At 34.3% G+C, this 57,671-nt stretch carries 42 protein-coding genes and 1 tRNA gene (1 of these 43 cut by a window edge); 10 read left to right on the forward strand and 33 right to left on the reverse strand.

The features are described from left to right. Nucleotides 1-493 precede the first annotated feature (493 nt). Nucleotides 494-2,191, forward strand: a complete 1,698-nt coding sequence (locus tag AA0X95_RS16480; RefSeq protein WP_413299658.1) for a M3 family oligoendopeptidase — start codon at nucleotides 494-496, stop codon at nucleotides 2,189-2,191. Between the two features lie 574 nt (nucleotides 2,192-2,765). Here the strand turns inward: AA0X95_RS16480 and AA0X95_RS16485 are convergent. Beyond that, entirely contained in the window at nucleotides 2,766-6,527 is a 3,762-nt protein-coding gene (locus AA0X95_RS16485; RefSeq protein WP_413299660.1) for an AAA domain-containing protein, read from the reverse strand. Between the two features lie 168 nt (nucleotides 6,528-6,695). Beyond that, nucleotides 6,696-8,603 carry a 3'-5' exonuclease gene (locus tag AA0X95_RS16490; protein WP_413299661.1) on the reverse strand — a complete coding sequence of 636 codons (1,908 nt, stop codon included), beginning with the start codon at nucleotides 8,601-8,603 and terminating at the stop codon, nucleotides 6,696-6,698. 196 nt (nucleotides 8,604-8,799) lie between these two features. Between AA0X95_RS16490 and AA0X95_RS16495 the strand changes: the two genes are divergently transcribed. After that, the gene (locus AA0X95_RS16495) at nucleotides 8,800-9,195 is read left to right on the forward strand and encodes an ABC transporter ATP-binding protein (RefSeq protein WP_413299663.1); all 396 of its coding nucleotides are present in this window, start codon (nucleotides 8,800-8,802) and stop codon (nucleotides 9,193-9,195) included. Between the two features lie 156 nt (nucleotides 9,196-9,351). Here the strand turns inward: AA0X95_RS16495 and AA0X95_RS16500 are convergent, their stop codons facing one another. From AA0X95_RS16500 to AA0X95_RS16575, 16 genes are all read right to left on the reverse strand, one after another. After that, nucleotides 9,352-9,630, reverse strand: coding sequence for a DUF6339 family protein (locus AA0X95_RS16500; RefSeq protein WP_413299665.1), 279 nt, complete (start codon nucleotides 9,628-9,630; stop codon nucleotides 9,352-9,354). 120 nt (nucleotides 9,631-9,750) lie between these two features. After that, entirely contained in the window at nucleotides 9,751-10,164 is a 414-nt protein-coding gene (locus tag AA0X95_RS16505) for a DUF6884 domain-containing protein (protein ID WP_413299667.1), read from the reverse strand. A gap of 37 nt (nucleotides 10,165-10,201) precedes the next feature. Further along, complete coding sequence (locus tag AA0X95_RS16510) at nucleotides 10,202-12,679, reverse strand: DUF2357 domain-containing protein (RefSeq protein ID WP_413299669.1); 2,478 nt, start codon at nucleotides 12,677-12,679, stop codon at nucleotides 10,202-10,204. Further along, nucleotides 12,651-15,236, reverse strand: a complete 2,586-nt coding sequence (locus AA0X95_RS16515; protein ID WP_413299671.1) for an MrcB family domain-containing protein — start codon at nucleotides 15,234-15,236, stop codon at nucleotides 12,651-12,653. Before AA0X95_RS16515 ends, AA0X95_RS16510 begins: the two co-directional genes overlap by 29 nt. Nucleotides 15,237-15,304: 68 nt before the next feature. After that, complete coding sequence (locus tag AA0X95_RS16520; RefSeq protein ID WP_413299673.1) at nucleotides 15,305-15,631, reverse strand: phosphoribosyl-ATP pyrophosphohydrolase; 327 nt, start codon at nucleotides 15,629-15,631, stop codon at nucleotides 15,305-15,307. A 1,459-nt stretch (nucleotides 15,632-17,090) separates the two neighbouring features. Beyond that, nucleotides 17,091-17,960 (reverse strand): HNH endonuclease, encoded by an 870-nt coding sequence (locus AA0X95_RS16525; RefSeq protein ID WP_413299675.1) that lies wholly within the window; start codon nucleotides 17,958-17,960, stop codon nucleotides 17,091-17,093. A gap of 600 nt (nucleotides 17,961-18,560) precedes the next feature. Then, nucleotides 18,561-19,598, reverse strand: a complete 1,038-nt coding sequence (locus AA0X95_RS16530; protein ID WP_413299677.1) for a hypothetical protein — start codon at nucleotides 19,596-19,598, stop codon at nucleotides 18,561-18,563. After that, on the reverse strand, nucleotides 19,595-21,454 hold the full coding sequence (locus AA0X95_RS16535; RefSeq protein WP_413299678.1) for an AAA family ATPase: 1,860 nt from the start codon (nucleotides 21,452-21,454) through the stop codon (nucleotides 19,595-19,597). Before AA0X95_RS16535 ends, AA0X95_RS16530 begins: the two co-directional genes overlap by 4 nt. A gap of 713 nt (nucleotides 21,455-22,167) precedes the next feature. Continuing rightward, nucleotides 22,168-22,548, reverse strand: coding sequence for a hypothetical protein (locus tag AA0X95_RS16540; RefSeq protein ID WP_413299680.1), 381 nt, complete (start codon nucleotides 22,546-22,548; stop codon nucleotides 22,168-22,170). Between the two features lie 12 nt (nucleotides 22,549-22,560). Beyond that, nucleotides 22,561-23,223: a GIY-YIG nuclease family protein gene (locus AA0X95_RS16545; protein WP_413299682.1), complete on the reverse strand. Its 663-nt coding sequence runs from the start codon at nucleotides 23,221-23,223 to the stop codon at nucleotides 22,561-22,563. A 222-nt stretch (nucleotides 23,224-23,445) separates the two neighbouring features. Then, entirely contained in the window at nucleotides 23,446-25,362 is a 1,917-nt protein-coding gene (locus AA0X95_RS16550) for an ATP-binding protein (protein WP_413299684.1), read from the reverse strand. A 4-nt stretch (nucleotides 25,363-25,366) separates the two neighbouring features. Continuing rightward, nucleotides 25,367-26,425, reverse strand: coding sequence for an SIR2 family protein (locus tag AA0X95_RS16555; RefSeq protein ID WP_413299686.1), 1,059 nt, complete (start codon nucleotides 26,423-26,425; stop codon nucleotides 25,367-25,369). A 531-nt stretch (nucleotides 26,426-26,956) separates the two neighbouring features. Then, nucleotides 26,957-31,519 carry a hypothetical protein gene (locus AA0X95_RS16560; protein ID WP_413299688.1) on the reverse strand — a complete coding sequence of 1,521 codons (4,563 nt, stop codon included), beginning with the start codon at nucleotides 31,517-31,519 and terminating at the stop codon, nucleotides 26,957-26,959. Then, entirely contained in the window at nucleotides 31,519-32,283 is a 765-nt protein-coding gene (locus tag AA0X95_RS16565; RefSeq protein ID WP_413299690.1) for a DUF6063 family protein, read from the reverse strand. The genes AA0X95_RS16560 and AA0X95_RS16565 overlap by 1 nt, the downstream gene beginning before the upstream one ends. Next, nucleotides 32,249-33,790, reverse strand: coding sequence for a hypothetical protein (locus tag AA0X95_RS16570; protein ID WP_413299692.1), 1,542 nt, complete (start codon nucleotides 33,788-33,790; stop codon nucleotides 32,249-32,251). Before AA0X95_RS16570 ends, AA0X95_RS16565 begins: the two co-directional genes overlap by 35 nt. Further along, nucleotides 33,790-34,905, reverse strand: a complete 1,116-nt coding sequence (locus AA0X95_RS16575) for a hypothetical protein (RefSeq protein WP_413299694.1) — start codon at nucleotides 34,903-34,905, stop codon at nucleotides 33,790-33,792. Before AA0X95_RS16575 ends, AA0X95_RS16570 begins: the two co-directional genes overlap by 1 nt. Before the next feature lie 609 nt (nucleotides 34,906-35,514). Between AA0X95_RS16575 and AA0X95_RS16580 the strand changes: the two genes are divergently transcribed. After that, nucleotides 35,515-35,661, forward strand: a complete 147-nt coding sequence (locus AA0X95_RS16580; RefSeq protein ID WP_413299696.1) for a hypothetical protein — start codon at nucleotides 35,515-35,517, stop codon at nucleotides 35,659-35,661. 111 nt (nucleotides 35,662-35,772) lie between these two features. After that, complete coding sequence (locus AA0X95_RS16585; protein ID WP_413299698.1) at nucleotides 35,773-35,937, forward strand: hypothetical protein; 165 nt, start codon at nucleotides 35,773-35,775, stop codon at nucleotides 35,935-35,937. A gap of 299 nt (nucleotides 35,938-36,236) precedes the next feature. On the opposite strand, the gene AA0X95_RS16590 is transcribed toward AA0X95_RS16585, so the two are convergent. The 5 genes from AA0X95_RS16590 to AA0X95_RS16610 all read right to left on the reverse strand — a co-directional run bounded on the left by AA0X95_RS16590 (nucleotide 36,237) and on the right by AA0X95_RS16610 (nucleotide 38,712). Continuing rightward, nucleotides 36,237-36,974, reverse strand: coding sequence for a tyrosine-type recombinase/integrase (locus AA0X95_RS16590; protein ID WP_413299700.1), 738 nt, complete (start codon nucleotides 36,972-36,974; stop codon nucleotides 36,237-36,239). Between the two features lie 94 nt (nucleotides 36,975-37,068). Then, nucleotides 37,069-37,165, reverse strand: a tRNA-Sec gene (locus AA0X95_RS16595). Nucleotides 37,166-37,363: 198 nt separating this feature from the next. Then, complete coding sequence (locus AA0X95_RS16600; protein ID WP_413299702.1) at nucleotides 37,364-37,576, reverse strand: hypothetical protein; 213 nt, start codon at nucleotides 37,574-37,576, stop codon at nucleotides 37,364-37,366. 138 nt (nucleotides 37,577-37,714) lie between these two features. Continuing rightward, nucleotides 37,715-37,876 (reverse strand): hypothetical protein, encoded by a 162-nt coding sequence (locus AA0X95_RS16605; protein ID WP_413299704.1) that lies wholly within the window; start codon nucleotides 37,874-37,876, stop codon nucleotides 37,715-37,717. Nucleotides 37,877-38,082: 206 nt separating this feature from the next. Then, the gene (locus tag AA0X95_RS16610) at nucleotides 38,083-38,712 is read right to left on the reverse strand and encodes a recombinase family protein (RefSeq protein WP_413299706.1); all 630 of its coding nucleotides are present in this window, start codon (nucleotides 38,710-38,712) and stop codon (nucleotides 38,083-38,085) included. Nucleotides 38,713-39,098: 386 nt separating this feature from the next. Here AA0X95_RS16610 and AA0X95_RS16615 point away from each other — a divergent pair, with 386 nt between their 5' ends. Continuing rightward, nucleotides 39,099-39,398: a hypothetical protein gene (locus tag AA0X95_RS16615; RefSeq protein ID WP_413299708.1), complete on the forward strand. Its 300-nt coding sequence runs from the start codon at nucleotides 39,099-39,101 to the stop codon at nucleotides 39,396-39,398. A gap of 40 nt (nucleotides 39,399-39,438) precedes the next feature. Here the strand turns inward: AA0X95_RS16615 and AA0X95_RS16620 are convergent, their stop codons facing one another. Next, entirely contained in the window at nucleotides 39,439-40,359 is a 921-nt protein-coding gene (locus tag AA0X95_RS16620) for a hypothetical protein (RefSeq protein WP_413299710.1), read from the reverse strand. A 1,097-nt stretch (nucleotides 40,360-41,456) separates the two neighbouring features. Between AA0X95_RS16620 and AA0X95_RS16625 the strand changes: the two genes are divergently transcribed. Genes AA0X95_RS16625 through AA0X95_RS16640 form a run of 4 tightly spaced genes read left to right on the forward strand, consistent with a single transcriptional unit; the run spans nucleotide 41,457 to nucleotide 43,058 of the window. Beyond that, nucleotides 41,457-41,738 (forward strand): hypothetical protein, encoded by a 282-nt coding sequence (locus AA0X95_RS16625; RefSeq protein ID WP_413299712.1) that lies wholly within the window; start codon nucleotides 41,457-41,459, stop codon nucleotides 41,736-41,738. Further along, a complete protein-coding gene (locus AA0X95_RS16630) occupies nucleotides 41,731-42,153 on the forward strand; it encodes a hypothetical protein (RefSeq protein WP_413299714.1) in 423 nt (140 codons plus the stop codon). The genes AA0X95_RS16625 and AA0X95_RS16630 overlap by 8 nt, the downstream gene beginning before the upstream one ends. Continuing rightward, entirely contained in the window at nucleotides 42,146-42,397 is a 252-nt protein-coding gene (locus tag AA0X95_RS16635) for a hypothetical protein (RefSeq protein WP_413299716.1), read from the forward strand. Before AA0X95_RS16630 ends, AA0X95_RS16635 begins: the two co-directional genes overlap by 8 nt. Nucleotide 42,398: 1 nt before the next feature. After that, a complete protein-coding gene (locus AA0X95_RS16640; protein ID WP_413299718.1) occupies nucleotides 42,399-43,058 on the forward strand; it encodes a hypothetical protein in 660 nt (219 codons plus the stop codon). Between the two features lie 253 nt (nucleotides 43,059-43,311). Here the strand turns inward: AA0X95_RS16640 and AA0X95_RS16645 are convergent, their stop codons facing one another. From AA0X95_RS16645 to AA0X95_RS16680, 8 genes are all read right to left on the reverse strand, one after another. Further along, nucleotides 43,312-44,283: a tyrosine-type recombinase/integrase gene (locus AA0X95_RS16645; protein ID WP_413299720.1), complete on the reverse strand. Its 972-nt coding sequence runs from the start codon at nucleotides 44,281-44,283 to the stop codon at nucleotides 43,312-43,314. A gap of 710 nt (nucleotides 44,284-44,993) precedes the next feature. After that, a complete protein-coding gene (locus AA0X95_RS16650; RefSeq protein ID WP_413310080.1) occupies nucleotides 44,994-46,115 on the reverse strand; it encodes a restriction endonuclease subunit S in 1,122 nt (373 codons plus the stop codon). Nucleotides 46,116-46,123: 8 nt separating this feature from the next. After that, nucleotides 46,124-47,677, reverse strand: a complete 1,554-nt coding sequence (locus AA0X95_RS16655; protein ID WP_413299722.1) for a type I restriction-modification system subunit M — start codon at nucleotides 47,675-47,677, stop codon at nucleotides 46,124-46,126. A 31-nt stretch (nucleotides 47,678-47,708) separates the two neighbouring features. Next, nucleotides 47,709-48,293: a restriction endonuclease subunit S gene (locus AA0X95_RS16660; protein WP_413299724.1), complete on the reverse strand. Its 585-nt coding sequence runs from the start codon at nucleotides 48,291-48,293 to the stop codon at nucleotides 47,709-47,711. A gap of 168 nt (nucleotides 48,294-48,461) precedes the next feature. Next, nucleotides 48,462-51,215 carry a type I restriction endonuclease subunit R gene (locus tag AA0X95_RS16665; RefSeq protein ID WP_413299726.1) on the reverse strand — a complete coding sequence of 918 codons (2,754 nt, stop codon included), beginning with the start codon at nucleotides 51,213-51,215 and terminating at the stop codon, nucleotides 48,462-48,464. Between the two features lie 136 nt (nucleotides 51,216-51,351). Beyond that, nucleotides 51,352-53,301, reverse strand: coding sequence for an AAA family ATPase (locus AA0X95_RS16670; RefSeq protein ID WP_413299728.1), 1,950 nt, complete (start codon nucleotides 53,299-53,301; stop codon nucleotides 51,352-51,354). A 199-nt stretch (nucleotides 53,302-53,500) separates the two neighbouring features. After that, nucleotides 53,501-55,321 carry a DUF262 domain-containing protein gene (locus tag AA0X95_RS16675; RefSeq protein WP_413299730.1) on the reverse strand — a complete coding sequence of 607 codons (1,821 nt, stop codon included), beginning with the start codon at nucleotides 55,319-55,321 and terminating at the stop codon, nucleotides 53,501-53,503. Nucleotides 55,322-55,599: 278 nt separating this feature from the next. Continuing rightward, the gene (locus tag AA0X95_RS16680; protein WP_413299733.1) at nucleotides 55,600-56,487 is read right to left on the reverse strand and encodes an EVE domain-containing protein; all 888 of its coding nucleotides are present in this window, start codon (nucleotides 56,485-56,487) and stop codon (nucleotides 55,600-55,602) included. 209 nt (nucleotides 56,488-56,696) lie between these two features. Here AA0X95_RS16680 and AA0X95_RS16685 point away from each other — a divergent pair, with 209 nt between their 5' ends. Continuing rightward, on the forward strand, nucleotides 56,697-56,939 hold the full coding sequence (locus AA0X95_RS16685; RefSeq protein WP_413299735.1) for a glutaredoxin family protein: 243 nt from the start codon (nucleotides 56,697-56,699) through the stop codon (nucleotides 56,937-56,939). Between the two features lie 339 nt (nucleotides 56,940-57,278). Here the strand turns inward: AA0X95_RS16685 and AA0X95_RS16690 are convergent, their stop codons facing one another. Continuing rightward, a protein-coding gene (locus AA0X95_RS16690; RefSeq protein WP_413299737.1) for a hypothetical protein crosses the window boundary here: on the reverse strand, nucleotides 57,279-57,671 show its 3' portion. Its footprint extends 372 nt past the window's final position; 393 of the gene's 765 nt are visible here — the last part of the coding sequence; its start codon lies beyond the right edge, outside the window; it ends in the stop codon at nucleotides 57,279-57,281.

The raw sequence follows: 57,671 nt of genomic DNA on the forward strand, positions 1-57,671 counted from the left end.
ACATCAAACGACATAAACTTCTAATTTGATCAATTAATTGATTACAGCCACAAGAATGTACTACCTCTGCCATGTTTTGTACCATCAGTTGCCATGGAATTTACCACTTGCTGTCAACGTATTTACCAATAGAAAAACTATAAAGATAATGAATTGAAAAAGCCTAATCCTCCTATTTTTTAGCGAGGACTTAGGCTTTTGTAAAGTTTTCCGTAATTGCGCCAGAAAGTGGACTACCAGCTTTTTTTTACACAGTATATTTGTACTGTGTAGTAAAATTACTTCATGTTAGATTTTCTCTATTGAATTATTTACCAATACTCCTAATGCTATCAAACCTTTCTCTAGTTTGGACCTTATTATCCTCTCTTTTTGGTCTTCATAAATTTTATTGTTCGAAATAATCGGAATCTTTTAAATTAAAATAGACCTAAGCAATAGGATTCGATAATATAAATATTAAGTAACGAAAAAGCGGAAAGGAAGTGATTTAATGTCAAAAGAATCAAGTCATAAGTATTATATAGAATTAATTGATTTAAATGATGTAGAAGGGGTAGAAGCTCAACTTCGAAGCTTACTGGATGTTCGAATCGAATCCGTTTCTGATCTGGAAAAGTGGTTAAAAGATGAAAAGGAATTAACCATTAAAATTGCAGAGGCGTTGACAGGTCACCAAGTCGACTTCTACCGAAACACAGAGGATGGGGACATTAAGTCGACTTTTCTTCACGATCAACAAGTCATCCAGCCACTCTTAATGAAATATGAAGCAAAACTAAATGAGAAACTTTGTAAGTCTCCTTACTTGAATCAATTAGATGAAAAGCGTTATGGCTTAATGCGACGCGTTCGCGAATCCAAAGTTAAACTGTTCAGAGAAGAAAATATCCCATTAATGGTAAAAGAACAAGAGCTTTGTACGAAGTATAGTGAAATAATGGGAGGATTAACCATTGAATGGGAGGGTGAGGAAAAACCTCTTCCGTTTATCAAATCTAAGCTCGATCATCTAGACAGAGAGGTGCGAGAAAAAGCATATCTAGCGATAATGGCAACCCATCGTATAATTAAACCTGATATTGATGCCATCATGGGCGAACTCGTTCAACTACGCCATCAAATCGCATTAAATGCAGGCTTTGAAAATTATCGTGATTATATGTTTGAGGCCAAAAATCGTGAATATAATGTTCAAGATTGTTATGACTTTCATGAAAATGTAGAAAAACATATTATCCCAGTATGGAACAGGCTTGCAGAAGTCTTTAAGTCCAAGCTTGGTATTGATACCTATCGCCCTTGGGACCATACTGCTAAATTGTTGAAAAACCCACCATACTCAGAAGTATCAACTCTTATGGATGGCATGTCTGAAATGTTAGGAAAGACCGATCCCTATTTTGGAGAACGTTTCGAATACATGAGAGAGCATGGGTTACTAGATCTTGAAGATCGGAAAGGAAAAGGCCAAGGTGCTTTCTGTACATACTTCCCTGCTTCAATGGATAGTTTCGTTTTTTCTAATTTTAGTCCATCCTTTGATTCTCTAAGCGCATTAATTCATGAAATGGGACATGCGATGAATGGGTACCTTCAGTTTTCTGAACACGGTCCTATGGAAGAATACCAACTACGATCGGAAGTTGCTGAACTGTATTCTTTTGGGATGGAATTGCTCTTATTGGATAAGTTAGATCAATTTTATCCAGATAAAGAAGATTGTAACAGCTTCCAACGTGAAGAGCTAAGATGGGCATTTTCAATGTTATTAAAACCGTTGACTGGGGATATCTTCCAGCATTGGATGTATACGAATCCTAATCATACTGCCAAAGAGCGTGATAAAAAGTTCTTTGAAATCTCAAAACGTTTTGGCTTAAACCCTGTAGATACTTCTGGGTTTGAAGATGAAATTGGGATGGACTGGGTAGACACCATTCATTATATTCTATATCCTTTTTATACTATAGAATATGCCATTGCAATGCTGGGGGCTCTTCAATTATTTGAGAATTACCAGAAACATCCAGAGCAAGCTGTCGAATTCTTTAAAAAAGGGGCAAGTGCGGACTACAATCAATCCATCGCAGCCATTTATGAAGAAACTGGGGTCAGTTTTGATTTTTCAGAGCCAGCTGTAAAGCGCAGTGGTGAATTTCTAGAAAAAGTTATTCAAGACATTCATTAACGACGTGGATGCAGCTGGACCGTTCTTATAGGGTTTTACGCGCAAAAAGCACAACTAATGAAGTTGTGCCTTTTGCTTTAATCGTCAAAGGTTCTGTCCGCAACATTTTTGATTTCCTGGTATTCCTTCACAAATTTACCCAAAAATCAAAATACTTATTGCGCAGTATAAGTCTACTAAGTAATACAAGAGTTACCCTAAAATCAGTCCCGCTTGCGCAAGGCTGGTCTTGTTTAATCAAATTTTCACATTCTTGATACTCCAAACTATAGATTTATTCCTCCTATTACCAGTAAGTTGCGGTGGTAAACGTCTTGTTATTCTTTGGTATACTTCATGTCATTCAGTGGTAAATACAATGTCAGAAGTGGTACATTTCAATGGCTGTAATCAATTACTCTTCATCTTCCTGGTAAATCTATATTAAACTGGTCCCCAGCAAGAAGATTGGCATACATCTTTATTAACCCTAGAAGCAATCGCATATACTAATTAATGGATGATAGGTTTAATATTGCCCCAAAAAAAATGCTCTCTGACACCTATGACGTCAAAGAGCAAACAATCACATTATTTATTTCACAACCTTCTCCCTTACCCCTTCACTTCTCAACAATTCCTTAACTTTCTGGTCAATCCTCTCAATTTCAGCTGATGAATTCTTCCACCAGTTTCGACTCCAAATACGTTCAATTGTCCAACCTCTGCTTTCTAGGAACCGTTGCCGGTAGACATCTCTTTCCTTTGCATTAGCAGAACTATGATACATGGCTCCATCACATTCAATCCCCAATATATATCGGGATGAATCATGAGGATGAACAATGGCCATGTCAATTCTGTATCCTGACATCCCCACTTGAGTCGTAACATCATATCCGAGATTTCTCAATTGATGGTAAACCTGTTCTTCCAATGGAGAGTCAAAATCTAATTCTTTATCCTGCACTTGTGTATTTACATTTTCATTCACTTCTTGCACTACTGCATTTATCTGATCAAGCTGAGCATTAGATACAGCTCTTACATATTTAAGATATGCCTTTAGTAACTTCGGTCCCATCTGAGAAGTAGTAGCAACATTTAGTTCTTCCGGTTCAATACTAGAAACAACAGTGATTCCTTCTTTTGCCCGTGTGACGGCAACATTTAGTCGGTTCTCTCCGCCTTTTTGATTCAACATCCCGAACCGATTATAAACCTTGCCTTCCTCGTTCTTTGCATAAGCGATCGAGAAGAGAATAATATCCCTTTCATCTCCTTGGACATTTTCAATATTTTTTACAAAAACACGTTCATCCAAATCTCTTGTTAGCATTTGATTATAAACAGAACTGAATTCCTCATCTTCACTCACAAGTTTATCAATCTGATCCTGGATTTTCGACTGTTGCTTAGAGTTAAAGGTAATGATCCCCACCGTTTTACCTGGTTGATTTATTAAAATATCTTTCAAGATAGTAACAACCTCAATTGCTTCTACTTCATTTGACTGATTAATCCATCTTCCTTCAACCTTTTTCCACTTAATCGCAGGTGGTTTCTTAAATGGAACCACATTGGGTGCGATTTGTACATGGCCGTTATAGAATGCATGATTAGAATAATTGATCAATTCTTCATATTTAGAACGGTAGTGCCATTGAAGAAGCTTCTCAGAAAACCTTCTTTTGGCTAAATTTAACAAGCTTACGGAGTCGTCGGTATCGTATGCCTCTTCGTCGTCTTCGTCATTTACGAAAGAAGATTGGAACAGATTATATGGTGGCAGCTGTTTCTCATCACCCGCAATGATTACTTGTTTAGCTCGGTAAACGGCTGGTATGCCACTCTCTACTGTACACTGGGACGCTTCATCAAAAATAACCAAATCGAACAATCCTTCTTCTAATGGAAAAATGGATGAAACGATCTCAGGTGAAGCGAGCCATACTGGCATAATATCAACGAGACCATTCCCAGCAAATTCGTTTACAAGTCTTCTAAGTGGCCAAACCTGTCGCTTTTTTCCTACCTGATGTTTTAACTCTCTCATATTCCTTGCATGATTGGTTTGAGTGGAGTCCACTATTTTTGTTAGGTTATGAATGAGAAACTGCGTTCCGACTTTCCTTTTTTCCTCAATAAGAACGGCAAAAGAATCCCTAATTCTTGAAAATTCATTGGTTGATATTTTCTGCACCTGAGGATTTCTCTTTTCCGTTTGATCAATCCAATGAACATAGGCAGAGTTCTTTAACAAATCAACCCAGTAATCAGAGAGAGTTAGCTCGTTCTTCACTTTTTTCTTTTGAAGGAGGAGAAGGACCTTCTTCTCAATCTCAGAACAGGTATTCCAAAATACATCCATTTGCTGAAGCTCTTCAAAATCACGATGCATGTATTCAACCATCTTATCTAATTCATGTAATGGAATATCCCCTTCTGATATTCTATTTTTCAGGCTGTTTAAAAACGAATCATTAAGGAACTTCTTTAATTTTTCAACTTCCTCCGCCATTTCTTTTGTCACTTTACCCAACTGATGCATGGTCACTAAAGACTTCTTAATAGTAAGCCATTCGGATGAGCTTGTTCCTTTGAATTTTCCACCCTCAAGCAATTCTTCAATAATCGTCTTCCCAGAGACAGAGGTCCACCACCAAAGTCTTAAACCTTGTAAAGTTCTTTTTGTCCCATCTTCTAGGTCAGGGTAAATTTTATCCAACTTACTTTCAATCAGCCAAGTATACCCTGGCGTAATTTTTTCATGGTCAAGTGAGTCTATATATTCAACCGCTCGCTTAGCCTTATCAATGACATCATTGAGAAGTTCAATGGCTTCTAGCTTTTCCTTCATATTAAAATTTGCAAAGGTTTTACGTTCTTTTAACGGAAAATCATCATCACCAAAGCGGTCAAACCATTCTGCATAGGTGTATGCTTTTTCCGAAATATCATCTAAAACATCTTTATTTAGCGCAGGTAAAACCTCATGCAAGTCAATAATTTGTGTACTTTCTTCAACTGGTTTAGCCAATCCATATAAATCATATAATCGTAATCCAAAGTCTTGGTAACTATACAAAGCGCTAGCGATACTGTTCAATAATTCCTCCTGGGAGGATAACTTTTTAGATGTTGATGATAATTGATTGATCGCATTCTCAAAAGACACCTGATTTTGCTCAAGAACAGCGCCAACTTTTGCATAAAGCTTTTTTCGGTCATTCTTTTCATCATGGACCAGCGCCACGTGATTACTTAACCCTAACCCATCCAGACGTTGGTAAACGACATCAAGTGCCGCACGCTTTTGGCACACAACGAGTACTTTCTTTTGTTGTTGGAGCGCATCGGTAATAAGATTAACAATGACTTGAGATTTACCCGTTCCAGGGGGACCGTGAACAACGAGACCTTTTTTATAACGTGCTTCTTTAATAATTTCTTCTTGTGAACCATCCGCTTGTAATAGGTTTAAAATTTCCGGTTCATTAGCATCATTACTTTGTCCAGGTTCCAGAATCTCCCCCTCACTCTCAAACTCAAGGTCTTGGGGCTCAATTAGTTCACCAGCTAACGATAAATCACTTTCTTCTGAAAGAAGTATTAGTTCTTCATAATCCTTCACTAATGAAGAACCACCTTGTGGAAAGTTGCCGATCACTGCATTTTCTAACAAAGTTAACCCTGCAACACCTGGTATTTCTTCTTTACTATATTCCTTCAGTTTGGTAATCCCTTGAGGTGTAAATGAAACATTCATTTCATGATTCTTTATAAATGTGACCCATTCTTCGTAATTGTAATTTGTTGAGATTTCGGCTGCTTGTTCAAAGAAATCTTCTGTAAAAGTTAGATTATTTAATTTTTTGAATGCTAAAAACAACGTACGATTAATCTGAGAACCGCCCTCATCTATTTTTAAAACCCACTTTTGTGCATTAACATTGTTTTTTTCAAGCCTTAGGGGATATAGAAATAAAGGCGCTTGAAAAAATGTACCATCTGATAAGGTTCCAGATAAGAACGGGAATCCTAAATAGAAATCATGGATCCCTGTCTCGTCTTCAATTCCTTTAATATTTCTAAACAAATCTGTTAATTTCCGTGAAAGATTCATTGAGACTTCATTGTTAATCGTTGGCTTCAATAAGATCATTTCATTTTTGGATTGATTAATGACCTGTTCAACAATGGATGCACTTAGTTTTTCTTTTGACAACTTGTTCAAGTTATCCAGTTCAGTTAAATCAAAACTCCACTTATTATAAAGCTTCAATAATCGAATCGAGCGATTCCGCCGACTAATATCATTGAGCTTATCCCTCATATGTATTAATTTGTCTTTCACTGTAGGACCTCTTTTCGCTGTACAATCATTCACAATAACCATTATATAGCCCAATTTCATTAGTTATTCTTTTACTAATAGGAATAAAAAAACATTAAAAATTATAAAGGAAGTTGGTGCTTAAAAGTATAAGCACCAACTCTGTTCTGACATCCGTATTAAATTAAGTTAATTTATTTTCTCTACATTTTCTTTCGATTGTTGTCTCTCTTGAATCATGGCCTCAAAATAATTAGTGAACTCAGATACCCCAGAATAGGACAAACATAGATATTCCTTAGCCCTTGTCATACCAATATACAGAAGGGAAACTTCCCTCTCCTTATTTTCTTCCAAAGGAAATGGCATGGAATCCACATTTACAATGAACACTGCACGGAAATCCAATCCTTTGCTGCTGTCAATTGTACTTATCTTAATCTTCCCGTCTTCTTTTTCATAGGAGCGCTTTGAAGTATCATTTTCTGTAATCCAAAAGAAAGGCAATCCTGCATCCTTTAAAGAACGTTTGATGATATCAATGATAGGGGCTTGATGTGTCCGTTTCACTCGATAAAGGATTAACATATCATCATAAGGAACTTTTCTCTCTTCATGCAATTTCTTGATCTGCCGGGCAACAATCCTCATTTCCTCAAAAAAGTTTGCTGCTTTAATAATTCCAGGCTCAGGACCTTTCCGTTTGGTACTTTGAGGAGCGATAATTTCACCTTCTAGGTCCCGATTCACCACTTTATTTTTGAACACAGAATGCTTTCTATAGAAATCCCATGCAAACTTTACAATCTGCTGGGTATTACGGTAATTAATCGATAAAACCTTTGACCTGCCTTGAAAGCTAAGACCCGTATCCTGGAGATAAGACCGCTTCCGTTGATAAATGGTCTGAGCACGATCTTCTACTAATAAAAGAGACTGTGTATCCTCATTAATAAGCAAGCTAACCAAACGAAGCCACTCTGCTTCAAAATCTTGTCCCTCATCTATCAATACAGCATCATAAGTGGGAAGAATGGCTTCCTGTCTTTCAAGTTTTTCAATAATATCAGGTAGCTGCTGCTCTCTTATCTTTAAATCATTCTTTAACCATGAATGAAAATTACGCACAATAATATTTTGATTCTGAACTTTTTTGGCTTGTTGATCAAAATCGAACAAATCCTCTGGTTCATTTAACATATGTAAAATCATTTGTTGGATGGCATTTGCGAGTGAAATATTGTAACAAAGTATTAAGATCTTCCAATCAGGATTTTGTTTTAACAGCATTTTTGCTCTGCTTGCTAAAATGATTGTTTTCCCGCTTCCGGCAACTCCTCTAATTAATCTGTTCTTATCACCAATCTGCTTTGCTAGGTTCTCCTGATGAAGATCCATCGTTTTTATGTCATGCAAAGATAGCAAAAGTTGATCTTGGTAAGGAACTGGCGCTTTAAATTCGGCACTAATCCGAACTTCTGGGAACAAATGATAGCGAATGGCATTGATATCCTCAAGTGACAGTGGTTCCTTCAATCTAAATGGAACCACAAACATATTGAGAATTTTCTCCATCAATATTTCTTCAGAAAACTCCTCTTTATCCGGGTCTATTTCATCCCGCGTCAAACAAAGATGAGGTTCGATAACTGAATATAAGCCTTCCTTTATAAATTCCTTGGAGAACATTCTAGTAAACACAACACCGTGACCGTATGGGAACTTTAAATTGAATTTATATTTACCATCAAGCTGGACAAGGCTTTTATCCTTTTTTAATACATCCACCACATGGAACATATTGTCCCTTGCCTGTTTCATCGGACTTTTAATAACAGCCTGATCGCCAGAAGTCGTGACAATATGCCATTCATCATGATTAACCTGAAATAACGTATTTTTTGTATAATCTTTTACTTCTAAAACGACAATGCCGAGGTCAAGCCCAATAATAACAAAGTCAGGTCTTTTCCCTTGTATTTCCGGTTCAAAATAAACGATATAATCATCCGGTAAAAAGGTTTTCAATGTCCGAAAAAATAATCGCTCACCTGCTGTTGCCGAAGAACGAATAGTCTCAGGAATCGTAACTGCCATAACAACCGCTCCAAAATTTGCATTTTTCTCCATTATACTACAAATAGGAACATCAACCTAAAAAATTACAATAATTAGGCAATAATTCAACAAATTTCCACCAAAAGTATTGTCTTTTTATCTATTTGTTTGAATAATAGAATAGAAGGAAATTTTTTCATACATAGGGTAAGAATGAAAATGTGATGAAAGTGATGTGTCAACATTGTTAAAGGGAATTCTTGATAAATTATTCAATACCAATCAAATTCATAAACATGCGGAGTCTGAAATCAAATCGATCAGTCAAGAGGAAGTCGAAGCTTTAGTAGAAGCGAGATTACGCGAGCATGCTGCAACCATTGAACAAGCAGTAGAAGATAAGGTAAACTCTGCAGTCCAATCCAAGGATCAAGAAGATTATTCACTAACTCAAAAGCAAATTGATTTTGCTCTATCTTTAATTGAGAAAACTAAGGAGTTTCAACTTGCTGTGGATCCAGCAACATTAACCGTTAAGGATTTAAATAAATTAATAGCTTACAATAAATTTAGAAACAAAGGGATTCTAGTGAATCTTACAAAAAAAGGTGTATTAAGAAAAAATAGTTGAAACACAAATACATAAAAACCCCAGATGTTAAAGTATCTGGGGTTAAATCACTCTAATCCCTTTATGCTCCATTATAAAAATATTCCTCGGAGGAACATTTTTAAAACTATCTATAAAACTCCAACTGCCAACCCATAATATTTCACCAAATACTGATCAATTCATCTCTTCCACTTCATCCGTTTTTAGCATATCCAAAATCATAGCTCCACCGACAACATTTAAATATTTATTAGCCTGCACAAAATGATCTCGTTTAATAGAAACTCCTCTTCTCTCTAACTTAATGAGAGATTTTAATATTCCCTTTGTTATATTCCGGTTAGATGTAAAGTTACTTGAGAAAAACACTACACATCTTGCGGAGAAGTCCTTTTCCGTGAAGAAATCGGTTAACCAGTAAGGGTTGCTAATGTTTGACTCGGCGTAAGTCATTTAACCGACCCACCATAGACGAAAAATCCAGCTGATAGTATGAACCACCTAATTTCGATCCAAATGAAAAAATCGAGCCCGAGTTTTTTACTTGGCTCGATTTTTTTATAGAACTCTAACTTAGGATCTGTTATAGAATTTCAGTTGTTCACCTATCCCCAAGCCTTCAAGTGGGACTTTACACTTAATTCCATTCATTTCTAAAAGAGGAATTAGAAATTCTCTGTATTTTTTACCAGCATAAAGATCTAATTGATGTGGCTGCAGCTCTTTAATTTGTTTAAAAACATCAATAGACCACTTTTTCCTATCCACAGCTTTCATATTATTTAGAGTTAAGTCATAAGGTTCAATGACAGTTTCCTGATCCACCAATCCATATTTGGCTGATAAAATGAACCAATCATTATATTCTTGTTTTTCTATATAGGAGACTGCTTTTTTGAATAACTGAGATTCTAGGTACATTTCTTTTGCAGGACATGGGTAATCCTTTTTCAATTTTGTACAACTAATTAACGCAAACTTAGACATAAAAGTACTCCTTTTACTACATCTAATGGGATAATCTTCACTTAGCCACCATATCCATTAGAACTCTAAAAACTCTAGTAGGATTCTTGTGTAGTTCCTCTATTTCCACAACCTTCGGCACGTCATTTTTGACAAACTCAACTATACCCTCAGTCTTGTTCATCCTAACTTTAATCTCTTTTATACCATACTCACTTACTTGGGATGCATGATCAAGGTACGCATCATCAAGGTCAAGTTTAATTTGATCTGAGACCCGTCTCAACATTCGCCAAAGAATCATTTCTTCTTCTGACTTCATAAACAACTCAGGAAGCTCTGTTGCTTCTTGTAACGAATTAAGGGTGGTAAGAACATAGCTCGATATCCCATAATTAACCGGCTTTATTATCGTTTTAAGGTGCATCCAATACTCGATCTCAAAACTCATTACATCTATCTCACCAGCCTTTGCTGGTTGAACTGAATGAATTTTTCCATAAATCGAAATTCCATTTTCTTCGCCAATTCCACTTTTGACGTAAAGGGCTACATACTTGGCATCTTGCCAGCCTTTTTTCAGTTTCTCAATAGGGATAATATAATGGCTCTTTCGAATAAATTGCTCATAATCTTCCCGAATTGGTACTAAACCTACTAAAACCGTTTCATCTAAATTTGATTTCCATTCTGCTAATGTTCCCCGAGGTAAAATACCTTCCTTCTGGATTTCTTCTGGACTTTTGTCAATTAACCTTTCGACAAAACGTTCGACTAATGTTGTTGCATTGGGGAGAAACGGAAGTCCTCCAATATTCACCTTATCAATACTCTGGTAAAAATGATGATCCTGATAGGTTTGTTCATCAAACCAAGGGAACAGAACATAAGCGCCAAAGGCCGTTCTTTCATAAGGGCCATCGACCTCCTCTGCCACAATCGAATCTCTATACCGGTGCATCGTATTGATATCATCTTCCATTGGCCCCGGGGTTTTGTAGCGTTTTTGATAGTAGCTGTCAGATTGGGCGTAATCAATTCTGTACTTCGCATCAAATATATAATTATATTTGTAGTTCTTTCCCTTTTTTTCGATACTTAACATCGTATCTGGCTTTTGAGGAATGGTTGGTAAACCCCCTTCGTATTTCTGATAGGTCAGGGTTATTTCCTCATTTGTGATCGGATGTCTATATACTCGTTTGGCCATTTTGTTTGCTTCTAAGTTCACAAACAATCCATCTCTATTCACCTGTACAATATCTTGACTTATGAGCTTATATTTTCGGCCAAGGATTTGTCCAAGTTTAAGGAAGGTCCAGTATTCGTATAAGGTGGCTACATCTTTGACTGACATCTGATAGATCTTGCCCTCAAGTACTAAACCCTTTGATACAGTTAAGTAGATTTGAAAGGCATCCCGATATCCCGGTGCCATTTGAAGCACCAAACTCATAACCGAACGATCTAACTTCCCTATTTTAGACCAATAAGGATTTTTTAACTTTTCTTCAATTAGGGTAATCATCTTTTTGATCCGATTAACCAGATCAGAATCAGGAGCTTCAAACGATCGATGATTATAACTCATGATGGACTTCAGCAAATCTTGGAGCTTATGTATTAAGCGATCCATCATCCACTTTACATATCTGTTCTCATTTGTATCGTAGGTTAAATGCTTCTTAATATTTAACCCTTTAACTGGCATAATGTTGGTATTTTCAAAGAGTATCCCCTTCTCTACTTCAACGAATAGATTGGATCTCTTTCGTAAATAATTCCTGCTTGTCGAGTCTAGCTTCCTTAATTGATCCCCTCTCGCATGTTCATACGTTTTTTCTAGCTTATGATGCGGCTGATGTTCAATACGAGAAATCGCTTGTAAAAACTGTCGGAAATGGTGACTAACCAGACGATAAAATTCTGCTCGAGAAGGTTTTCCGTCCAGTTTTAGCTTAGCTCCTAAATAAGTTTTGCGAATAAAATGATAGGCAAGATTATAGATCTCATCATTTACTTCGTCTAACAGTTTTTTATAATCATTCTTATAGTCTAGCTTGGTTGGAAATATTTCTATCGTGACTTCTAATACCTTTTTATTATCTATTCGAATTTCAAAAGTGGTGAGTCCAACTTCATTTTGAAACTGTAAGTTCCCCATGAGCATGGTTTGCTGACCAACTTTTACAGGTGATACTGATTGTCTTAATAGCGGATGCTCATGATTAAAACTCAATTCTTGATTTTTCTTCGGTAAAACAATCAGTTGATAAATACCATTTTCAAAAAATATCGGTCGAACCCCATTAGGTTCCACAAGATCTTGGAGATTAATATCGTACACTTTAATATCTTGTATGTTCTCACCTTGGACTAAAAATTTCATTCCATCATGAAAATCCATACTCCGATATTGTTTTAAACCTTCATACCGTTCATGGTAGGGTTTTCCTTTTAAAATAAGAGATAGCCCATCGGTTTCAACCAGAACTAATTCCACATCCTCACGATATCCAGAAGGAAGTGAAGCCATCTTCTAACCTCCTCAGCATTTCCATGACCTTCGCTGCACTTAAAGGATATTTTGCACCAGTAAGCTGAGTTCCCGAGAAATCAATATCCTCTTCATACTGTCTATTCGTAAAATGTTGAAACAGGTTTCTTAACAGTTGATCAACCCGGGAATCACTTCCGGCAATTCTAGGTAATATTTTCTGTAATATGCAATGGTCTAATGCTTGGTCAAAGTCTAATAATTGGCTTTCTGAATTATAGGCCATGTAAAAACATATTTCGTCGCGTACCCTGTAGCCAACTTGAGCACTCATTAACTGGAGAGCCTCATTTATTCTTACTAATTCTCCCGTCACCTTTTCAACTAAATCTTTATTCCCTAAATAAACGTCTTTTAAATGAAGGTAATTAGATTCAAAGGATTCTTGACCGATAACAATAGGCTCTACTTGATTTTGTTCCGATAAAAATAGAAGGTTCCCAAGTTCTACTCGATTAAACTCAATTGTATTAGCTCTATCCAACACCTTCTTACTAAATGGATGAGTCGTTTCATCCATATTAACAGTACCAATAATGTAGAGGTTATTAGGGAGTTTAAGGTCTGTTCCTGCAATTTCTTTTGATAACAAGTTAGAAGAGACGATTTGACCATCTTTCCATTTTCTACTTTCCATGACACTTAAAATATCACTGAAATAATATTCCACACGAGCTAAGTTCATTTCATCTAGTAAAACAAAGAATGGTAAGTTAGGCTGATCCACTGCTCTTTTAATTACCTTTGTAAGTGGACCTTCCTTAAATTCTCCTTTAATATCAACATAACCAAGTAAATCAGAACCATCATTCCAATCTGGTCTGATCGGTATCAAGGAAAATTTACCATTTTCTTCCGTTGCTCCAACACTTTCAGCAAACCATTGAACCATTTTTGTCTTACCGGTACCAGATATTCCTGAGAGGATTACAAAGGGTTTAGTCTTTAATGAAAGGAAAAGATTAATAACCTCTTCCTTTTTATAAAAGAAACCTTTACTTCTTATGTAAGAATAGATATGATGAATCAATTCTTGGTCATTCAAGCTAACTTCTTCAGTTTCACGAACCATTAATCCATCGGTATTCATGGTTTCTTGAGTTTGATAGCCTTCTTTCAAGGTTATGTAATGCTCATAAATATCGACCATTTCTTTGAGATCCTCAATCAAGGTCGTTTCATTTGGCATTTCGTCAAGTCGATAGTGTATATAGGCCGCAGTGGACTCCGCATATTGTCTGGCTTTTGTACTATTTCCTAAGTTTATATGATCTTCTTTCTTGACTTTACTTGAAATGGAAATAGAATCACGGATTTCGTCCTTTATTCGCTGCATCTCTTCTTTTGAGGTTTCCGTTACTCCTTGGGCAAGTGTTAAGTACACACTTTTCATATCCTCACTAAAGAGGTATACAATATAATAGCCTCGCTGGGTGGATACAGTAATTTTTCTGTTCATGACTGCTATCCATGGAACAGAAGCCCAATTTCCTTGACCAACTGAACCGGTTACCGTATATTTTGATGAATCAATAAAATCTAAATGGTAAAATTCTTTAGGTATATCATTACGGACAAATGCTCCAAGGGGATGTCCACCAAACCCATCTCGTTTTGCACTAAGATATTCATTCATTACTTTTAAAAGACTATTTCTTATATCACTCATGCTTACATTCTCCTTGTTGCTTAGAGTATCAAAGTAATTTTCGGTAGGTAACCAGTCGTGGTCAATCAAGTTAGTATGTTCTAACCATAAAAGCAGATTGTTGGTCCGTTCCTTTGCAACCGATTCCACCATTAAATTGTCTCCTCGTGAATTACGAACAATGAGCATTCCTAATTCTTCAAGGGCCAACTTTCTATCTTTCTTAGATAATCCTTTTAGTAAATCCAAACAAATCAAAGCGACTCTAAAATACCCTAGATTTAATAGGACCCTTTTTATGTATTCTTCCTTATTCTCAGCGGTGCTATATTCATTCATTTCGAACTGATTTGATTCATTAAATTCATTGATAAACCCTAATAATCGGGCATCCTGTCTACTTCTTGATTTAACTCGATATAAGTTACCGTCATATAGCTGGTTTAATTGAGAAGGTTCTAATGTCCCCGAAATGACTTCCTCTAAAAATCCTATTACACTTTCATAGGTAACATTTGGTAACTGATCTGTTTGGAATTCCAGTAACGATATAGTAGTAGACTTCCCACTTACAAAAGCCTCAACAAACGGTAGATTCGAGAAAAAGGCCATTAAGAATGAGGTTCTTCCTCTAGTCTTAACAAAGTCATTTGCTGTAACATTTTTAGACTTCTTTAAGAATTCTTGCCAACCTTCATTTATAAAATCATAGAAAATGTACTCATAAGGGACCTGTTTCTCACCATTTTGAAATTTATTTCTTGAGGATCCGGTTTCAACATATATTCCCTTTTCATCAAACTTAGTAATTTTATTTTCTTTTTTTGTACTTAAGGTTTTAACAAGTTTTATCCTTTTGGATAATTCAATCACAATATTCTCTAACATTATAAATCACTCCGAAGTACGATCTTCTGAATCAAATACATTTCTAGTGCCTATGTGTTTACTAGCACTTATTCATCCTCAACCTTTATTAAGAAAATTTTCTTTTTAAAGCCCCCTCGTTTTTCCGCCTTTATTTGACGTACTCTTTCAATTTCTTCAAAAGACGCTCCATGAATTTCAGCTAATTCACGAATAATTTCTAATAGGTCTACAAGTTCTGCTATAGCATTATGATCATTTTCAGTAATCACATATTCATTTAGTTCTTCAAAGCTCTTTTTCTTAAGTTCGCTTATGTATTCTTCATCATTTAGAATTCTTGTAGAATATTGTTTCCCGGTCTTCTTAATGATCTCTGGTATATAGTCGCGAACTAATTTATTATAATTAGGCAAAAAGAGTTACCTCCATAAAAAAATTCAGCTATATTTTACAAAGTAGTTTTAAGGTACAATACTCTAATCTCAAATTCCTATTAAAAAATTATCAAAATATATTTTCTGTCCATTACCTTTAATAACCTTATTTATGTTGATGAGTCTATAAAATTCTCTACTCTGACACCTTTTATTTCTTTTCCTTTAGGTCTATCTATTATCCCTGTTAGAAATAATTTATCTCATTCCTAACGAGAATTAGCCATTGCGATAATGTCAGCTATAAGGTCCCTATGTTGTTCTTTAGAATATTGTTTTACTTTAAATCTAAATATTAACTTTCATAACCATATTCTATTAAGTTGTTTATTTTTATCATTTATTAAATGTCCTTGCTAAAAATTCACTATCTTAATAATATTCGACACTAATCTTCATTTTCCTAGATTTACTATCAAAATAACTTTTTCTAAAAAATCATTTTCATTACACGTCCCTTTTAACTAGGATAATCTTTCTAGTCACTCAACCTTCAAAGCCTAAAGAGCATTCATAGCACTAGGAAAAAATAAAATCTGGCATTTAAATGTACAACAAGTTGTTATTTTTCCACTGTTTTACCATTGTTAGCTATAAAGCAATGGAATCCCCTAATGGGTCTCAGAACGATTAGGACATCCCGTAATTGGGCGGATACATATTCACACGTATTCCTCACATGTAAAGAAAAGCTGCCCAGCATTTTGAGCAGCTCGTAAGTAATATGTTTAAATTTGAACTTGTGTCCATTTACTGTCCACATATGTAATTCTTACACATTTTAGGAAAATAAACTCCTATTCTCAACCGTTAAAATAGCATCAATAGCCTTGATAGTATTGGTTTCGAGAGACTGCGTGGGGAATCGAAACCACCAGACCTGGTACGCAGATCTCTAGCAGTTTTGAAGACTGTGGAGGACACCAGTACCCCATTCAGCCCCCTAGTAATCAATCATATCATGTGCTTTTTCGATGTACCACACAGTCTAACCTCTATGATACACACGGTCTTGTTCAGAACCTTTCAGTTTAATGTTACTTTACCAATATAAAATAATCAATAAAAGGAGTGTTAAATAAGAGGTTCTCATAGGTTTTCACTTTGATTTTTCAACTCAAATTACGGTAGTTGCACAGCTACTATATAATTCAAAAAGTTTAAGTTTACAAACTATGGGTGGGTGGATAATAAACTTACCTTATGCTAGCCCCCCTGTGTTCTGGTTATGTTTTATAATATTTAATTTTCAGTAAAGATAGGATAAAAGTACAATTAATAGTTGAAGTTCAGAATAGCTTTCTTACTCCACCCCTAACCACCGTTAAAATAATATCAATTATTTTACATATCTACTTTTGCTATATATGTTTTTTCTATTTTTACAGTGACTATTGCATTTTTGCTGTCTTCCCAGTCACTGATTCTATCTTAAGTATTATTTTAAATGTTTGTCAAACTGAATTTTTAAGACAGTTTTACCAAAAGTAAATTGTTGTTCCTCTCTATGGTAGTTAAAATCTACACGATGGAGTAGTCTATGGTGATTTGGACAAAGAATTATAATATTCTGGGGTGAATTATCACATGTTTTAGAAAAGTGCTGGATGTGATGTGCTTCCGATATATCTATTCTATACTCTTTTAATGTTGAGTATCCACATATTTGACAGCATCCCTTATATATAAATTTTAAATCTTTTATTACTTTTTTTTGATAAAGTCTTATTTTCTTTATACCTTCTTTTAACCTTAATTCAGCAGTACTATTAATATCTTCTAACCATTTATCAAATTCTTCATTGCTCATGTTTGAATTTAAGATTTTTTCTATTTCTTCCTCATCAATCCCCTTAATTAAGTCCTTTGTATATTTATCGCTTTCTGGTTGCTGCCTATGTATTTTTAACACGTAATTATATCCTGGTCGCTCTACTCCTTCTATCTTATAAGGTTCCTTAAATAAATCAATATAGACTTTTTCACTCTTTGGCAACCGTTTTCTTTCCCTTTTTATATAATTAGAAAATAGAATTTCCTTTTCCTCTTTTAATAATTCAGCTATCTCATCTTGAAGGTAACTAGCTGAAAAATCCAAATTAAGGTTTGCAAGGGTGTCTGTAATTCTTGCAGGATAACTTTTGCCTAAAAAGTCAATATATAGCCCACCTCCGAGTTCATATTGTCTGAATTCATTATGTAATTGTTTTGGCAGTCCCCATACACCTATAAAAGTTGATTTTGTAATCTCTCTTCTGCCTAATAAATTATCAATCTCAGGAAAAGTCCAATCTCCAACCTTTTTCATTATAGCCTCCTAATTTATATGTTTTATAGAAAATTAGCTCATTAAAGTCTAGGTAAATTAGTATCTCTCCAACAAATTTCAAATGGACAATTTTGTGTTTTGTTACTTCATTATAACCATAGTATTAGGGTATTTTCTCTCTTTTTCTATATCACTTATAGGCTTGCGGGATAGATACACAAATAAATAATGGTCACTAAGTGGAAGTGTTGTACCACTACTCGACTAAAATACTCAGAAATCAATTTGTAAACCCTCCCCCCTAACCATAAAAAAGACACTCACCTTAAGAATGAGTGCCTACCACATAATTCACTTTTTGATTTTCCGCTTTCTATACGTTTTTTCTCCTTCTCCATTCATAAATTTAATAAAATGCTTATTTTATTTTTATCCCAAATCTTTTTCATGAGGGTACCTTGAGGGACTAATTCTTTAAGGATAGTGCAAAATTTTACTAATTGCTAGATAGGTCATCTGAGGTGTCAAATACATATTAATAAGTTTTCATTTACATAAACACTTATATCCCCATCTTTAGAGACTTTTATTAGAACTTGGTTCTGGGACAAAATTACTTTCTAACTTACTAAAACTTTTTTATAAAGTGAATCCCCTTGTTTCTTGATAGACAATATCTCTTGTTAATTTCCCCAAAATATTCTTTCTATCATCTTCAACTGTTGGCATTATTGCCATTTTAAGTTCCTCTTCACTCTGAAAAAATTTATTAAACGAATTTAATAGTTGTGTTCGATATGAGTGATTATATAAGTACGCTTTTCTTATTGATTCTTGTATGTAATTTTTGTGATAAGCATTATATATTTCTTCTATATGAAATAACTCGATGTTACCTTTAATTTTTCTTGCAATCTCTTTAGGGGCAGTTGAATAATCTACTTTGATATTAAAATCTTCATTCATCCCTAAAAACATTGAAACATAATCTATCTCATCTTTATATTCTTTTTTGATATCTATAACAGTACTAGGGGATATTTCTTCTTCTTGACGATGAATAACTTCTCTCTTAAAAGTGATATATTCAATAATATTTTCTTCAAATGGTGTGTAATTGTTTCTAATATTAGCTTCTCTACTTCCTTTAAAATCGGAATTACATACCTTACAACTAGGTATCAGATTATAAATAGATATTGAAAAAATAGGATATTTAGCTTTATCAATAAAATGGTCTAATGTGCCACGGGTATTTCCATTATCAGACTCATAAACAAATATAAATTGTGTGGCACAATAAGGACAAATGTTAATACCTAATAATTTTTGATAAAGATACGCATTCCATCCTACTGATTTATAGAAATATTTATATTCTTTATGGAAAATTTCAAGGTCTTCAACAAGTTTTTTTCTAATATTAGAACTAGGGATTGAGTTTACTAGATAGCTATATATCCTTTTTAAGTGAGTTAATGTTTTAATATCGCCTAAAACAATATCTTTAAATCTATTTAATATAAAGCTGTAAACATTTCTAGCATGTCTATTATTCTCATTTTGATAGGCTTTGATTACCTTTTGGTAAATTCTATCTTCTTTTTCCCTGTTTGTTCCAAATATAAATTCTTCATGCTTAGCTAATATTTCATCGCTTATTTTTAATTGAATCAACTCAAACCACTTCTTTGTTTTAAAATATTTAATTCCGTTTCCAAATATTTTATTCTTTTTTCGACTTCGTCATCAGAAGCTAACTGTAACTTTTCATTATATATTTGTAATAACTTATTTTTAATAAAAGGTTCACCAATCAAATCAATAAACGTTTTTAATTCGGATTTATTTATTAATACATCATCTGGAGTAGTGTTCATTAAATCTCTAATAAAATTGTTTATTTTATTTTTGGCAAACTTTCCCATTAAACCATCGTTAATAAAAAAAGAATTTGTAAATAATTCATTTATATTAGCACCAAAAGTTCTTGAACTTCCCTCAATTTCATTATTGACTGTTAGCGGTTTTGAAATATTGGATAAAAATGTAACATTTGTGTTCGGAAAATCAGATAATATAAATGGTGAATGAGTTGTTAAAATAACTTGAATATTACCCTTAAATAAAATTTCAATTAGTTTTAAAAAATAATACAACCAATCTTTTTGCCATTGTGGATGAAAGTATAAATCACATTCATCAATCAGCAATAAATAATTAAAATCTTTTAAAGATAAATTAGCTTCTTCACTTTCTTCTGAATAATTTTCTTCATCTATTAAATCTTGTTGAATTTCATTAAGTGAATCATAAAATCTACCAAATAAATTCAATAAGCTTAATTGTCCACTACTCATTTCAGACCAATAAAAACTTAATATACTTGTAGAATAAAACCTTTCTTTATAAAAATTTATGAATGCATTAGTAATTGTAGAATTTGACTTTAGATAGTTACCCATCTCATCAGAATGAAAATCTAATACATCATTTATGAATTTAAATAGATTTTGATAATCTCTATAAATATTATCGAGCCTTTTTTTGATGGATTTTAAAATATCATTACTAGATTCATGTATTTTTACTTCTTTAATTAAATTCTTAAAAATAATTTCCAAGAAGTTATTTCCTTTTTTAGCATTATAATATGTATCAATAATAATTTCGTCATCTATATCATAATTATTTAAAAGATATCCAATTTGAATACAAAAACTTTGAATAAGGATTGTAAGAATTTCTTCTTTAAAACTGTTTTCCATACTAACATTAAAATAAATATTCGAAACATTTTCATTCTTAAATGCTTTAATAAATGACTCCAATTCAAGAGTTAGATTTTCAAAGTGATTTTCTATAGAATTGGGTTTTAAATAAATTTTCTCAGGTATGTTAACTAGTTTTTCTACCTCTAAAATGGATTTATATTCATTTACAAAAAATATTTGCTTACTAAAATCTTGATTCAATAAATCCTCGGGACTATAACTTGCTAATAAAGAATTTGTTGAAATATTTTTAAATTGCGGTAAATATTTTAACCTTTTATTTTCATACTTTCTTCTTAACTCCTTGTTGTACTCGAAATATCTTACATCGAAAACATTAGAAAAAAATATAGTTACTTGATTTTCAAAAAAATTATCTAATGGCTTATCCTTTATAACTTCATATTCAACGTTCTTATCAATTATTTCAATATGATTTAATTCAAAGTTACTATCAATAAAAATCTTTCCATCACTTTCAAACACAAAAATATAATTACACGAAAACATTCCATGTCTAATATACTCTACAATCATATCTAAAATAGTAGATTTACCAGTCCCATTTTCTCCAACAACAGCAGATAAATTTATATCATTGCTACGTTCATTTATTTTATAAAAATTCTCTAAAAATAATTTGTTTTTTGATACAACTAATTTATTCCCATTATATTTAATTTTATATTTTCCACTAAATGAAGTTTGAAAATTCTTAAATTTTTTATATGTCTCTACCCAAACAAAGACAATTTTCATTTAAACACCTCTTAGGCTAAAGTTTACCACTTATATATATATTAACCGATAATTTTATTAATTCTTTGTCTTTTAATGTGTAATCATTTATCCCATGCTTATATTCAGCTGAAACAGAAATAATAGAGTCTTCCATTAAACCATATTTCTCGCTAGAAATTTTAAACTTTTCTGGTTTAAAGACAAACCGCTTATAATAATCTTTTTCTATATAATTTATCCCAGACTGAGAATTTCTTGTGGTCTCATTATCAATGTAATACTCATTTTCTTTTTTATTTCCTTTATTATCAATGTAACAATAATCTAACCTAATAATATGCGGTTCTTTATCGTATTCAATACTTCTGCTGTTTCCATCATTTGAAATATATATTTAGATATGACACGTATTTAATAAATCAGTATCCTCACTTAAATTAATTGAAAGATTATTAGTCCTATCCCCTAAAGAAAATGATTCAAATTGCCAAGATGGGAATATCATTTTATATCTATCATACAAATTTTTGTTCACTGTTTTGAAATATAAATCAAAAGCCTCTCTATAAAGGTCTTTTCTACTGTTTAATTCTAATAACATTTTATTAACATTTATTATCAAGGCATTAAACATTTCATAAAAATCTTTTTTACATTTTTTTCCTTTTAAATATTTATTAAAACGTTCTCTATATTTATATTTTTCATTAGAGAATATGCTAGAAATAAAATTATTTTTTTGGTATTTTATTTGAGTAGATATTTAGTTCTTTGGACTTTTCAGTTAATTCTGTTTTCAATTGATTTAACGCCAAGTTATATTCATTATCAGCAAGCTTCCAGAACACTTCTAATTTCTTCCTATTCTCTTCTAAAAGTTCAATTTTCCTTTTTAATTCATCTTTTTCAATGTCAAGTTTATAAAATTTGAATAAATCATCCAGCTTAAATTTCACTTCATCATATAACAAAAGATTTTTATTACTTGGTGATTCATACATTTTCAATAGAGATGAAATATCTTTAATCATCGAATGTTCAAAATTAAATCTAGTAAATCCATATTCATAATTTGAATAAATACCTTTAATATCTTCAAGTAATATCCCCAAATAATAATCTAATTAGGAGTTACTCATTTGTGTGTTTGAAAAACGGAACTTAAGTTCATATATAAAAGAATTCAATTGATTAAATCCAAAAAATAAAGGCAATAATCTTTGGAAATACTCCTGTTCTTTTTCATCTAAGTACTCTTTTTCTACCTCTTCTAATACAACCATTTGAAAGTCCTCTAAAGTGCAATGATTTTCAATCATATACTTAAAAATCTTACACGATTTAAACCCCCCTTCATAAAAAGAACCAGACTCTGAAAAGAAATATTTATAATACTCATCATAAGAAAGCCTATTTAAAGCAATAATTTCTGAAAAGTGCTCTTTAAATCTTCTTTGTATATTGGTTGATTGTCCTATATAAAATGGGACAATCTTTTTAGAAGTAAAATTGTCTATGTATATCATATAAATACCTGAGTAATTATATTTTGTTTCTGGTGTAACTTCCCTATGTAAATTCTCATGTACCAATTGTTTTACTTGGTGTTTTATATCTTGGAAATTATCTTCTCCATATTTTCGAATAGCATCGTGAAAATGGAAACCTTTTTTCTTCCTTGCATCCCTTAGATGCTCATATATTCTTTCGTTTAAGGATTTTGTAGTTTGTCCAATATAGACTTTACCATTTACTACGTTAGTTTCTTTGTAGATTATTCCTATCATAAAATTGACCCCTCTTCAATGATTAATTAGTTTCACATCCTTTATGGACAGATGAGAAGTCATTTAAACCTAAAATTATTATTATCTCCAAGTTTTTTTATAAATAATCCAATATGAATGGATTATTAAAAGAAATTTACTTTAAAAAAACAGCCTAATTAGAGGCTGTTCCACTTAACATCCGTATAAAATCTTTCTTTTAACTACCTCTGCTTACAAGAGCTAATTATTCCATAACTCAGTTAAGTCTACTGTCTGGCTTTTTGGTTGTAACCCATTATTTAATATCGGTATTTGAATAGCAATGGGAGAGTCAGTAGCAATACCCGTAAAAATACATCCACCTGGTGGTAGGATTGGAATTGATTCAAAAGAAACTTGGTCAAGAAAAGAAATTGTTTTACTCATAGTCAGCAAATCATTATTGTTAATTAACCTATGGATAAACACATTATGTAATTGTGAAATTATAGTATTAGTAATATCAGAAGGTCTTTGGCTCGAAATGGTCAAAAAAACACCAAATTTCCTACCTTCTTTTATAATCTCTTCAAAAACCTCTAAGCGGTAATCTTTCCAACTTTCTGATTCTCGGAAAGAATTACTTGATAAAATATTGTGTGCTTCATCAATAATTAGATGTAAGGTTTGCCCATTGTTATTATGAGTTGCTTTGTGTTCCTCATAAGCTGTTTTAGTAATAAGCATCGGGATAATTTTTCTCATATCCAAATTAACATCTCTTAAAGAAATACAAATTAAATTTCCTTCTAAAGAAGAGGCTGTAAAACCTACCTCACTAAATTCTAGCACCTTATTCAGTTCATTTTTTCTTTTATTAAATCGAGTAAATAGTGGGGAAATATGTTCAAATTGTACAAAGCTTTTCAGGACATCATCTACTAACTTTAAACCCAATGTTACCTCAAAAAATTTTAAGTATGAAAATGCATTAGTCGCTTCAGTAAGCATACTATCCAGTTTTTCCTTAAATCTTTGAGATTCAATATTAATATTATTTACATTATGTGGACCAAAATAAATATTCCCGTTACCGTTGACGATGTAGCCATGTGTATTGTCGTTTACTATGTTTCGCTCACGACACAGCGTATTGTTATGCAAATTATAACTTCTTAGAATTTCGATATGTTCATCGTTTTCATTTAAATTAAAAAAATCACAGATACAAGTTTTTAGAACGCTTAATGCATCTAACTCTTTATTTCCAATTCCATTTTTATTAAGAATGTTTTTAAATTTACTTACAAGTGTATTTATAATATGCCTTACAGTTTGAATATTCTCATCTTTTCTTAAATACTCTATATAATTTAATGTTCTCTTAAGAAAAGGTTTTTGTGTTTTTTCTGTAGCTTCAAGAATAATTGCCCAAAATTCATCATCTAACCATGAGTTTTTAATTTTAAGTTTATTGTGAGGTGTTCTGGTTGACAAGATAATATTTTCCTTTTGGTGAGTAATAACTTCGTCATGGCTATACTCCCCATTAAAATCAACAAGTACAAATTTACTCTTATTATTAAAATTTAATCCTAACTGAAATAAGTTATAATAAATTCGGGCGAGAGTATTTGATTTTCCACTACCAGTATTACCAAATATACCAATATGACTAGCAAAAAGTTTTGAAACGTCAGCCTCTACTTCCACATCATCAAAAAGAGCAGAACCAATACTAACCTTTTGTGTAATTGAAGAGTTACTATTTACATTATAAATTTCCCTTACCTCTTCTTCAGCCATTAAAAAAACTTCATTATACAAAAATGGTAATTCCCTAACCCCTCTTATAAACCTTTTGTTATTTATGAATCCAATAACGGAAGCCTCTACAAATCTATCATGAACAGTACTATTATTTGGCTTATATTGTTCACGAATTATTGTTTTCTCTTTTATAAATTCTTTGTCAATTTTAACTATAATGTAAACATAATCCTTTTTTATTTTTAAATAACTACCTATTCCTACATTCCTATAAATCTTCCCTTTAAAAAATAAGTTACTTAAATTTTTATCACTATCTATTATAATAGTTATTTTTCTTCCTGATACTTCAACTACATTCCCAATTTTTGAAAATGCTACTTCCTCCAAATATACTTTTCCAATCAACGCTTCATTCTCCCCCAGCTACTTGAATATAGATATGTTCAAAAATGTTAATAAAGTTCTTAAAATCACAGTTAATCCTTCCCTCTGCAGTAAGTGTTTTATTTGCATAAACAAAATTACCTTCATGGGAAATTGTAGAACTATTATGTATTCGAACAACCTTAAAGTTTTCATGACCATCAAAATATTGTAAAATACTTTGTTCATCTGCGTAGCTAAAAGGGAAACAATAAATAGTTAAGCTGGGATTACCTAAAGCCCTTAATGTCATGGAACGTATATGCTCATCAGCAAAGGAAAAACCAAAACATATAAGAATACTATTTTTCCTCTCGAGTTCATTAGCGAAAAAACGTGATAAATCGTAGTATATATGTTCCATTAAAGTTCTTACAAATTTTTGCTTAGTAGGCAAGATTATAGGTACATTGGTGTTTTCTTTTAAAAACCCATTTGAATTAATATCGCTATTGTTAATAATAGGAATTGATAAATTATTTGTAATAATAATATTCTCTCTATCTAAGAACCAATTAACTGAACCATGTATCTTAACAATATTGAAAATAGGGGATTCATACTCATAAGAATAAGAGTCGCTCATAAGAGTAATTCTCTTCTGAAAATTTTTACTTTCAAAATACCGCTTAAGATTCCCGTTTCCACCATCATTGTAATTAAGTCTTAATTCTTCTAGTGCAGTTTTAAAAAACAAATCATAATTTGTTGTAAATATATTTATCTTTTTTGGAAGTTTATCTGAGGCTCTTAAAAGAATTAGATTATATATTAATTTTAGAAATTGTTTATATTCTCCTAAAGTTTCTCTAGTTTTTTCAAATTTAGACAAATTTTTTTGAAACAGTATTTTATTTGGTGTAACAGACTTTCTAATAAACTCATTTAACTTTTCTGAAATTCTATTTAATTTCTCTCGACTTGGCTCAGCTTGATAATCTCTAATAATCTCCGTAATTTCGATTTCAAAATTCCCTAAACCATTTATTGCTTTAATCGATGCACCAGCACCAACAAGAAAGCTTACATACATTACCGCTTTCAAAATACTTTTTTATATCATTTAACACTTTATTCAAATACGGACACTCCTTACTTCCAAATATCGACAATATAATAATATATAAAAAATAAGTTGAGTGTTTTATTTTTTGGCTCTTTTCGTAAAGAATGTTGCACTTGGACGTTTATGGGCTTTTGAACGATTTTTTAAAAAAATCAGCAAATTCATACCAAGACACAACTATTTTTTGGGGGATTGAAATGCGGATAGAAACTAATTTTCATAATATAGGAAAGAAAAGCGAAGATACAAATGATAATAAGTTTGACAAAGAGAGGCTATCAAAATTAACAATAGCACAAATATATGGTTAATTATTATTATAAAGCATAATATAAAAGACAAAAAATATTTAAGGATAGACCCAAGATTATAATGATAGATATGTGTATGTCTACTCGTTCTTCATTTTATTCATTACAGTATTGTGTGTATCTGCGCGAAACCAGTGTACAAAAAAACGAGGGAAGAGAACCCCCCCCCTTTTGCTGTATAATATATGGTTTTAAATGTTTAAGATATATCTGTTTGGTCTTCTGGATTGTCCAAAATACTAATGTTTTCTAAATACTTCCGATAATTCTTAACCAGTTTCTTCGTTAAGACTTGTCCCCCACTTACCGCTTGCAGCTTCAAATTATGAATGGTTGGAAACTTGGATGTAATATGTGTATTCGCTATAGGAGGAGCTACAACAATCCACTGGATATTGAGCAATTCCAATAGACTGAAGGTCGCTTCAATTAATTCTCTGGCAGACATGGTTCCAAATGGATTATCTGATACGATAAACAAGGAACTGTTATCCTCAACACGTTGTCTCATTAGCATGGAAAGAATCATGAAGTGAGCCAATAAGGTCTGCCCTCCGCTTTTGGTTGAGGAGCGTGTACTTCCAATATTAATGGTTTCCCAGTCCTTGTAGGTAAGAAACTTTTCCTCGCCTCGTAGTAATCCACCATCAATGTCCGGAATATGAATCATGAGTTTTGGAAACTCACCAAGTGCTTTTAGGGTTAATTTAGAGATATTAACTGTCTTCGCTACATCATGAACGGTCAAATCATTTACCCGCTCTTTGTATCGTTTCACATAGTGTTCAATCTCGTTGAGACAGAAGTCCTTCACCGATTGTTTAATGTCTTCGTGGTTAAACGGGAAAGGATAATTCTTATTGAACTTGGCTAAGCGTACCCGCTCCCCTTTCCAGTTAATAAGGGTCATTTTTCGAACCAGGTCTTGTAGACCATTGATGATGTCCATGATTCGTCTCGCTTGTCTATCACAATATAAGTCAATGGCTTTATCGGCTTTTTCTTTTTGCTCCAGTTCATCCTGTAAGTTATGCGTTGCCCAATCCAGATAATTATCTAAGGAATTGACAGCTTCTTCAAAGCTCATATCACGTATTACAGATAAGAAATGGACCAATTCTCGTTGATAATTGAGCGGAATATTTGTAAACGATTCAATTGTATCCTTTATTTGATTGATACGAGTACGCAGATGGTCTTGGTGAACGCGAAACCGGTTCGTTGCGGTGTTGTTTTCATGGGTCCACTTGGTGTAATAATCCATTGGATTGAGAACAATCGTGACTCGTTCTTCCTGAGTAAGCGTTTCGGGAACCAGGCTCTTCGTAGCAAGACCCATAGATTCCAACAAACGAGTCGTCGTATGGATATCATCAATGGAACGAGATAATTTCGTAATCTCTGACTTCGCTGCATTTGATTTTTGTTTGATTATATCCCGTTCCTTGCGGTAGGTAGCCCGCGCTTCTTGGCAGTCGGTAAGCTCCACATACTGAGCTCCTTGAGGATAGTCCTCGTCTATTTGGTCCTTCTTCCGCTGCAACCTCTTTTCTACCGATACCATTAGTTCTTGGTTGGCATTCATTCTTTCCAAAATAGAGGTGACTTGTTTTTCTGCCTCTTTCACTGATTGTGCTAATTGGCTCACGATACTCACTAGATGAACCTCATCTTCTGTCGGTGACTCCATCGTTTTCCACTCAACACCCGCCAATTGTTGCAGTGTTTGTTCCATATGTGTTATCTTTTCGTTTAAAACATCCACGCGGGCATTGATTTCAGCAACTCGGACGTTTTTGTTACTTAAGCTGTTTTGCAACTCTCTGTAAGTAGTTAATTGATGGAAATCCTCTTTAGCCAACGAGCGAGGGTACGAGTGAATACGTAAATCACCTTCCCCAATGGTTTGGTGTTCGTCCGCAACCGGCAATTGTATCTCTTCGAGCATTCCTTTTAACGAGACAAAATTCAAATTGGTATTTTTCCACCATTCCTGAAAGCTTGATTGGTTATTGGCATCTTGCGTCACGTAGGATTCTGTTTCCTTCTCCAATTCCCCAATAGTAAACAGTAATTGAGCTTCCAATGAAACCAATTCGGTTCTCAGTTTTTTATTTCCTTTATAGGTATCTTGCTCCTGTTTTAGTTGAAGAAGTTCTTCTTCCTTTTTTATCAGGTCTTGGATTAACTGGTTAAAGGATTCAATGTTCCTATCCGTTTGCACAAGAAGTTGTTGAATGCGTTGGAGCGTCTCCTTTCTCGTTGTTTGCGCTTCCTCTAAAGATTTCTTTTGTGATTGGAGACGCACGACTTCTTGCTCCCATTCCAAACGGATTTTTCCCTTTAGAAGAATATCTATTTCTCGTAATGCTTTTTCGGTCCTACCGATGGTTTTATTGATAAGCTCCATTTGAACTTCGGCATTATCTAACTGCGATTCTATCGAAGCTTTCCACTGTTCAAATTCATATTCATCCTCTACAAACAGAGAACTGCGGTCCTTCAATAAGTAGTTCATCTCGTCTTGTTTGCTTAGAAACGGGTTCGTTGTAATATGTTTATCTTTTTTGCTGGACTGTGTTTTATCTACCAGAACAACATGATTCCGTATCAATTCATCTTGGATGAAAGAGAAGTTAATCGATTCAAATGCATTTTCCAAAATGACAATGCTGTACCGTAAGGCTGGGTTTTTCTCTAGTTCCCGGCGGGCTTCTTCTTTAGACAATTGATGTAAATACTCGGTTCCATACATACACTCAATTTTTTTAGCATCCAATGCCTTTTTCACCTTTGATAAATCAGCATTGGGAATATAGGCATGTATCTTTTCCCCTTCCTCAATTAAAAGGGTATCTTCTTGCACGGTCCACATTTTTCTCATTTCAGCCTGATGTTCGTTGCGTTTATTCACTAGTAATTGAGATAATTGCTTCTTAATGTCATAGAATCCATCTCTATCTTGCTCTTGAGGTAAAGAGGTGCGTAATAGGTTAGACGCTTCCGCTATCCATTCTTTCTCAACCGCAGCCACCGCTGTTACTTGTTCTTGAGCTCGTTGAATTTCTTCGCCCAGCGTTTCTAAAAGTTGTTCCTGTTTCGCTATCTCTATTCGGGTCGATAACAACTCATCTGTTAACCGTTTTTGTTCTACTATCGCATCATTTCGGATTGTTTCGGTTTCACTGCGTTCCTTTTGTGTCTCCTCTATGGTTTCTGGGATATGATACGTCAGGTCCACTCCATACTGAGAGGATGCAGAGGCTAGTTTCGATTCAAACTGTTCCATCTCTTTCGTTAGGTCATGTATCCTCAGAACCATCTGTTGCTGTTTATCCCGCTCGATTTTCGTTTCATTCTTAAGCTCTTCAATCTTCTGTTCGTGAGCTTTACGAGAGCGATGATTTCGGTTGATTTCCTTTTCCCAATTTGCGTAAATGCGGGTCCAATTTTCCCGGAAGTATGCCACTATTTCTTGAATTCCTTGATTAGCCGTTTTAACATCTTCCGACTCAAGAAGCGACTGGAGACTTTTTTTAAGAGTATCGACTTCCTCTACTACACTTCCCCTTCTTCTTAATTCTAAATTAATGAGTGCTTGTTTATGTTCCTTATTTAAACGCTTTTCCGCAAACTCCGCTTTCTTTTGTTCTTCCTCCATCAGAAAATATTGACCATCTAATTCGTCCCGCTCCTGGTGAATTTCAATATAGTCCACATTCTGTAGCTTCCATTCGGCTATTTGTAAGTCAAACTGACGGCTTTCCTCTTCTTCTCTGAGTTTGACTACTTGCTGTTCCTTTGTTTCCACCATCGTGCTGAGAAGTTGATTCAATTCCTTCCCTTTGTTTTGCCACAGTTCATGGTTTTGCTTGAGCTCTTCTCCTTCTTTAAACCGGTCTTTTAACGGGTAAATGTGGTCATTGATTTGTTCTATGCTGTCCACCATCGCCATTAAATCAGGAAGCTCTTTCGCTATTTTCAGCGTATCCAAAAAGGAATGAGAGACGATGGAATACACGCCCTCTTTCCGGGAATCGATTCCTTCGATTTTATCATTTAACGCAGGAACAAGAAGATGGTAATACAACCCTTGGTTATCTGTCGCTCCCGTAAAAAACCTTTCCAGGCTCCCTTCGCCTACGTTGATATTCTTTAAGATGGTAACGGTATTCGCATCATACCCAAACTCTTCAATCTTCGAGAGATATTCTTCCCTTTGATACTTGGTATACACGCTAAAGTGCCCATCTGCCTTCAACATATTCTTCCATTCATCAAAAGGAAGAGCCTCTTTTTCTTGTTCGTTCCATAATGGGAAATCAAAAATATCCAAAGCTTCGTTCTGCCCGGGTTCACTAACATATGTAAAAAAATCCAATTCAATCGGCGAAGAGGATTCATTTTTCATTTCTCTAGTAGACAGACGCGGTATAACAGTAATCCCTAAAATGACACGTTTATCAAGAGAAAGATACCAATCTTGAACAATATGAAAGGTATATTGAATCGGTTGTTCATCAGCATTAAAAAAGAAGTGAGCAACTTGATTCGAATCTCCTTTCCAAGAAGTGAGCGGGTCTAAAGTTTGAAACAAACATTGAAAGTAAACCCCTTTTCCCCCACCGTTTCGAAGGATATTCGCTCCGTGTCCAGGCAAAGAATCTGGAATGGTATAGTCAAACTGCATATCTTCCGTTTCAATACGTGCAGCATCGTAACGGAGTCCGACGATTCTCATTTTCGCAAGTCTTGCTTCCATTACGCCCCCACCTCTCCAGATTCTTTGGTATCTTGGAATAGCACTTGTATTAATTCGTAGCGGTCTTGGTATCGGTCCATATTGCCAAACCTTGCTTTCAACCGTTCAAAAAAAACAGGTGTTGGCGTGGCACGCGAAGTTGTTGCAGTGCGCTCGATGTACACCATTCTATCTTTTTCTAGTTCTTTTACCGCACAATCAATAACCCCCAATCGAGAGTCTTTAACGTACTGAATTCTTCCATTTTCAACCTTGCTATAACGGAGAATCTTCCATTTGTTATACATGTCTTTAACAGCAAGGGACCATTCTTTCGAGAATTGACCATCTGATGCTTTGTCTTTCTCATACCATTGTTCTAAGTTTTTACTTACTAGGTCCTCAATTTCTGCATACGATAACCCTTCATTCTCCCATTTGATTTTAGAAGTATCGATGTCGTTATCTGCCTCTGCACAAAGGACCATCCATACTACTCCTAATAAATACAGGTCGATACGATTTTGGTAGGTTTTCACTGTCTTCTTTAGTTCACTTATAGGGTTAGTCAAGATGGAATCGTGAGGTTGGACCAATAAGTGAAGGTTTGAGCCTTGTTTGGCAACTCGCAACCCAAATGAATCTGCGTATCTCCTGATACAATTTCTAACTTCCTGTTCTGATAAGTAAGGGCTTACCAATGGATGGTCAAGTGGAAGAAACTTCTTTGCCCATAAGGTTGCCATTAGGTCAGATGATGCTGTTTGGATTTGTGCATGATTCATAATCATTATGCTCCTTTAAGGTTAATAGAAAGGTGGATACGTCCACTTTATTTCGTAATATAATAGAGTGCTCTGATGGTAAACTATCAATCGCTTTTCCTCTTAATGATTCAAATTCCTCGGGATAGGCTTCGAGTAGGCGAGCCAGTAACATCGCCTTTTCATCACTGTCACTCTGTAAGTTTTCCTCGTTGATTACGAACGGCTCCTCTACTGAGTCAAAAGCAACCCAGTAATCAAATGCCTCTCGATTTTGAACCCATCGAGCGAGTGAGAATTCATCTATACTTTGTAGATGTTTTAACGATACTCGACCTTTATCACGAAGTTCTTCAAATATCGGTTTCCATAAAGATAGAATAGAATCCCAATCCGGTTCCACGGGTTTTAATGGACTCCCATTTTTCTTGTCGATGTTGCCAAATGATTGGTGATTCGATAGTTCCATTTGATCTTCTATTCCCCATTCCAATGGGAGAATACTTGGTTTAATCGGAGAAAATAGAGATTCCACCAATGTAATCATGTCCTCGGGATGGGCAAAGCCCACAGCTTGGGCTTTATCTTCCCAAATATTTTTGCGAAAGGATGTCATGTTGGTCAGCCACATACTGCGAAAGGTACTGGTACGTATCTGTAACTCTAATCGAATGTTCTCAATGACCAATTTGGCTAACTTATCATGGTTAATTCGAGTTTTTGAGATACGCTTCGTTAATTGCAAATAGGTATCTTGATGTTCTGGAGATACGGATATTTTCCGGATAATTCGCTCTAGTTTTTCATACTTCTTAGCTTCATCATCAAATTGCAATTCCACATCTTTTAGGTGCTTCCCCCACCGGTTCTTGTGTAGATAGATGGTATTTTTGGGATTCCGGATGAGTTCGTCCTTATGAATTTTTTCTTCCTTGTAAAGGGTGATGAGCCGGTGATTCAAGGAATCAAGCATTCGTAAGGCAACCTTTAGTTCTCCTTTTTCAATCAACAATTCCACTAAGAGCTGCTGAATCGATATAGGAAGTTGTTGCTGAATTTCGTTGGTATTCAAAAACAATGCTTGTGCCACTTCAGATAATTTATAAACGATTGTTCCTTCTTCAAAATCGGTGGCATCTCTGTCCATTTCTAAGTATTGGAACTGGAAGAGTTCCCACTGCATAGTCTTCTCATTAAAAAAATGCTCTTGGAAAGAGAAGATGTGTTTGGTACTCTCGGTGTTAACCAATAACGCGTCGACTACTTTTTCCGCTTCTTGATAATCACACTCCAGTCTCATGGCATCTGCCATTTGGACAACCGAATGAATTAAATCCTCTCTGGTGCGGTTTACATCGTCTAACAACTCTTGATAAAACAGTTTGGCTAAGAGTCCGAATGATAAAGGGCGAGCATACGGCTCAATACCAGGACTAAACTTGGCACCCGTTCCAAGCAGCCAAATAGGAATGAGTGTTTTGAGCCGTTGTCCCATATCTTCCATTGCTAACCTCAATGCCTTTTCCATCAATCAAACCCTCCTTTATTAAAGATGGTTTCGAGATTCAGACACTCTTGCGGAATTCGTTTTTGCTCCTGCCACAGCCTCTGAATCCCTTCAAACGTTTGGGGGTACTCTTTAAATTCCTGTTGAAGCATCATCAGGTGCCGGTCTACCACTCTTTGATTTTTGTGAATAGGCGCAGCAAACTCCTCAATAAACGAAATCATAAAGGAGTAAAATGCATGAGCCATTGATATATTCCATTCTTTGTACCTCTGTTTTAGTCCGAGATAAATATTATAGCCCTCATAGTCCAAGTCACCTGTATACCGTATGGTCAGTTCCTTGGGGTTAGGGTTAAGTTCATAAAGGTAATCAAGTGTATCGGAAATGCGATATCCCTCTCCCCACACGACATAATGAGGGATAGGACCAAAATTCCACGGAAGACCATTTATCAAAATCCATTTGAGGGTTTCGAACGTAGATAACCCTTCAATCACCAACACCTCTTGTTGGTGCTGTTCAGGACATTGTTTGTTTTCCCAGTAGTGGAATGGTTCCCTCACTACTCGATAGCTCAAATCTTCAGGGGTGAGATTCAACCTCGACAATAGGCGCTGACCATATGAGGATGCCAATAACTTTTCCGGTTCAATTTCATCTGGCAGCTGCATGTTTTTGAATAACATTAAAGACCGCTCCTCTCTTGTGATAATGCTACGAGTTTCATTGGAGGATAAAAATTGATAAAGAGCCGATATCTTCTCCCATTCATCCACCGTTTGATATTTTTTGTGCCGTAAATAAAAATTAATATCTAGAAACGTTAACACCTTTCCGATGTCTACCTTACTCCATTCGTTCTCTGTGTATCTTGGCAGCAGCCAATACGTTTGATGCAGGGAAGGTTTTTTCCAGTTCGCCGTCGGCTTCGATAATTCTTGAAGTATACGCTGTGCTCTCAGTTCCTGCACTTCGTCGTAAAACCGTTTGTACCCGCCCGCTCTCTCGTATTGTTCGATTGAACCTAGTATATTCACGACATCTCTTTCTAGCTTTTCGATTTTCAATAGTTTTCTTGACGAGCCTTGTTTTTCTTGATACCGGTCTACTACTTCTAGGATGATTTCTCTCATTAACAACCACTTCTGTTCCAATTATTTTAGGGTATTATTGCGTGTATACCACGCCTCTTGTCTTACTAATCAATATGGACTAAAGCTATTATTTTTAAACTCATTTGGGACTGATTTGTCTTGCAGGAAAATAGGACTAGAGAATGGCTCATCCGAGTGATGTGGCAAAGTTCTATATGGTGATATACTTATGGTTTCAACTACTCTGATGATGATTTAAAATGAATTGGAACCAAGAGATTAAATGATAGTAAATCAAACAGTACCTGGATTGAATCTATAGAATCACAAGCTAGGATACCTACTCGCGGTGTTTAAGTTGCGGTATTCCTTCGTGAGGTGAATGGCACGAACTATTTTTTTGCCTAGTACAAGTTACACATTAGAAGGAGATTAATATGACTACAGTAAAATTAATCAGATATGAAGTGGTTAATGATATCAATCCCAAGCTAAATTGTGGATTGTTTGTTTTTCTTTTGAAATGTTAGATACCAAACATTATCCGAAGATGAGATTAAACTCTATAACCATTTAATGAGTCAGCTGACGGAGCCGGATATCTAAATGGATATTCCTTGTGCATTCTACTTCACCGAAGAAGGTTATATGAAGTTTTCCTATCTGGTACAAGTGATTGAAAAAGCACTACTCCCCGTTTTCGAAATCAAAGAGAGTTACTTAGTATTGGATGAGAAGGACAATCGCATCGTGTATCAAGATGCTATGCAGGTAGCTGTAAGGTGCAACGGGTAAAGGAAATAAAAAATGAGGGAATTCAGTTAATAAAATAATAAGGCTCTTTTCGAAAAGATTATTGCTATTTGCTATAATAAATCTTAGTAGAATTATAGGGGGGGCAAATAGATGGATAAAAACAGAAATAAACATATTTGGATTGAAGCTGAAGAATGGGCAGAAGGTGAATGGAATGTCGAGGATACCAATCTCGATGTAATCGTAACCTTTTCTGACCGCTCTATATGGATTGCAAGTTTTTTTACCTATAAAAACATTCAAATGATTATTTAAATTATGCTTATAGTTTTCTCAAAGTCAATCCCAGCTACTAAAAGGGTTAAAAATCGGAAAATCGGTCTACAGAAAAAAAAACGTTAGTACAATCTAACGGTTTAGTTAAATATTCATGATTTAAAAATCTAGAAAAAGTAGCAAACTTCATTTAGTAACTTACTTAAACACGCTTTTTAATGGGCTAAATGTATTGTGTTGACGCTTTATGTCTATGTTGGTCATTTGAATATATTTACGAGTCATACTCATGTCTGAATACCCAAGTATTTTTTGTAAACTGAAGGGGTCACCTCCGTTCAAAATATAGAGTAAAGCCTTAAAACATGTGGTCGAACAGCTTTTTTTATCCCAGTAAGCTTAGCCACTTCATGAAGTCTAGTTCTCCAAGTATTAGAAACCATTTCCCTACCGTCGTAAATCAAGAAAAGGAGGTCTTCTCCAAAATCCTCTGATTCAATAAAATACTCCTTGAGAAGCTTCATGGTCTTACTCGAAAGAGGAACTTCACGTGCTTTCCTTGTTTTGGTATTCATAGCTTCTAACTTAATTACCCCAGCTTTGAAATCAACGTTACTCCGCTTCATTGCTAATAGTTCAGATATACGAACCATTGAATCAAGAAGAACCATGACCATAACTTTATCTCTAAACCCAACAAAAGTAGATTCATCAAAAGCGTTTAATAAAGTCTTTATTTCAGATACTGTTAAAGCTTCAATTGTGTCTTCTGCTGTTTTCATTGGTTTGAACCGTTCGTGAATTGGAGTATCAATAAGATTATCCAGATAACACCATCGAACGAATGCCCTCATTGTTCTTACACGAATGTTTACGGCAGTTGGTTGAAGACCCTTTTCATTCAACATGAAATCAGCCCAACCAAGAAACACATCAAGTGTCATTTGCTCCCCTAATAAGTCCTGTTCTAGATAATCCAGTAACCACTGAAAGTGAATCCTATACTCCTCAATTGTACGAGGTGCTAAACCCTCAGACTGTTTAAACCACATAAAACGCTCAAACATCTCACACATTGTAAAGCTTTCAGTGACCTCGCACACAGTGTCGTTCAAAATGAACAAAAGACTGTGTAGGTGAGAAATTATGTAAATGATTGAAAATCTTATTTGGCGGGACTGCGTGGGAATCGAACCCACCAGACCTGGCACGCAGGTCTCAAGCAGTTTTGAAGACTGTGGAGGACACCAGTACCCCATTCAGCCCCATAGATGTTAGCGTTAAATCAACGTTTCTAGCATGTTCCTCGCCAGTCTTAATGCGAAGTTCTCGCCAGTCTCACTCTTAACTACCACGGTCTTATTATGGATGAAGTATTCACTTTTTTCAAGTGAAATAATGTGTCAAAATTAAGAAAATCGCTATCAGAATTAACTTCTAGCGACTAAAACTGGATTTGTTTTATTCAATTATTTTCTTTAATTTTCACCACAGCATCTTCACCGTATTTAGTAGGTACGATTTCATTTAGATAGCATCTTAAAATTAATGCCCTGATAGCTTCATTGATTTCGCTGTCAGTAATTGCATCTTCATTTTTTACTTCAATGACTTGATTTGTGATTTCCTGTAGAATCTGAAATTCATTTTCATCTAATTCTAAAGTGAGTTTTTTCATGGTTGATTCCCTCCCTATCAATTCGCTTTCTATAGTATGTGTAGTAATTTCAACTAAGCCTTCAGCTTATTTTTGTTAGCTTGATTTCACTTCAATAACGGAAAGCCTTCTGATTTCAGACATAAAAAAAACAGCCTATTACAGCTGGTTCATTTTAAGCCAAAACAAATGTACTAAGATAAACAGTAATACACCAATCTTCATACCAGTAGATACACCTAAGCTATGAATCAATTCGCCCGTTATCCCCCCTACGCAGATAAAAGGCATGTACCGTCCTCTATAAATCTTCCTTAGCATCCCGATTCCCCCTTTTATCCTTTATTCTAAAGGTATAGTAATTATCAGACAATAGGCTTAATTTTTTTATAGCGAAAAATTTTTCACCAGTCTTTTTGATAAGCCAACCCCCACGGCACCCCCGCCTATACCATCCCCAAAACTTCTTTCATTCTTTTGTTTATTAATAATCAATCACTACATAAAAAAATAAACCAGCCTTTAAGCTAGTTTATTTCCGTTTCATATTCCTTGATAATTTTATAAAAGGTATTCTTTTTAAGTCCTAATAATCCCATAAATTCCACGGCTGTAATCTCTTTATTTATCCACCTTTTATAGTTCCGTATTAGTGTATCCTTTGTTTCCTTACTTAGTGTTTGTAAATTAAGTTGTGGACGTCCTAGATGCTTCCCTTTAGCTTTAGCTACAGCTATCCCTTCAGACTGTCGCTGTCTGATATTATCACGTTCCCTATCAGCTACAAAGGATAGTACCTGTAGCACTAAGTCCGATACGAATGTACCCAGCTTATCTTTATGATTCGTGGTATCCAGTAAAGGCATATCTAACACTTTAATATCAGCTTTAATATCTTGGGTGATACTTTCCCATTCTTTCTTTATATCCTGTGAGTTCCTACCGAATCTATCAATTGACTTAATATACAGTAAGTCCCCTTCACGCAAACACTGTTTTAGGGCTTGGTATTGGCTTCTGTTGAAGTCTTTACCGCTTTCCCTATCAATGAATATATCCCTCTCATTAATGCCTAATTTCAGCATTTCATGAAGCTGTCTGTCGATGTTCTGTTCCTTGCTGGATACACGTATGTAAGCGAATGTCTTATTACTCATATTATCAACCCCAAACAATAGATTAATTGATTTAATCATACACCCAATGTTCGTAAAGGTAAACTGAATTTTATAAACGTTTATAAATATATTTTAGGTTTTTTATAAACACTAACTGAAGCATCTTTACATTGTCCTTAAAAGTATACCTTAATAAACATATTTTTGAATCCAGTAAAGAAGTTGGTGGATTCGTATCTCATTCATGTATGCCCACCCCTTACAGCTTAAAACCTTCACTGATAACGATTATCAATTAGAAGATATTTGAAATCATGCCCTGTACGTGGCTACTTTGGGTATAGCTGTACTTACATTTATTTACTGCTGTATAGATAAATCCTCTAGTAATCTGATAGAATGGTATCGGGAGGGGGTGGATAATAATGGTCCTAATTACATTTCTTGATGGACAATCAATAGTGATTAACGAAGATACGATTTTAAATGGATATAAAGCTACTGCTGGGGATTCAAAGACAGAGTACTATCTCGAAAATCTCTATAGCAATTCTATTAACGGAAGATTAAGTTTTAATGGAGAACCATCCAGTTTATCTACTGCTATTCCTATGGTTGGGATAGCTGGATTTATCGGAACAGTTGATTATTTTTCTATTGGACGTGACACTGAAAATAATGTGTTATACAAAGCAACATCAGTAAAATCGATTCAAAATATGTAAAAAAAAAGACGTAGTGGCATATAGCTACTACGTTTTCTATCTATGCTTTTATTGATTCTTTCACTATTTTTGATGAAAGTCGTTCGAGAAGTGCAGCAGTTTCTTTTTTCTTTCTATCACTTTCTTCTCTTTCGATTTTTTCATCTAAGATAAATTCTATTCCAACCTTCACGATTGGAAAAATCTCCATACATGTTTCTTCAGGAAGTTCGTGAATACCTTTACTTAAAATACCATATATTTTCCTGTTTTCTACTAAGTAATCAGGTAAATAATCTTTAAGTTTTACGATTTTTTCATCCATTCGATTTGGAAAATTTTCTTCATTCCAATTTGCTTCAAGCTTAGCTTTAATGTGGGCTTCTTCTATTAGTTCTTCAAATATCCTACGTAAATACACCAATGAACCAGCCCCAACCCCGTGTGAGTGCAGACCGATACCTTTATTAAAATCAGTGTATTTTTTCCCGAGAATCTTACGATACTTTTTTGATTTATTTACGTTTAAATCAGCTAGTGAAGGGAACTGACCAAACTTAATTATATGATTGTCCTTTATTAAACAAGAAAAGATTAAGGTATGAGTTTCATTCATCGCACAAGTAAAGGTCTTTTCCACCTTCGGATACTTACTAATCAACTTATTATATTCAGATTGGTCAATCGCATCCATTATTTCATTTATTTCTTCATAACTGGGATAAGAATTTTGTCCTTCAGTTGTTACACTTCCTGGTGAAAACGAACGTTGTATTATTGGTGGATTGGTAGGGCTACCTACTTGTTTTTTTATTGGTTTTGTACTGAATATTCGATTAGCATTACAATCACAACAATAAGCTTCAATCTTATATTGTCCCTCTAAAAAAAGTTGCAATTCCTGTAAATCAGCTTTAGAAATACTTAACCCTACACCATAAAGTCCTTCATTTACTAGATAATCAGAAATCCGTTGTGACAATTAAACAGCCCCCTTTTCTATATAAAATCATATATTCGACAAGTATCGATTATATCCTCTATACATGAAAGAGTTTTATGTATATACCAGTTTTTTAAGTGACCCACCGAATCGCCAATGGCGATCGGTTTGGGGAACTGTTATCTATAGACACAAAAAAAATTCCCACCAGCTGAAATTAATCAACCAGTGGGGAATCGTGTATTAAGTATCTAAGTAAAGAAATTTAACCAAGCATGGTAAAGAATTTTAACCAGCCATACCAGTAAACTATAACCAATAAAACTATAATAATAATAATAATAATAATAATAATAGCTGATGAAACAGTTACATTTATCCTTTATTAGCTTTATCTCCTAGCCTTCGGCTAATCCTTCACTTCGTTCAGGATAAACTTTATTTAACTATATCTATACTATCTATCACTGTTACAGTGTTAGTAACAGATATTTATTAGTGTTATTTAATTTAGAATCATGAACGGAGTGAATGATTCACGAGAAGCTTTAGCTTCGAGTTAGTAACGCTTATTAACTGAATACTAAACGAAGTATCTAAGATACTACAGTAGTATTAGTAACAGTTATCTTATCTTTATCTTTCTGTATATATAGGCGGTTGAACCCCCCTAAGTTCTACAGAAGAAATGTTAAGTTTTTGAAAACGGTTATGAAAACAAGTCATATCAACGTTTGTAGATAATATCTACTAGCCTAGAGAAGGCATTTTTTGTAGAACCAAATTCGGCATTTTACCCCTATTTCAGCTAACCCCCTACTTGTCCTGTATACGGTACTGCCTTGTCCCTATTTTGATACAACCCTTGTCCTAAATTTAATATAAGCTATCCCTTCTATAATTGTGACACCTTTATGACAACTGATAAAACGTGTAGTATTTACACCCCTTTAACTACCTATAAGAGTGGAACTAGCTGTAGGATATTTGTTTTTACCCTTTCTGTTTTATCCTTCAGCTACTTCCAACATGTTAAAGACTTACTTTATATACCCTTCCAACAATTGAAAAGACGAAAGTCATGCCTTATAGGTATGGCTTCTTTTTTCGTATCTATTTTTAAGGACGTGACCCTATTGAAATATGAAAAGCATGAAGTACTGAAGATGCTGGACAGTGATACTATTTCTGCCCTTCTAAAGATATACGGCTTAACCTATCAGCACCTAGCCTTACCTTTACGATGCACTAGACAGAATGTCCTGTACCTACTTAAAAGTGGGAACATGAAGGATTATCAGAAGGCTATTATCTTAGATATTTTTACTAGCTATGGCATGGAAACAGCGGAACTGATGCTGATACATCAAATGACTTCTAAAGCAAAGAAACTGAAAGGACGTGGTATCAATGAATGAGATTAACTCTATCTGTCAGGAACTTATCGACTACAGCAAAGAATGGTATCAGGAAGAAATCACTAAAGAGGAATTGAATATAAAGCTGGAATTACTTATCAACCGTATTGAAAGGATAGAAATCAATTACCGTCAGCCGTTAGATTTGGCATCAGATAAGGCTAAGGATTCCTTAAACAGCCTATTATCTAAGACAAGATACAAGGCTATTATTGGCATCAATAATCTGATAGCTACGACAAACAAGAAAGCTTACACATCTAAGGTTAATTTCCTTCTGAAGAATAAGCTTTACTACGGTAGCCTACAGCGTACTATGAAAAATAACATTCAAGGTTACATCCACCGCAACCAGTTACATTACTGGAATCCTAACGTGGAAATTTTTAAGTTAAGGGGAAATGAAAATGAGTAACAGCGGAATCAATCAAGAAAGGCTTCAATACCTACAGAACTACTTCAGCAATCAATTAATTAAAGTAGAATTGCCTGTTTACAAGTCAGTAACCGCTAAAGGTACGGTACACTACTACTTCAATGAATCACGCTATGGATACAAGTTTAACAATGGAATAGCATGGGTTAAGCCTGAAGATGTCCACAAGTTTAGATATGAAAATAGTCCATTTATCATTCATGAAAATAAGGGGGAAAAGTAAGATGACAGTTAGACACCAAGTAGAATCATTCATAGAGGAATATAACAATAAGCTATCGGATCTTTACGGGAGATTACAGGATACTACAGAGAGAATTGAATACTTACAGCTAGAGGTTAAGATGCTTCAAGAGGTAGAAATACCTGAAGCTTCCGCTTCCGCTGTATTAAACGGTACTGATGAATCCCACGTTAATAAGCTGAAGAAACAGCATCAGAAGTACAACGATGAATTAGAAATGAAAAAAGAGGTCTTGCTAGTCATTAACCATGCTATTAAACAGCATCAGATTAAAGCTGGTGAAAAGCTGGTGGAACTGGATAGGCTGTACAGACAAGAAAAGTCTATTCAGGAAAAGAAGCACTACAGTAAGATGATGTACTATAAGAAACAGTTTATTGATTCGATGATAGAAGAAGGCGAAAAGCTGAAAGAATTAACTAGCCTTGATTATAAGATACAGGAAATCTTAGTACAGGCTGGTAGAAAGAATGGTGTTTTTGTGGATTCTAACGTAAAATCTACAGCTACTAATACTAATGATGGTCGTACTTATCTTCCGTTATCATTAACTGAATGTCAGCGTTTCGTCAGTGGGAACTATACAGAGTCGGATTACAAGTATTTAAAACCATTTAACAGCCTGAAGGACTTAGGATGATGCTGTATACTGTAGCCCTTCTTATAGCCTGTTACCTAGTCGTTAGGCATGAACTTAATGTACTTGTACGGAATCCAATTAAGAATCCTTTTGATAACTAAATACGTGTCTGCGAGAAGCCCTGTAGCGAAATTAGATTAGTAATGATGTACTATCATTCATCTGATTCACTATAGGGCTTTATTTTTTTCTATTTATAATCAACTGAAGAAAAAGGTAAAACCGCCCTGAAGCTGAAGGACGGTCTGAAATTTCATTTCCCAAATATGCTATTTATAGGTGAAAATGAGTTATGTTGTCTCCTTACGTCAGTGTTAGTCATCTGAATATATTTACGTGTCATACTTATATCACTATGCCCTAAAATCTTTTGAAGGCTGAAAGGGTCGCCACCATTCATAATATAGAATAATGCCCCTGTATGTCGAAATGTATGTGGTGAAACACGCTTGTTAGTAATTCCGGCTTCCCTACCAAAATCCCTCAAATTTATTCTAACTGTTGCATGATTCATTAGATGCCCATCATAAGTAAGGAACAAATAATCATCATAAAAATCTTCTGTTTCCTTCATATATTCTTTCAGTAACTTGGAGGTTTTAGTTGAAATTGGAACTTCCCTCGCTTTTCTTGTTTTCGTACCCATTGCTTCAAGCTTAATAATTCCGTTTTTTATATCTACATTACTACGCTTCATAGCTACCAATTCAGATATCCTAACCATAGTATCAAGTAGGACAAATACAATGACTTTATCACGGAATCCTGTATACATTTCGTCATCTATTACAGCCAATAATCTTTTGATTTCTTCAGGTGTAAATGATTCCAACGTATCTTCAGGTGCTTTCACTGGTTTGAAATTTTCATGTATAGGAGTATCAATATATCCTTCTGTATAACAGAATCGGATAAATGCACGCATAGTTCTAATTCTAATATTTACTGTCATCGGTGCCAGTTCTTTTTCATGAAGCATATAACCTATATACCCACGGAAATCTTCTAAGGTAACATTTTCACTCGTCATATCTTCACCAAGAAATTCTTTTAAATATTCAAAGTGGATATAATATTCATTAATTGTTCTAAGTGCAAGTGCTTCAGTTTTCTTAAAGGTCATGAACTTTCCAAACATTTCATCCAGTGTTAGTTCATCTAAAACCCTTTTTGTACTTTTTCCGTTACCTTGACCACGTTTATATTTACGAACTGTTTTCTGCATAAAAATAGCCCCCTACAAATATTTATAGGCGGTTAAAAGTGATTTTCCTCAACAGTCTCACTAAACAGTCTGCAACAGTTTAGGCAATAAATACAATTTAGACCGAGGAGGACATTTGATATATTAAACGCTAAAACCCTTGATATTACTGATTCCTACACGGTCTAAAACAGCGGAATCGAACAAGCAGTTTTGAAGACTGTGGAGGACACCAGTATCCCATTCAGCCCCGTGGAATGCAGTAATATCAAAGGGCCTTGGACAGTCTCTTGAACGTTTTTTGGACTGTTTTCCCTCAACCTCTACAGCCTCCATGTTAGATTAAATATTAACTTTTTTCAATTAAAAATATTGTCCATTTTGGAGTAAAGCGGAATCCAACCACAAAAAAAATTTAACAAGTTTTTTCCTTGGTCATACAATATAACCTTCCATTTCGAACTTGATTAATTTTGCTCGAATTGGCACGAACTGATTAACAACAAATCCGGTCAAACCTTTGATATAAAGCCATTTCTTCAAATGGTTTAAAATGGATTGTAATTTCAACTTGGCATGGACTTGGCACGGTGTTGGCACGAAATTTTATTTACATTCATAAATTGATGCGGTTTTCCTCCACAGTCTAGGTGAACCTTACCAAGGTAAGTGAGTTCTTACTAATAATGAAACAGCATCTTTCCAAACTGAATGGAGAGATGCTGTATTTGTTAGATAAACATTTGTTGCATGAAAGCATGTTTTTGGTTTTGTAGTTGTTCCAATTTCTTATTTTCATTTAATATTTTCAGATCCAGTAAATCTAAAAATTCTGCTATTTTCATTTGTTCCTCAATTGAAGGTATATTAAACCTTAAAGTAGAGAAATCCTTATAACTAATAGCTTTTCCATCTCTAATACCGTATGTTGTTGAGCTTAATCGTGAAATGAAATTTTCAGTTTTAAATAGCTTGGCAAAGTACAAATCATAAACCAATTCGCTTTTACTTTTGAATACAGTGTATGCAGGACTAACAAGACCTTGAAGGTTAGAAAATTCTATTCCACCTTGAAAAGAACGTAAGCTAATAATAAAATCGTTTTTTTCTACAAGCTTGTATGACTTTAAATTATCTTCATTAAATGCCATATGCCTTTCTAAACTATCTCTTAAAACCATTCCGTTATCTTGTGTAGCAGAAAGTACTGGATAATCCCCATTATGATTTTTATTCGACACAGATTCAAATAAACTTTCTGCCTTAACATTCTTTAGCCACTTTGGAAAGGCAGAACCATTGGGATCTTTAAAGCGTAATTCTTGATTAAAAATCCTCTGAATATACCCTTTTTTCTGTTCCTTCAGTACGCCAATCTTTTCTTGTTGAAGTTGGATTTTTGAATCCATTTTATTAAAAAATTCACCAATTTTTATCTGTTCTAATGTTGAGGGTATATACTTAATAATATTTTCTATGGTATTTTTTGATAGGCTAGGAACACCTGTGGATTCATCGTGTTTTTTCCAATTAATATTATCGAATAGAACATATATAAATTCTAAATCATTATTATCTTTGGGAGTACAATAAAAAAGAGTATCTACAGTCCAAAATGGTGCTTTTAATTTTTGAGGCTTATCAATAGAGCCTTTTCTTCCAATACCGACAGCATCCTCTTCTGAAAGGCTACTATCTACACTAGTCATATATCCACCTGTACCATATACAGGAATGTCACCTATTCCTAAATGTTTGTAATCTTTACCAGAGTTCACTTTTAAAACTTGTTTTAGATCTTTAGCTTTCCATTCGTCCTTAAATTCGTTAAACCTTAATTTAGGTGCATTCATCAAATTAATTACACCCCCAACTCTTTAAAGTACTTCACTAAATCACTATCCACTTTTGTGATTTCCTCATCTATTTCTTTCAGACGTTGTGCAACTGCTTTCAGGTCAATCGGTTCTTCTTCTTCAAATGTATCGACGTAGCGAGGGATGTTTAAGTTATAGTCGTTCTCTTTGATTTCATCTAGTGAAGCTGCGTATGAATACTTATCGATTGATTCTCGACTTAAGAATGTAGCAATGATTTTTTCAACATGTTCATCTGATAAATGATTTTGGTTCTTCCCTTTTTCATATTCATTGGATGCATCAATGAATAATACATCCTCATCATGCTTACGACATTTTTTGAATACTAGAATACACGTTGGAATGCTCGTACCGTAGAAAATATTTGCTGGTAACCCGATTACTGTATCTAAATAATTTTTCTCTTCAATTAAATACTTACGAATCGCTTCTTCTGCTGCGCCACGGAATAGTACACCGTGTGGTAGTACAACTGCCATTGTGCCATTATCATCTAATTGATGAATAAAGTGTTGTATAAAGGCAAAGTCTGCTTTTGACTTTGGAGCTAGCTTAGCATAAGCACTAAAGCGTTCATCTTCTTTGAATTTGTCATCTGCGCTCCATTTTGCCGAGTATGGAGGATTGGCAACGATCGCTTCGAAGCGTTGGTCAATATGTTGCGGTTCTTCTAATGTATCCGCATTTTGAATATCGAAACGTTGGTATGGGACATCATGTAATAGCATATTCATACGAGCTAGGTTGTAGGTTGTTGATACTTTTTCTTGTCCGTAATATTTGTATACTTTCGCTTCTTTACCTACACGAAGGAGCAAGGAACCTGAACCACAAGCCCCGTCATATACATCTCGAATTTCTGATTTACCAGCAGTCACAATCTTCGCTAAGATTTTAGATACCTGTTGTGGTGTATAAAACTCACCAGCTTTTTTCCCTGCATTTGCTGCAAATTGAGAAATCATGTATTCGTATGCATCACCTAAAACATCAATTTCTACATCATCTTGTAAAAATGGAATGCTCGCAATGTTGACAATGACTTTACTGATTAAACTTGTACGATCCTTCACTGTACGTCCTAAGCGAGAAGAAGTTAAATCCATATCGTCGAATAGATTTTGGAAATCGTCTTGGCTTTCAGTACCTAAAGTAGATGTTTCAATTGCTTTTACACCGTTTTGTAGCATCTCTACATCAAAGCTACCCTTTGCCCCTTTTTCGATTTCTTCAAGGAAACGTGAGAACAGGAATTGTGGCTCTACTACATAACCTAACTCATCAATAAGATACTCAGCTAAGTCCTCACGGTACTCTTCACTTTCCCACGCTTTTGCATAAGAAATGTTATCTTCCTTTAGCAATTCGTTTGAACGGGCTTCTACTTTTTCTGATAAGTAACGGTAGAAGATTAACCCTAAAATATAGTCCTTAAATTCGCTGGCATCCATTTGACCTCGTAAGTCATTTGCCATTGCCCATAATTTTTTATGCAAGTCAGCTTGTTGCTGCCGTTGCTTTTCACTCGTTGTCATTGTTAATTCCTCCTAAAGTAGATTATTCGTTTTAGGTAATACTTTGAATCAGCTGTTGCTGAATATATAGCTGTTGTAATTCAGTTTTTTCAGCCATCAATAATTCTTTTCTCCTTTTGAGCTGAGCGACTTTACCAATAATGATTTGCTTTTGAATAGGTGGTAAGTCAATTTCTAATTCCCTTAAATGGGACAGCTTCAATAATGAAATGACCGTTCCCTCGCTTAACACAGACAATTGCTTTTGAATCGATGGATGTTCATTAAAGTACCATTCAAAAAAGGCTGCATCTACATCACTTGTTAATTCGACTTTTATAAAATTATTTGTTAATAATAATCCGCTATATTTCTCAGGTAACAGAGCGATTTTTTGCGTATGCATGTGTAGAATAAGACTGACAGTATCAGTTAACAGTTGTGGTGCCAATTTTTCCTTCGGTACAGTAATTTCCACATTTTTTTCATTTGAAATTCGATAAGCTAAGCCCAGTGTTTCGTTAAATTCCTTTAACGATAGTGGTTTGACTTTTGATGTCTCAATGTCGTCAGAAAAAGCTTCCAACCGATTTGCAAAAGCACCTTGTGTAAATTGCGCAATTTGATATAGTTTCACAACACTCCTCCTTTGATATTTTTTAATATATCAACATCAATAAATTTAATATACATGATATTTTTTAAAATATCAATGTTTTTCTATTAAATTTTTGATATTTTTTAAAATAACAAGAAAGAGCGCTAATTTAGCGCCCTCTCATTTATTAAATGGGGTATGTTGTAACTACGCACCGTATTTTTCGGTAAAGTCACGAATGAAAGAAGTAATAGCTTTGATTGCTTTATTCTTTTTCAAGAATGAACCTGATAAAGAATCCATAATCGTATTTTTTTCAATTAAACTGGAATACTCATATGTTGATACTTGTTCACGTAATACACTATCTTCAATATTTACTTCTTTCGCAAAAGTTGAGAGTTCTTGTTCACTCATTTCTTCTTCGTAACGATTGTATGCATCCATCACAGATTCATTGGGTGCTAACGTTGGTGCGACCTTATCTAAGAAACCTTTTATCAATTCAGTTTTTAGACGTAACTTCGGATCAGATGCATGGTCTAATTCTTGTTTGATAAAACGAATCTCTTTGTCACGTTCTTTTTCGTTTTCTGTGTTAAGGCTCGCAATTAGATTCAAAATGTAGCTGACATTAATCTTGTCTGTATACATTAGCTCTAACTCAAAGTCGATGTCATGTAAAATCGATTCTTTTGGCACTTCGCTACGCTTAAAATCTTCGTAAACCTTGAAATATTTGCTCTTGTAATCTTCATATGATTGTTGGGAAATCGTTAGCTCTGATTCATCAAACTCAAAATCAGAAAATGACTGTAAACGTTGGAGGAATTTCGTCACATTTTTAAATGCAATGATAAATTGCCGCTTTTCTTCCTCTCTTTCTAGCCCGTCTACTTCTTCAGGAATGACTGCAACATTTCGTAAATTTTTCACAGCTTCCTTGAACGCTTTTAAATATTCATCGTAGCTACCCATTAGAACGGTATCTACGTTGTCTGTTCTAGAAAATAACTTAATTGCCTCATCTGTTTTTTCTTTTAAATTTCGATAGCAAACAATATTTCCATATGGCTTAGTCGATTTCTCTACACGATTTGTACGGCTATATGCTTGCAACAAATCATGATATACCATGTTCTTATCTACATAGAGTGTATTAAGTGGCTTGCTATCAAATCCGGTTAAGAACATCTTTACGACAAGTAATATATCTATTTGAGCATTTTTCACCTTTTTTGATACATCAGAAAAGTAACGATCCCATGTTTCTGTGGAGAAGTCTGTATCGTACATTTGGTTATAATCTGAAATCATGCGGTCTAAAGCTTCACGAGAATGTTCACCAGTCCCATCGCTTTCCTCGTTTTGCCCATATGAAAAAATTCCTGCAATCTTTAGATCATGATTCTTAGATTTGAAAATATCGTAATACTTAATTAATGTTGGAATTGAATCAACTGTAAACATAGCACAATAGCCTTTGCTTTTCGAACGTCGTTGATGATTATCAATTATATGGTCAGCTACTAAGTTTAAACGTCGTTCATCATGCCACACTTCATCTGTATCAATCGCTTGTACTTTTGTTTTATCCGTTTCATCAATATTGGCATTAAAAGTGCGAATATATTCAACTGAAAACCCAAGTACGTTCCCGTCACGGATCGCATCTTTAATAAGGTAATAATGCAAGCATTTTTCAAATAGGTCAGCAGTTGTACGACCATCTTGACTTTTATTCTCGACAAAACGAGGTGTTCCCGTAAATCCAAAGTATTGAGCATTCTGGAAGTGACGATCAATCTCTTTTCGCATATCACCAAATTGGCTGCGATGACATTCATCAATAATGAAAACGACTTTTTCTTGTTTGAATGGTTCCATGATCTTAACGTACTTTGAATTTTTGATAGCATTGTTCATTTTTTGAATAGTTGTCACTATGAATCGTTTCATTGGATTCTGTATTTGCTCAATAAGGATTTCTGTTTTGTCTGTGCGGTCAACCGCTCCCTTCTGGAACTTGTTGAACTCAGAAATGGTTTGACTGTCTAGGTCTTGGCGATCGACAAGGAAAAATACTTTTTTGATGTTTTCCTCATCAGCTAAAATTTGCCCAGCCTTGAAGGAAGTCAGTGTTTTACCAGACCCGGTTGTATGCCAGATGTAGCCGTTGTTATTCGTTTCGGTTGCACGCTTTACAAGTGCTTCAACTGCATAAATTTGATAAGGACGCATGACCATTAATGCTTTATCGGTATCATTAATGACCATATAACGACTAATCATCTTCGCAAGATGGCATGGATTTAAGAATGTACTACTGAAACTTTGTAAGTTTGTAATCAGTTCATTTTTTTCATCTGACCAAAAGAATGTAAATCCAAATTGAATGTCATAATCAGAATTCGAAAAATACTTTGTATCGACACCATTACTTATAATAAAAATTTGTAGAAAACGATATAAACCAGGAAATGTATGACGACGATAGCGCTGGATTTGGTTAAACGCTTCTTTAAAGTCTAGGCCTCGTCTTTTTAATTCTATTTGAACGAGTGGTAACCCATTTATTAAAATAGTGACGTCATAACGATTTGTGTACTTACCAGTCACAGTGGTTTGTGTTGTAACCTGAAAAAGATTCTTACACCAATCTTTTGTGTTTAGCAATTCTACATATAATTGAGTACCATCTTCACGTTCAATTAATAATTTATCACGTAGGATTTTGGCAGAATCATAAATGCTTTTTCCTTCGATTAAAGTAAGAATTCTCTTAAATTCTATATCAGATAATGGTTGTCCATTTAGTTTATGTTCATTGAATAAGTTAAGCTGCTGCTTAAAATTAGCTAATAAGGCATCATAGTCAGAAATCTTGACCCCTTTATAGCCTTGATTTACAAGTTGTTTAAGTAAATTTTTTTCAAGTTCTGCTTCAGGTTGGTATCCCATGGTGATAACCTCCTTAATACCATCATCCTTTATTATACAAAAATATATATGTTTTGGTTTCGTGCTAGTAGTAATTTCTCTAAGTTGTTTCCTTAAAAGAATGATGGCTTAATTATACATTGAGGATTTTCTTCTATTAATTATTGTGAATAGGTTCAGTCTCAACTTGTTGTTGATTCAATTGAGCAATTCCTCTAGTTGCAATTCCCCTTCTCGGTGCCCTTCTTCCACCTTCAATTAATTCAAAAGAAGTTGTAAAGATTCTTTCTACAAGTGTCTTCCATTCTCCTGAAGAACACTCAGGCCAGGTCTCACCCCAATTTGAATTAATATATCTGTATGCTCTAAATGGCTTTTCGGAGGTTGGTGCCGGATATCCAAGAATATCTTCAATACAATTTTCTAGCGGGAAAATACGGTCTTCACCTACTAATTCAAGAATTGGTTGGTTAAAGACTTCAGCTCCCGCTGTTCCTGTATCTTTGTCGTGTATAACAAAAGGACGTAAACCCATAGCATTAAGGTATTTTACTAAAGATATTATAGATGCTTTTCCTCTAGCCTTAACTATATGCCAGTTATGAAGTATATCTTTTCTTACTTCGTTTGGCATTCTTTGAATTGTCTCCCTTAATACAATATCTTCAGTATCACCTTCAACAATTAGGACATTGTTAACGAAGAATATTTTTGCCATTTGATCATCCATTCGAACAATCATCTTTACATATGGCTTATCTTCACGGGTTAAGTTGTGAAAGGATTCAGTTAAATTAAAGGGATTTGCTTGTATCTTCTGGACATCATATTGTTGTCCCCCATAATTATACGTCTCATTTAGGATGCTAAAATGATTTAGTACCTGTTCCGATTTTCTACTCAAATCAATCATAAAAGGAGAATGAGTTGTACAAACAATTTGATTGTTTTCTGTATTAGCTAAGTCATATATTGTATCACGTAATTGATGGGCAGCATTAGGATGTAGATATATCTCAGGTTCTTCAAAACCAATAATAAGCGGCGAAGTAGCTTGTAAATTTTCGCGCATATTTCTGTACCGAAGCATAGCAAATACAGCTGATCTGATAACTCCCGTGCCTTGGTTTTCAACTCTTGTATTGACATTACTACTCATCTTAACTTCAAAGACCGGTTTAATACTTCTATTTGCATCCGATAAACTTGCAGCAGCAAGTAACTTTGTATTAGGAAAAACGCCATCCAAAATAGTATTCAATTCGTTCATCATTCTTCCAAATTCTTTTGTTCCATCATCTGGGTCTAATTCTTGTTGAAGCAAACCCAGATACCTTTGTGCCTCTTGAAAGTTATGAGAAGCATTCCGAACTTCTTCGAACAAGCTATTTAATGTCTTCACTAAAGCGCCACTTGTCCCAGAAAGTTCATCAATTTTATCTTGGGCAGGAATTAGAAGAAAATTTGGCAAACGAGATAAAACGTTCCCTGGAATTCCACCAGGATTCAGGAACCATTCATCTTCATTTTCATCAATATCATATAGATCATCTAACAATTGTATTTGGTTCTTTTGACCAGCATTTAGATTTCTACCTCTTTCTGCTCCAGGAAATTCCTCAGAAATCAATTCTTCACTCAATCCATTTTGGATATACTCATCAAGAGTTCTACATTGAGTAAAACCAGGTTTCAAGTTCCTTTTAAGTTGTTTCATTTCTATTTTAACATTTGAACCCTTTTCAAAGGTTTTTCTATAAAATATCCTATAACCAGTTTCATCTGGACAACTTGAATTGTCATAAGTAAACACTCTTCCCTTAAGACCTCTCCAAGTATTTGCTTCTTCTGGGCAATTTCTAAATTCTGCTGTTAAAATAATCTCGTCTGTTAACAATCGGTTTTGATTAGATTCCGAGTCAAGCATACTAAAAAATTCATCTATATCATCAAGTTTTTTTACATCAGTCAATAGATACTCTAATGCCTTAAACACCGTACTTTTTCCAATGTTATTCTGACCAATTAAAAAGGTACTCTCTCCAAAGTGAATTTCAGTGTCAAGATGCTTCCTTAACCCTTGAATCCTCAAACTATGTAATTTCAAAACTACTCCCCCTTAGCTCTCTATACTCTTGGAAATACCATCCAGTGTTTCTATTATATATTTAATAATGACAAACTTTAACAATTTTTATGTAATTACGCTAAATTACAGCTTTACTGGACAAGGGGTCGGCATCAAACTCCTTGAAATAAGATCAATTGATGCCGATTTGTGACTGTTATAAGAAATACATTTTTTATTAATCCAACGATCCACCAAAAGATGATATAATATCTTCTCCATCTAAATTAGAAATGGATTTTGACATTGCTCCGCTAATTAATCCTAATAATGATTTCGCACGCTTAATAAAGAAGTCATCGAAGTTATCATTTCTCAAATCATCTACATCAATTTTATGAGTTTTAATATACTCATCCAAATTCGTACGTGCAACATGATTACTCTTTTCTATTTTCATTAGATACTCACCTGGTGCATTCCCACCAATGATACGATTTGTTCTTGCAAATAATGGCGTTTTATTTACGATTGAGTTCCATTTGGTTTTATTTAATTGATTCGCTTCACAATAAGCTCGAGGGAATATATGATGAATATCTGTATTTTCATCTAAATAAACTGTAAAATCCATGGCGCTTCCACTAATAAAATCTAGGCATCCTTCTTTTAAAATTAAGGCCATAACACCCTTATATGCGGCACTTAACCTGGTTTGTAGAGATAGTAACCTTGTTGGTTGGAAATAGGCTCTTTGTACCGTATCAGGTTCATTTCCACCATTAATCCAATCTATCATTCCGCCCACATCATTAGCATACCTTGTTTCATTAGCACCACCATACATTTCACCGAATACTCCGCACCAATACCAAATTGAAATCTTCTCTTTAATGGTGCTATCTTGTGTTCTTGTTTTTAATATGGAGAATATAACTGCCAATGGTATTAACTGTGTACTATAAGGCAAGTCTCTTGCAGAAAATATTCGTTGTTCTTTTAAAAAGCTTGCTGCTTGAATAAAACCCTCAGTCAGAACATCCGCATAGAGCTGATACTCAGATAAAGATAGTTTTAATACATCTTTTTTCTTACAGCTAATGGCTTCTCCACCATTTATTTTAACGTAATATCGATGCAGTAATGTTATTGCAGTCAAAAAGTCCGTTGACGACACTACTGATAATATAGCTTCTTTTTGATTCGAGACTGATAAGGCCGACTTTTCAATTAATTTCTTATATCGTTTCTCCCAGTCTTTTCTTAATTCAAAATTATCTGCAGCAAAGGTTGCTGTTATTAGCTCGAACACAGTCAAGGAAACTCCACCAGTATTCACATTTTCAAATACTTGGCAAACCGCTTCCTTAGGGGTATCCTTACTCAAAGTGATAACCGGAACTTTATAACTTTGTATAGGTACCAATATATCTGCAAAAAACTGTGCATACTTTGCTAAAATAATCGGATCGTAATTGTAGTATTTTTGATAATCATTCATCCACATTTGAGCTTCAATAGAATCGTACACAATATTTAGAGGGAACATATTGTTTTTGCATTCATTTTCTCTAGTACTTAAATCAAGCTCGATGTCTCTTCCGAAATTTGAACGAACAATCTTATCCTCAGGTACTGAGATAATTGCATCGACTCGCTCAGTTGTACTATTTAAGCAACGTTCAATGTCCAAATAATAAAATCTTTTTATTTCTTTATTTTTATCTGTTCTCGTCAAGACCGCCTGTCTAGAGAACAATGCATTAAAGATAGATGTCATTCTTTGTTGTCCATCAAGAACTAATACTTCAGGATTATGTATAGCAGTTGCACCAGTAAAAGGACGATATTTAAAACGAACATTTCCGCCTTCACTATATTCCAAGAACATTAATGCCCCAACTGGATATGAATTTGAAATACTCGCTATTAGAGCTTTAATTCGATTATCGTCCCATACCCAACCTCGTTGGAAATCAGGTAATTGAATTATACCTTTTTCTATAGAACGTAATATTTCAGAAACTGGCGTATCATTAGATTTAAAAGTACTCCCCATGAAAATCCTCCTTTATAATTATTATGTTTATCAAAACTAATAAGTGTAAAAACCGTAATAATCTATTATACCCCCTGGAAAAACAAAAGCTAAACATCGGTTGCGTTACAGTTCAAATAAACTTCCATTATAAATCTACAAGCGAGAAATAAAATTAGTAATTTTATTGTAAAAAATAACCATTAATAAAATATAACTAGTTTTCAGAAAAATCCCTCAAAATAATTTTAAATTCATAATGGTAAGTTAAGTATTAATTAGGACTTTCTTCGGAATAATCATTTCCATCTTTTCACCAAGAACTTAAGTTCTTCAATACTTAGCACATGCTCCCTATCTCGATGTAACATCCTATGACAATTTGAACAAACCGGTACTAAGTCCGTTCTTGGATCAATTTCAATTGCAACTTCAAGAGTACTTAATGGATGCTTATGATGGATTTCAATAAAGTCTTTGCCATGTTCACCATACACCTCTTCAAAATTAAACCCACATACTGTACATGTAGTTCCGTGAATCTCTATTGCTCTTAAGCGGTTCTTTGCTTTCCTTTCATAACGGTTCCCATAATAGCTTTTCATTTCACCATCTTTATAATAGGAGTCAAATTGTGCTTTATCTGCTTCTAAATCATTTCGTACTGTATCTTTTAAATCGTTTCTTCTCATTTGCTTTATATGTAGTTTCGTATATTTCTCCCAAAGCTTATGTAGTAATTTTGCATGTTCCTCTTTTACTAAATAATTTGTATTGTTTGCCATCCGGAGTATTAATAACTCATTAAGTTGAGGATGTTCCTTTAGTTCCGTTCTACGTATAAAATGCCCGTCAACCAGGTGGTTTTCTATTATTATCGAAATACAATATTTATCATTATCTTTAGGCTTTTTTATCCAGAATGTACTTTGTGTAATTTCTAAACTCGGAGCGCCACTAACAGTCCCTCTTGCAATAATTCCGCCTGTACCTCTTTTCTTGCCATCCGAACGCCAAATATAAACAAGATCCCCTTCTGAAATTTGGTCAAGAAAATGCTGTTGATTCAGTGACCACCAAATTTCATTGTTTTCGCTAATATATTGATCTATTTTAAAATCATCAGGATTTCCTTGGAAAATCCATGTATTTTGATGTTTCCTAATCTGCGATTGTTCTGATATCATCTTCAAAAACTCCTACTGATAGTTATTTGTCGCCTAGGACTTATTTCTCCACTATACATATGTTTGGAACTATATTTCGACAATTCTATTATACAGAAAATATGTAATAAAATGGGACTCTAAATAAAAGATACTCTAATAGATTTTCATTGAACACCACAGGTCCGTCCCCATGATACAATAACTTTTAAGAAAAGGAGGAAGTAAAAATGAAAACAGTGATTATTTATACGCAAGAAACATGCCCGCCTTGCCATGCCGAGAAACTATGGTTCAAAGAAAATGGAATTGAGTTTGAAGATAGAGACATCCGTAAGAACGATCAATTTCTTAATGAAATTATTGCACTAGGTGCAGCTGCTACACCAGTAACCATTATCAAAGATGGAGACAATGAGGAAGTGATCATGGGATTTGATCAATCGAAATTAGCTGAATTATTAGAGATATAATTATGTGGGAAAAATGGCGAACAGTGACTGTCTCTGTTCGCCATTAAACAAAATTAAGGCTTTGGAGAGTTTCTAGAAAGCCTGAAAGGTTAGTGAGTAAACACTTATCTGTTATTTTTTAACAGATGAATTAGAAACTAATTCTTTATTTTATCATTTGAATTGCTTTTTAAACAATAAATACCTTTGCACAAAGAATCAACTTGTTTAATACATATTGACTTAACTTTTTTGAATAGTTATAGAAAATAGTGAGAAAGTTTCTTCATAAAGTTACTTTAGATAAGGACTTGCCTTATTTGGTTAACTATTACTATATTAATTATTTACGGGAAGTTATTAAAGGAGCGTTGTTTTTCTTGTATTTATGTTTTGGTTACCTTTCTTACTTCTTTTAGGGCTAACTTTCGCTTCGAATTGCTTAGATACTTCTATTACCACTTCAAAATCCTCACCATTTAAAGAACGTATCTGAAAATTAGCAGGATATTTATTTATGTAATTAGCTGTTACATTACTGTTCACTCCCCTTAAATACACTGGAGAATATCTACTGGGTAAAGACCTACCTATACTTGGATTTATTAAAGGTTTGTGTAAATTTCCCAAAATTTTGTTTAAGTCATATTTTTTAAGAGCCTTATTGTTTTGTTTATAAGTACGCTCTTCCTCATATAAAACAACATCTTCATTTTCAAGTTGTATTTCAAAATCTAAATCATAAATTTCCTC

The organism is Neobacillus phoenicis, assembly GCF_047302305.1.
In the GTDB taxonomy this organism is placed as follows: Bacteria; Bacillota; Bacilli; order Bacillales; family Cytobacillaceae; genus Neobacillus.

What these genes read in the sequence shown, in the direction of transcription:
- AA0X95_RS16480 (WP_413299658.1), top strand. Translation starts at nt 494, where the DNA reads ATGTCAAAAGAATCAAGTCATAAGTATTATATAGAATTAATTGATTTA.
- AA0X95_RS16490 (WP_413299661.1), bottom strand. Translation starts at nt 8,603, where the DNA reads ATGGCAGTTACGATTCCTGAGACTATTCGTTCTTCGGCAACAGCAGGT.
- AA0X95_RS16500 (WP_413299665.1), bottom strand. Translation starts at nt 9,630, where the DNA reads ATGACTTACGCCGAGTCAAACATTAGCAACCCTTACTGGTTAACCGAT.
- AA0X95_RS16505 (WP_413299667.1), bottom strand. Translation starts at nt 10,164, where the DNA reads ATGTCTAAGTTTGCGTTAATTAGTTGTACAAAATTGAAAAAGGATTAC.
- AA0X95_RS16510 (WP_413299669.1), bottom strand. Translation starts at nt 12,679, where the DNA reads ATGGCTTCACTTCCTTCTGGATATCGTGAGGATGTGGAATTAGTTCTG.
- AA0X95_RS16515 (WP_413299671.1), bottom strand. Translation starts at nt 15,236, where the DNA reads ATGTTAGAGAATATTGTGATTGAATTATCCAAAAGGATAAAACTTGTT.
- AA0X95_RS16525 (WP_413299675.1), bottom strand. Translation starts at nt 17,960, where the DNA reads ATGAAAAAGGTTGGAGATTGGACTTTTCCTGAGATTGATAATTTATTA.
- AA0X95_RS16535 (WP_413299678.1), bottom strand. Translation starts at nt 21,454, where the DNA reads ATGAAAATTGTCTTTGTTTGGGTAGAGACATATAAAAAATTTAAGAAT.
- AA0X95_RS16545 (WP_413299682.1), bottom strand. Translation starts at nt 23,223, where the DNA reads ATGATAGGAATAATCTACAAAGAAACTAACGTAGTAAATGGTAAAGTC.
- AA0X95_RS16560 (WP_413299688.1), bottom strand. Translation starts at nt 31,519, where the DNA reads ATGGAAGCAAGACTTGCGAAAATGAGAATCGTCGGACTCCGTTACGAT.
- AA0X95_RS16565 (WP_413299690.1), bottom strand. Translation starts at nt 32,283, where the DNA reads ATGAATCATGCACAAATCCAAACAGCATCATCTGACCTAATGGCAACC.
- AA0X95_RS16570 (WP_413299692.1), bottom strand. Translation starts at nt 33,790, where the DNA reads ATGGAAAAGGCATTGAGGTTAGCAATGGAAGATATGGGACAACGGCTC.
- AA0X95_RS16575 (WP_413299694.1), bottom strand. Translation starts at nt 34,905, where the DNA reads ATGAGAGAAATCATCCTAGAAGTAGTAGACCGGTATCAAGAAAAACAA.
- AA0X95_RS16580 (WP_413299696.1), top strand. Translation starts at nt 35,515, where the DNA reads ATGAAGTTTTCCTATCTGGTACAAGTGATTGAAAAAGCACTACTCCCC.
- AA0X95_RS16585 (WP_413299698.1), top strand. Translation starts at nt 35,773, where the DNA reads ATGGATAAAAACAGAAATAAACATATTTGGATTGAAGCTGAAGAATGG.
- AA0X95_RS16590 (WP_413299700.1), bottom strand. Translation starts at nt 36,974, where the DNA reads ATGTGTGAGATGTTTGAGCGTTTTATGTGGTTTAAACAGTCTGAGGGT.
- AA0X95_RS16600 (WP_413299702.1), bottom strand. Translation starts at nt 37,576, where the DNA reads ATGAAAAAACTCACTTTAGAATTAGATGAAAATGAATTTCAGATTCTA.
- AA0X95_RS16605 (WP_413299704.1), bottom strand. Translation starts at nt 37,876, where the DNA reads ATGCTAAGGAAGATTTATAGAGGACGGTACATGCCTTTTATCTGCGTA.
- AA0X95_RS16610 (WP_413299706.1), bottom strand. Translation starts at nt 38,712, where the DNA reads ATGAGTAATAAGACATTCGCTTACATACGTGTATCCAGCAAGGAACAG.
- AA0X95_RS16615 (WP_413299708.1), top strand. Translation starts at nt 39,099, where the DNA reads ATGGTCCTAATTACATTTCTTGATGGACAATCAATAGTGATTAACGAA.
- AA0X95_RS16630 (WP_413299714.1), top strand. Translation starts at nt 41,731, where the DNA reads ATGAATGAGATTAACTCTATCTGTCAGGAACTTATCGACTACAGCAAA.
- AA0X95_RS16635 (WP_413299716.1), top strand. Translation starts at nt 42,146, where the DNA reads ATGAGTAACAGCGGAATCAATCAAGAAAGGCTTCAATACCTACAGAAC.
- AA0X95_RS16640 (WP_413299718.1), top strand. Translation starts at nt 42,399, where the DNA reads ATGACAGTTAGACACCAAGTAGAATCATTCATAGAGGAATATAACAAT.
- AA0X95_RS16645 (WP_413299720.1), bottom strand. Translation starts at nt 44,283, where the DNA reads ATGCAGAAAACAGTTCGTAAATATAAACGTGGTCAAGGTAACGGAAAA.
- AA0X95_RS16650 (WP_413310080.1), bottom strand. Translation starts at nt 46,115, where the DNA reads ATGAATGCACCTAAATTAAGGTTTAACGAATTTAAGGACGAATGGAAA.
- AA0X95_RS16655 (WP_413299722.1), bottom strand. Translation starts at nt 47,677, where the DNA reads ATGACAACGAGTGAAAAGCAACGGCAGCAACAAGCTGACTTGCATAAA.
- AA0X95_RS16665 (WP_413299726.1), bottom strand. Translation starts at nt 51,215, where the DNA reads ATGGGATACCAACCTGAAGCAGAACTTGAAAAAAATTTACTTAAACAA.
- AA0X95_RS16675 (WP_413299730.1), bottom strand. Translation starts at nt 55,321, where the DNA reads ATGGGGAGTACTTTTAAATCTAATGATACGCCAGTTTCTGAAATATTA.
- AA0X95_RS16680 (WP_413299733.1), bottom strand. Translation starts at nt 56,487, where the DNA reads ATGATATCAGAACAATCGCAGATTAGGAAACATCAAAATACATGGATT.
- AA0X95_RS16685 (WP_413299735.1), top strand. Translation starts at nt 56,697, where the DNA reads ATGAAAACAGTGATTATTTATACGCAAGAAACATGCCCGCCTTGCCAT.